Source organism: Cyanobacterium sp. IPPAS B-1200, from assembly GCF_001747005.2.
Taxonomy (GTDB): domain Bacteria; phylum Cyanobacteriota; class Cyanobacteriia; order Cyanobacteriales; family Cyanobacteriaceae; genus Cyanobacterium.
Map to the genome: position 1 here is coordinate 3056590 of NZ_CP182899.1, position 57671 is coordinate 3114260.

The 57671-nt window shown below is 38.2% G+C and carries 48 protein-coding genes and 1 riboswitch (2 of these 49 only partly in view); of the genes, 18 read left to right on the top strand and 30 right to left on the bottom strand.

What is annotated here, in order from left to right; translation table 11 throughout:
* Both gyrA and A5482_RS14215 read right to left on the bottom strand, forming a co-directional pair.
* Positions 1 to 1280 carry the start of a DNA topoisomerase (ATP-hydrolyzing) subunit A gene (gene gyrA / locus A5482_RS14210; RefSeq protein ID WP_069791322.1) on the bottom strand. It extends 1303 nt beyond the left edge of the window, so only the first 1280 of its 2583 coding nucleotides appear in the window; it begins with the start codon at positions 1278 to 1280; its stop codon lies off the left edge, out of view.
* A gap of 158 nt (positions 1281 to 1438) precedes the next feature.
* A complete protein-coding gene (locus tag A5482_RS14215; protein WP_069791321.1) occupies positions 1439 to 2992 on the bottom strand; it encodes an NAD(P)H-quinone oxidoreductase subunit N in 1554 nt (517 codons plus the stop codon).
* Positions 2993 to 3148: 156 nt separating this feature from the next.
* Here A5482_RS14215 and A5482_RS14220 point away from each other — a divergent pair, with 156 nt between their 5' ends.
* Positions 3149 to 3385: a (2Fe-2S) ferredoxin domain-containing protein gene (locus A5482_RS14220; RefSeq protein ID WP_069791320.1), complete on the top strand. Its 237-nt coding sequence runs from the start codon at positions 3149 to 3151 to the stop codon at positions 3383 to 3385.
* A 5-nt stretch (positions 3386 to 3390) separates the two neighbouring features.
* Complete coding sequence (locus A5482_RS14225; RefSeq protein ID WP_069791319.1) at positions 3391 to 4059, top strand: SDR family oxidoreductase; 669 nt, start codon at positions 3391 to 3393, stop codon at positions 4057 to 4059.
* 635 nt (positions 4060 to 4694) lie between these two features.
* Here the strand turns inward: A5482_RS14225 and A5482_RS14230 are convergent.
* Both A5482_RS14230 and A5482_RS14235 read right to left on the bottom strand, forming a co-directional pair.
* Positions 4695 to 4895, bottom strand: coding sequence for a hypothetical protein (locus A5482_RS14230; RefSeq protein ID WP_201150012.1), 201 nt, complete (start codon positions 4893 to 4895; stop codon positions 4695 to 4697).
* Positions 4879 to 5097: a transposase gene (locus A5482_RS14235; RefSeq protein WP_446684845.1), complete on the bottom strand. Its 219-nt coding sequence runs from the start codon at positions 5095 to 5097 to the stop codon at positions 4879 to 4881. Before A5482_RS14235 ends, A5482_RS14230 begins: the two co-directional genes overlap by 17 nt.
* A gap of 390 nt (positions 5098 to 5487) precedes the next feature.
* Here A5482_RS14235 and A5482_RS14240 point away from each other — a divergent pair, with 390 nt between their 5' ends.
* The 3 genes from A5482_RS14240 to A5482_RS14250 all read left to right on the top strand — a co-directional run bounded on the left by A5482_RS14240 (position 5488) and on the right by A5482_RS14250 (position 8242).
* Positions 5488 to 6066, top strand: a complete 579-nt coding sequence (locus tag A5482_RS14240; protein WP_446684780.1) for a tyrosine-protein phosphatase — start codon at positions 5488 to 5490, stop codon at positions 6064 to 6066.
* A gap of 97 nt (positions 6067 to 6163) precedes the next feature.
* Complete coding sequence (locus A5482_RS14245) at positions 6164 to 7489, top strand: DUF2254 domain-containing protein (RefSeq protein WP_446684781.1); 1326 nt, start codon at positions 6164 to 6166, stop codon at positions 7487 to 7489.
* Between the two features lie 435 nt (positions 7490 to 7924).
* Complete coding sequence (locus tag A5482_RS14250; protein ID WP_446684782.1) at positions 7925 to 8242, top strand: hypothetical protein; 318 nt, start codon at positions 7925 to 7927, stop codon at positions 8240 to 8242.
* 37 nt (positions 8243 to 8279) lie between these two features.
* Here the strand turns inward: A5482_RS14250 and prfB are convergent.
* The 7 genes from prfB to A5482_RS14285 all read right to left on the bottom strand — a co-directional run bounded on the left by prfB (position 8280) and on the right by A5482_RS14285 (position 15383).
* Positions 8280 to 9387 (bottom strand): peptide chain release factor 2 gene (prfB, locus tag A5482_RS14255; protein WP_141712663.1). Its coding sequence is split into 2 segments (ribosomal slippage): positions 8280 to 9314 and positions 9316 to 9387, totalling 1107 coding nucleotides; the frame shifts between segments, so codons are not numbered across the junction.
* Between the two features lie 87 nt (positions 9388 to 9474).
* Entirely contained in the window at positions 9475 to 9978 is a 504-nt protein-coding gene (locus tag A5482_RS14260) for an NADPH-dependent FMN reductase (RefSeq protein WP_069790280.1), read from the bottom strand.
* 167 nt (positions 9979 to 10145) lie between these two features.
* On the bottom strand, positions 10146 to 10772 hold the full coding sequence (gene tsaB / locus A5482_RS14265) for a tRNA (adenosine(37)-N6)-threonylcarbamoyltransferase complex dimerization subunit type 1 TsaB (RefSeq protein WP_069790281.1): 627 nt from the start codon (positions 10770 to 10772) through the stop codon (positions 10146 to 10148).
* Positions 10769 to 11599 (bottom strand): tetratricopeptide repeat protein, encoded by an 831-nt coding sequence (locus A5482_RS14270; protein ID WP_069790282.1) that lies wholly within the window; start codon positions 11597 to 11599, stop codon positions 10769 to 10771. The genes tsaB and A5482_RS14270 overlap by 4 nt, the downstream gene beginning before the upstream one ends.
* A gap of 10 nt (positions 11600 to 11609) precedes the next feature.
* Positions 11610 to 12779, bottom strand: coding sequence for an FtsW/RodA/SpoVE family cell cycle protein (locus A5482_RS14275; protein WP_069790283.1), 1170 nt, complete (start codon positions 12777 to 12779; stop codon positions 11610 to 11612).
* 52 nt (positions 12780 to 12831) lie between these two features.
* On the bottom strand, positions 12832 to 14280 hold the full coding sequence (locus A5482_RS14280; RefSeq protein WP_069790284.1) for a DUF3084 domain-containing protein: 1449 nt from the start codon (positions 14278 to 14280) through the stop codon (positions 12832 to 12834).
* A gap of 143 nt (positions 14281 to 14423) precedes the next feature.
* On the bottom strand, positions 14424 to 15383 hold the full coding sequence (locus tag A5482_RS14285; protein ID WP_446684783.1) for a pentapeptide repeat-containing protein: 960 nt from the start codon (positions 15381 to 15383) through the stop codon (positions 14424 to 14426).
* 315 nt (positions 15384 to 15698) lie between these two features.
* Here A5482_RS14285 and adhE point away from each other — a divergent pair, with 315 nt between their 5' ends.
* From adhE to A5482_RS14300, 3 genes are all read left to right on the top strand, one after another.
* The gene (gene adhE, locus A5482_RS14290) at positions 15699 to 18290 is read left to right on the top strand and encodes a bifunctional acetaldehyde-CoA/alcohol dehydrogenase (RefSeq protein WP_069790285.1); all 2592 of its coding nucleotides are present in this window, start codon (positions 15699 to 15701) and stop codon (positions 18288 to 18290) included.
* Positions 18291 to 18471: 181 nt separating this feature from the next.
* A riboswitch (cobalamin riboswitch) is annotated at positions 18472 to 18618 on the top strand.
* A gap of 571 nt (positions 18619 to 19189) precedes the next feature.
* Complete coding sequence (metE, locus tag A5482_RS14295; protein WP_069790286.1) at positions 19190 to 21445, top strand: 5-methyltetrahydropteroyltriglutamate--homocysteine S-methyltransferase; 2256 nt, start codon at positions 19190 to 19192, stop codon at positions 21443 to 21445.
* 85 nt (positions 21446 to 21530) lie between these two features.
* Complete coding sequence (locus tag A5482_RS14300; RefSeq protein WP_069790287.1) at positions 21531 to 22880, top strand: GTP-binding protein; 1350 nt, start codon at positions 21531 to 21533, stop codon at positions 22878 to 22880.
* 108 nt (positions 22881 to 22988) lie between these two features.
* Here the strand turns inward: A5482_RS14300 and A5482_RS14305 are convergent, their stop codons facing one another.
* The 3 genes from A5482_RS14305 to egtD form a co-directional block, all read right to left on the bottom strand.
* Positions 22989 to 23084, bottom strand: a complete 96-nt coding sequence (locus A5482_RS14305; RefSeq protein WP_069790288.1) for a photosystem II reaction center protein T — start codon at positions 23082 to 23084, stop codon at positions 22989 to 22991.
* An 89-nt stretch (positions 23085 to 23173) separates the two neighbouring features.
* The gene (gene psbB / locus A5482_RS14310; RefSeq protein WP_069790289.1) at positions 23174 to 24709 is read right to left on the bottom strand and encodes a photosystem II chlorophyll-binding protein CP47; all 1536 of its coding nucleotides are present in this window, start codon (positions 24707 to 24709) and stop codon (positions 23174 to 23176) included.
* A 409-nt stretch (positions 24710 to 25118) separates the two neighbouring features.
* Entirely contained in the window at positions 25119 to 26132 is a 1014-nt protein-coding gene (gene egtD, locus A5482_RS14315; RefSeq protein WP_069790290.1) for an L-histidine N(alpha)-methyltransferase, read from the bottom strand.
* 494 nt (positions 26133 to 26626) lie between these two features.
* Between egtD and A5482_RS14320 the strand changes: the two genes are divergently transcribed.
* Entirely contained in the window at positions 26627 to 28672 is a 2046-nt protein-coding gene (locus A5482_RS14320; protein ID WP_069790291.1) for a DUF262 domain-containing protein, read from the top strand.
* Positions 28673 to 28703: 31 nt separating this feature from the next.
* Here the strand turns inward: A5482_RS14320 and A5482_RS14325 are convergent, their stop codons facing one another.
* From A5482_RS14325 to A5482_RS14350, 6 genes are all read right to left on the bottom strand, one after another.
* Positions 28704 to 29543: a prohibitin family protein gene (locus A5482_RS14325; RefSeq protein WP_069790292.1), complete on the bottom strand. Its 840-nt coding sequence runs from the start codon at positions 29541 to 29543 to the stop codon at positions 28704 to 28706.
* Between the two features lie 196 nt (positions 29544 to 29739).
* Positions 29740 to 30618 (bottom strand): mechanosensitive ion channel family protein, encoded by an 879-nt coding sequence (locus A5482_RS14330; protein ID WP_069790293.1) that lies wholly within the window; start codon positions 30616 to 30618, stop codon positions 29740 to 29742.
* Positions 30619 to 30694: 76 nt separating this feature from the next.
* Positions 30695 to 34327 (bottom strand): chromosome segregation protein SMC, encoded by a 3633-nt coding sequence (smc, locus tag A5482_RS14335; RefSeq protein WP_069790294.1) that lies wholly within the window; start codon positions 34325 to 34327, stop codon positions 30695 to 30697.
* Positions 34328 to 34416: 89 nt separating this feature from the next.
* Positions 34417 to 35700 carry an NRAMP family divalent metal transporter gene (locus A5482_RS14340; RefSeq protein WP_069790295.1) on the bottom strand — a complete coding sequence of 428 codons (1284 nt, stop codon included), beginning with the start codon at positions 35698 to 35700 and terminating at the stop codon, positions 34417 to 34419.
* Positions 35701 to 35854: 154 nt separating this feature from the next.
* Positions 35855 to 37249 (bottom strand): magnesium transporter, encoded by a 1395-nt coding sequence (gene mgtE, locus A5482_RS14345; RefSeq protein WP_069790296.1) that lies wholly within the window; start codon positions 37247 to 37249, stop codon positions 35855 to 35857.
* A gap of 114 nt (positions 37250 to 37363) precedes the next feature.
* A complete protein-coding gene (locus A5482_RS14350; RefSeq protein ID WP_069790322.1) occupies positions 37364 to 39022 on the bottom strand; it encodes an NAD+ synthase in 1659 nt (552 codons plus the stop codon).
* A 392-nt stretch (positions 39023 to 39414) separates the two neighbouring features.
* On the opposite strand from A5482_RS14350, the gene psb32 reads away from it, so the two are divergent.
* From psb32 to A5482_RS14380, 6 genes are all read left to right on the top strand, one after another.
* Entirely contained in the window at positions 39415 to 40107 is a 693-nt protein-coding gene (psb32, locus tag A5482_RS14355; protein ID WP_069790297.1) for a photosystem II repair protein Psb32, read from the top strand.
* 69 nt (positions 40108 to 40176) lie between these two features.
* Positions 40177 to 40431, top strand: a complete 255-nt coding sequence (locus A5482_RS14360) for a DUF6761 family protein (protein ID WP_069790298.1) — start codon at positions 40177 to 40179, stop codon at positions 40429 to 40431.
* A gap of 124 nt (positions 40432 to 40555) precedes the next feature.
* On the top strand, positions 40556 to 40813 hold the full coding sequence (locus tag A5482_RS14365) for a chlororespiratory reduction protein 7 (protein ID WP_069790299.1): 258 nt from the start codon (positions 40556 to 40558) through the stop codon (positions 40811 to 40813).
* A 26-nt stretch (positions 40814 to 40839) separates the two neighbouring features.
* Positions 40840 to 42138, top strand: coding sequence for an L-lactate MFS transporter (locus tag A5482_RS14370; protein WP_069790300.1), 1299 nt, complete (start codon positions 40840 to 40842; stop codon positions 42136 to 42138).
* Between the two features lie 171 nt (positions 42139 to 42309).
* The gene (hisA, locus tag A5482_RS14375) at positions 42310 to 43080 is read left to right on the top strand and encodes a 1-(5-phosphoribosyl)-5-[(5-phosphoribosylamino)methylideneamino]imidazole-4-carboxamide isomerase (RefSeq protein ID WP_069790301.1); all 771 of its coding nucleotides are present in this window, start codon (positions 42310 to 42312) and stop codon (positions 43078 to 43080) included.
* An 11-nt stretch (positions 43081 to 43091) separates the two neighbouring features.
* Positions 43092 to 43658: a nicotinate-nucleotide adenylyltransferase gene (locus tag A5482_RS14380; RefSeq protein ID WP_069790302.1), complete on the top strand. Its 567-nt coding sequence runs from the start codon at positions 43092 to 43094 to the stop codon at positions 43656 to 43658.
* 36 nt (positions 43659 to 43694) lie between these two features.
* Here A5482_RS14380 and rnc read toward each other — a convergent pair whose 3' ends face one another.
* The 6 genes from rnc to dnaK form a co-directional block, all read right to left on the bottom strand.
* Positions 43695 to 44435 carry a ribonuclease III gene (gene rnc / locus A5482_RS14385; RefSeq protein WP_069790303.1) on the bottom strand — a complete coding sequence of 247 codons (741 nt, stop codon included), beginning with the start codon at positions 44433 to 44435 and terminating at the stop codon, positions 43695 to 43697.
* Between the two features lie 136 nt (positions 44436 to 44571).
* Entirely contained in the window at positions 44572 to 45246 is a 675-nt protein-coding gene (gene deoC, locus A5482_RS14390) for a deoxyribose-phosphate aldolase (RefSeq protein ID WP_069790304.1), read from the bottom strand.
* Positions 45247 to 45314: 68 nt separating this feature from the next.
* On the bottom strand, positions 45315 to 45629 hold the full coding sequence (locus A5482_RS14395) for a DUF2973 domain-containing protein (RefSeq protein ID WP_069790305.1): 315 nt from the start codon (positions 45627 to 45629) through the stop codon (positions 45315 to 45317).
* A 100-nt stretch (positions 45630 to 45729) separates the two neighbouring features.
* Complete coding sequence (locus A5482_RS14400) at positions 45730 to 46041, bottom strand: DUF2605 domain-containing protein (RefSeq protein WP_069790306.1); 312 nt, start codon at positions 46039 to 46041, stop codon at positions 45730 to 45732.
* A gap of 97 nt (positions 46042 to 46138) precedes the next feature.
* Positions 46139 to 46483: a DUF3082 domain-containing protein gene (locus A5482_RS14405; protein WP_069790307.1), complete on the bottom strand. Its 345-nt coding sequence runs from the start codon at positions 46481 to 46483 to the stop codon at positions 46139 to 46141.
* Positions 46484 to 46667: 184 nt separating this feature from the next.
* Positions 46668 to 48575: a molecular chaperone DnaK gene (gene dnaK, locus A5482_RS14410; protein ID WP_069790308.1), complete on the bottom strand. Its 1908-nt coding sequence runs from the start codon at positions 48573 to 48575 to the stop codon at positions 46668 to 46670.
* A gap of 572 nt (positions 48576 to 49147) precedes the next feature.
* Here dnaK and typA point away from each other — a divergent pair.
* Positions 49148 to 50941 (top strand): translational GTPase TypA, encoded by a 1794-nt coding sequence (gene typA / locus A5482_RS14415; protein ID WP_069790309.1) that lies wholly within the window; start codon positions 49148 to 49150, stop codon positions 50939 to 50941.
* Positions 50942 to 51036: 95 nt separating this feature from the next.
* Here the strand turns inward: typA and A5482_RS14420 are convergent, their stop codons facing one another.
* From A5482_RS14420 to menA, 3 genes are all read right to left on the bottom strand, one after another.
* Entirely contained in the window at positions 51037 to 51840 is an 804-nt protein-coding gene (locus tag A5482_RS14420) for a response regulator transcription factor (protein WP_069790323.1), read from the bottom strand.
* A 103-nt stretch (positions 51841 to 51943) separates the two neighbouring features.
* Positions 51944 to 53761: an ABC transporter ATP-binding protein gene (locus A5482_RS14425; protein WP_069790310.1), complete on the bottom strand. Its 1818-nt coding sequence runs from the start codon at positions 53759 to 53761 to the stop codon at positions 51944 to 51946.
* Between the two features lie 163 nt (positions 53762 to 53924).
* Positions 53925 to 54839 (bottom strand): 2-carboxy-1,4-naphthoquinone phytyltransferase, encoded by a 915-nt coding sequence (gene menA, locus A5482_RS14430; protein ID WP_069790311.1) that lies wholly within the window; start codon positions 54837 to 54839, stop codon positions 53925 to 53927.
* Positions 54840 to 55016: 177 nt separating this feature from the next.
* On the opposite strand from menA, the gene A5482_RS14435 reads away from it, so the two are divergent.
* The gene (locus tag A5482_RS14435) at positions 55017 to 56450 is read left to right on the top strand and encodes an isochorismate synthase (RefSeq protein WP_083260398.1); all 1434 of its coding nucleotides are present in this window, start codon (positions 55017 to 55019) and stop codon (positions 56448 to 56450) included.
* Between the two features lie 56 nt (positions 56451 to 56506).
* Here the strand turns inward: A5482_RS14435 and A5482_RS14440 are convergent, their stop codons facing one another.
* A complete protein-coding gene (locus A5482_RS14440; protein ID WP_069790313.1) occupies positions 56507 to 57313 on the bottom strand; it encodes a prepilin peptidase in 807 nt (268 codons plus the stop codon).
* Between the two features lie 184 nt (positions 57314 to 57497).
* Between A5482_RS14440 and A5482_RS14445 the strand changes: the two genes are divergently transcribed.
* A protein-coding gene (locus A5482_RS14445; RefSeq protein ID WP_069790314.1) for an LCP family protein crosses the window boundary here: on the top strand, positions 57498 to 57671 show its start. It continues 798 nt past the right edge of the window; 174 of the gene's 972 nt are visible here — the first part of the coding sequence; the start codon lies at positions 57498 to 57500; the stop codon falls past the right edge of the window.

Consider the following 57671-nt stretch of genomic DNA (forward strand, 5'->3'; position numbering starts at 1 on the left):
GCGTCTGCCTGAAACTCGGAGAGGGATAAATCATCTACTAATTGTTGTTTAGCGTTGGCGGTATCGGCGGCACTGCGGATGAGACGAATTACAGCATCTAAGTTGCCGAGCGCAATTAGTAACCCCTGTAAAATATGATCTCTTTCTTCGGCTTTACGGAGACGGTATTGGGTACGGCGGGTAATGGCTTCTACCCGAAAATCGAGGAAGACTTCGAGGAATTTTCTGAGGGTGAGTAGTTGGGGTTCGTTGCCCACCAAGGCTAACATATTACAACCGAAGTTGCTTTGGATGGTGGTTTGTTTGTAGAGGTTGTTTAATACTACCCTTGCATAAGCATCTCTTTTTAATTCTATAACAATGCGCATCCCGTTGCGATCGCTCTCATCCCTAATGTCAGAGATACCATCAATTTTTTTATCGTTAACTAAATCAGCAATTTTTTCAATTAAAGAGGCTTTGTTAGTTTGATAAGGCAACTCCGTAACGATAATAGCTTCCCTATCCTGTCTCCCCCGTTGGGAAATAGTTTCAATACCAGCTACCCCTCGCATGGTTACAGAACCTCTGCCCGTGGTGTAGGCTTCTTTTATCCCTTGTCTGCCTAAAATTTGTGCCCCTGTGGGAAAATCAGGACCGGGGATATACTGCATCAATTCAATGTCAGTAATTTCGGGATTATGAATCATGGCAATGGTACCATCAATCAATTCTCCGAGGTTGTGAGGAGGAATATTTGTCGCCATCCCCACCGCAATCCCTGTTGTACCATTTAACAACAATTGAGGTACCCTAGCAGGTAAAACCACAGGCTCTTGTTGTGAACCATCAAAGTTATCAATAAAATCAACGGTTTCGGCTTCAATATCTCTTAAAAGTCCGTTGGTAGCCAAAGACTGTAAACGACATTCCGTATAACGCATGGCGGCGGGGGGATCATTATCCACACTCCCAAAGTTACCATGACCATTAATCAAAGGATTTCGCATCGAAAAATCCTGAGCCATCCTCACAAGGGCATCATATACCGCAGAATCACCGTGGGGATGGTATTTACCCAAGACTTCCCCCACAACCCTTGCACACTTACGAAAAGGTCTTTCTGGGGTCAATCCTAGCTCATACATGGCGTATAAAATACGACGGTGAACTGGTTTTAAACCATCTCTTGCATCGGGCAAAGCCCTACCTACAATAACGCTCATGGCGTACTCTAGGTAAGAGTTTGACATTTCACTGGTTAGATTGGTTGGTACAATGCGTTCTTGGATGGAGGTCATATATATTTTGAGTCACGAAATTAATGCTATTTTAGCATAGATTAGCCCCTCAAAAATCAAGTGAGGCAATGGGCAATGGTAATAAAAAAAGTGAGGCTGACGACTAAATCAACCCCACTGATGGTGAAAAATTTTTGCGAGAAAAAAATTCTCTTAGCTTATTTGTTGATGGCAATATCGTTTATTACTTGATTAGGTGCGATCGCACTTTCTAATACAGAACTACTAATCACAGAATTATTAGCCACAGTAACCACAGGATTAGAGAGAATACCAATCAAAGAAGTTGCAACCACCAATAATACTAGGGATACTTGCATGGCACGCATACCGGGAAGATTCCAGCGCACTGGGGGGTATCTTTTGACCACTTCTGACATTTCCTGAGGTTCTTTTACTACCATCATTTTCACGACTCGGATATAGTAGTAAATAGAAATTACACTGGTGACGAGCGCCGTTAAAACTAAGCCATAAAGCCCACTTTGCCACCCCGCCCAGAAAATGTAAATTTTACCAAAAAATCCAGCTAAGGGGGGAATACCGCCGAGGGAGAGTAGGCAGAGACTTAAACCAAGGGTGAGGAGGGGATCTTTTTGATATAATCCTGCATAGTCACTAATTTTATCAGTACCGGTTCTGAGGGCAAAGAGAATTACACAGGTAAACGCCCCAAGGTTCATGAATAGATAGATAAAGAGATAGAATATCATACTAGAATATCCTGCCTGGGAGTCGGCTACTAAACCAATCATCACAAACCCTGCTTGACCGATGGAGGAATAGGCTAACATTCTTTTCATGCTAGTTTGGGCCAAAGCTACCACGTTTCCGAGTACCATACTAAGGATGGCTAGGGCGGTAAAAATGAATTGCCATTGTTCGCCCATGGGGTTGAAAGCAGTGGCGAGTAAGCGGATAGCTAGGGCAAATCCTGCGGCTTTTGAACCCACAGAAAGGAAGGCTACCACAGGGGTGGGAGAACCTTCGTAAACGTCTGGAGTCCACTGGTGGAAGGGTACAGCAGAAATTTTGAAGGCGATACCTGCAATGACGAACACGAGAGCAATGGCTAAACCTAAAGATTCTAAACCAGTGCCTGGTTGGATGGTAGAGGCGATCGCATTTATATCGGTTAAACCGCCAGAAAGTCCATACAACAAGGATAGACCATAAAGGAAAATAGCAGAACTAGCCGCCCCAATCAAAAGGTATTTTAAGGCAGCTTCATTGGAACGAGGATCTCTTTTCATGTATCCTGTCATCAGGTATGAAGAAATACTGAGCATTTCTAGGGATACAAAAATCATCACCAATTCCGATGCCCCACAGAGAAACATTCCCCCAAGGGTAGCGGTGAGCAAAATACAAATAAATTCTGCTAGGGCAGTGCCTGTATTTTCAATATAAGTAATGCTCATGGAGATGGTAATGGCTGCTGACAGTGCCACAATGATGCGGAATACTATACTGAGGTTGTCACCCACAAAAGAGCCTAAAAAGGATTGAGGGTTGGGATTATCCCAGCCCAACACTAGGGCTACCACAGACGCCAGTAAACCTCCAATGGCAAAGTAGGGCAACCATGAGGCAGCTTTACGTCCGAATATTAAATCTCCTATTAATACTAATAATAATGTAATGATTACAATTCCTTCTGGTAGAATTGCGATCGCATTTAATTGACTAGCGATTTGACTAGAAAAATCCATAATTAGTTGATTTTAAAACTATCAATAGTCAATCTTACCTGAAAAGTTCCTACAATGGATAATTGAGAATGGAGAATTGATAATGGATAATTGTTTTTATGGCATTGCTTAATCATGGATGATAATTTAATTTCATAGAAAAGTCTAAATATTTTTATGGATAAAAAACCCAATTTAATAGTTATCTGTAACGGTAGATCTTGTAAAAAATATGGAAGTAATTACCTTTTAGAAGCTATTCAAAAAGAAGATCAAAATGCCATAAAAGTGACCACTAAATATTGTTTCGGTCACTGTGGTAATGGTATTACCGTTTTAATCTTACCAGAAGAAAAAATTTATCCTAACATAAAAGATGAAAAAGAACTTTTAAATATACTCAACTCTAAATAATTATCATGGCTAAAACAATTTTAATCACAGGGGTAAGTAAAGGATTAGGAAAAGCATTAACAGAAAAATTTATCCCTTTAGGTCATACCATTATAGGGTGCGCTCGTTCCTATAACACCATCAAAGAATTACAACATAAATATCCAGAACATTATTTTTCTTCCCTAAATGTAGCTAATTATCAAGAAGTAAAAAAATGGCTTAAATCCTTACCTCAAACCCCCGACTTAGTCATTAATAACGCTGCAATTATTAATCAACCAGCGCCCCTATGGGAAATACCCACCGAAGATTTTGATCAACTAATTGACATCAATATCAAAGGTACAGCCAATATTATTCGAGGAATAGTACCCCTGATGATGGACAAAAAAGAGGGTATCATCGTCAATCTTAGCTCAGGTTGGGGACGTTCCACCTCCCCCGAAGTTGCCCCCTATTGTGCCTCTAAATGGGCTATTGAAGGATTAACCAAAGCCCTTGCCCAAGAGTTACCCAGCAATCTTGCCACCGTTGCCCTGAATCCTGGGGTTATTAATACTGAAATGTTAAATATTTGTTTTGGTGAACAAGCAGAATTATATGATTCTATTGATGATTGGGTTAAAAAAGCAGTACCATTTTTATTAAATTTATCTCTGAGGAATAATGGGGATTCTTTAACGGTTAATTAGGTATCACCATAAAAGCTTTATCATAAGGGCAGAAAATGCTCTAATTTTATTACATATGTAAAAGTAGTTAAACTAAAAAACCGATCAACTAAGATTTTTATGTCAAATTTTAAAGAGAAACAAAAGTTATGTCAAAGACTGCAAAAAGTGCGGATTTTCTACGTAAAATTTTTATGACTGTAGATTTTTAACTGTTTAGATTAGAACCCATTTCGTATCTCAGGAAGCAGTGAGTCTTTTTAAAAGTAATCGAATAAAACATAAGTTGACTTTTTGGGTGGAGTTGAATAAGGTTCTTTCAAAGTTTTTGACCAAATTTTTACATCTTTCCATCCAAGCACCATTATCTTTCAATGATCCATCTTGCTTTGACTACCACAAATCCTTTTTTTCCTTCTGATTTTTTTGTTCAGAAGAGATTTTGCCTGATTTTTCGATACGAATTTTCTTTCCAATTTGTGGATAAACTTTTTCTAATTCCCTCATGATAACTGTACTTTAGACTAATTTGAACTGTAAGAAGCTATGATCCTTATATAGCAAGAATTTTGACTATTCTTATCCGTTTAATGTAAAAAATATAAAATATACGTCATATAAGGGTTTCAGCGTTTAAAATTAGATTTAGTCTAAACTCAAGTGATAAAATCAGGATAATAACCCGAATCCATGAGGATTGTAATTTTATGAACATTCATGGGTTTGGCACGAAAATAATCTATGTTCTCACTCAACATCATGATTAATCCTCGATCATCGGAAATACTTGCCTTTGTACAATAAGTGAAAAAGGGAAAGCCAAGACTGTCTACCCCCGCATTACAAGTATTTTTCACTGCTTGAGAATCGACGATAATTAATCGAGTCCAAGTGAATTTTTTTTACTTTTTCTCTTAATTGCTTGTGAAGTTCACACATCACTGTTTCAAAGACACCTTCTTTTTTCCAGTTTTTATAATGCCAATAAACGGTAGAATAAGGAGGTAAATCCTTTGGTAAATCAGACCAATTACAGCCATTTTTGAGTTGATAAAAGATACCACCCTAAATTTGTCTTTTAGACCACTTTGGTGGACAAGTTCTTTTTTTCTTTGGTAATAGAGGTTTAATTATTTCCCATTCTTGATCACTTAGACTGCTAGAGTAAGCCATTATTCCATTTATCAATTTGTTCCTCTCAATATTCTACTAGATACCAAATGGGTTCTATAGTGAAACTTGAGTTGCAGGTCTAAGAATATTTTTTTTAGTGTTTCTTCTTTTTATCTGTACTTTAGACTAATTTGAACTGTAAGAAGCTATGATCCTTATACAGCAAGAATTTTGACTATTCTTATCCGTTTAATGTAAAAAATATAAAACATACGTCATATAAGGGTTTCAGCGTTTAAAATTAGATTTAGTCTAAACTCAAGTTTTATGAGACAAATGGACATCAGTGCAATGGACGATGACAACTTTAGAGACGTCGGAGAATATGTAAATTTTATAGTGGAAAACAACTTGATCAAGGAAGGGTTGTTGTTAAGAAGTGGAAAAATAGACTTCGTTGAGGACCTCAAAAAAGTTGGTTGCCCAAAATCAATTATAAATTTAAGGAAGCAAAAAGACAAAAAGATTGAAGGAGTAAATCAATACGATTTTCCAAAAGCAGATGAGGTTGATGTCTACGAGTGGCAAAACAAAAAAACTAGGCTTTGGGCTGGCAAAATCTTGAAGACTATAAATCAAGAGTCCTTTAAATTGCCGCTCTTGATTCATTGTGCGTTTGGAAAAGATCGAACAGGTGTCATAATAGCCTCTATTTTATCAATTTTAAAAGTTCCCGAAAGTGTCATTTTAGAAGAATATAAGTTGAGCGAAGGGAAACTTAAAGAAAAAGAAATGGAAAAACTTGTGTATCAACTTCATGACTACGAATGGAGTGAATTAGACGTTGACCCAAGTGATTTTGAACAAATGTTTCTTGAATCTCCTCCCCCGATTAGAACCTCACTGTTGGGGTAAAGCTAGGGCAAAACAATTTGTAAACCTTAGATAGAAGTTAATTTAGCTCATTTTGCCTATAATCAGAATGGGACTAAATTAGGCAATACTACAATAGATGAAACAAACTAAATTCGGTAAACTTTGGGATTTGCTACATTCTAGTTTTTGGTTTGTGCCGACTCTAATGGTTGTATTAGCCATGGCACTTTCGTTTCTAACCATTCAGCTCGATCAAAGGTTAAAAACGGATCTTACTGGACAATTTGGGTGGGTTTATTCTGTTGGTCCAAATGGTTCCCGTGCCATTCTTTCTACCATTGCCGGTTCAATGGTTACTGTTGCTACCACTGCTTTTTCAATTACCATTGTTGCGCTTCAGCTTGCCTCTTCGCAGTTTGGCCCTCGATTGTTGCGTAACTTCATGCAGGATACGGGCAATCAGATTGTACTCGGAACGTTCATTTCTACCTTTGTTTATAGCTTGTTGGTGCTGCGAACCATTAATGGCGTTGACGAAAAGGAGTTTGTCCCCCATCTAGCAGTAACGTGGGGACTCGTACTTGCTCTCGCTAGTATCGGCGTACTGATTTATTTTATTCACCATTCAGCCTCTTCTATTCAAGTGGATCAGGTTATTACAGTAGTTGGTCGTGAGTTAGATGATGCGACTGATCGGCTTTTTCCCCACAAAATAGGACGAGGTGTCTCGAAGGAGCTGCCGCTGGATATTCCAGCTAATTTTGAGCGTGATGTTTACCCCATTAAAGCCACAAATAGCGGTTATATTCAAGCTGTTAACGATGACCAACTTATGCAGATTGCTACAGAGAATAACCTACTGTTAAGGGTTCAGAATTGTCCTGGCAATTTTATTGTTCAGGGTAATGAGCTTGTACTGGTTTTCGGTAGAGAACGAGTTAACAAGACACTTACAAAAAATATCAATGATGCTTTCATTTTGGGTTTACAACGCACAAAGCAACAAGATTTGGAATTTTCAATAAATCAGCTTGTTGAGATTGCAGTACGAGCCCTTTCGCCTGGAATTAACGATCCGTTTACTGCCATTCGTTGTATTGATCAACTTAGTGCATCCTTGTGTCATTTAGCACAAAGAGAGATTCCTTCTCCCTACCGTTATGATAACAATGACAAGCTTCGCGTTATTGCCGAACCTATAACATTCGGGGATATGACAGATGCTGCTTTTAACCAAATTCGACAGTATGGAACAACAAGTGTGGCAGTCACGATACGATTATTAGATGCCATCGCTGTTATTGCTCCCCATACTCACAATAAAGCAGACCGTGCTACGCTATTGCGTCATGCTAGTATGGTCGAACGTGGTAGCCACGAGGGAATCCCAGAAGAATTAGACCGTAAAGATGTTGAAGAGCAATATCTAGCAGCCGTCAAAGCAATAGAGTTGCGACTTTGACTGGTGTAGAAACTTTATGGGGAAAAACTAGTGAAGCGGTCACGAGGGGTAATCTTAGCTGAAACTATATTATAGTAAAGGTTTTGACTTATATTGCACCATTTTACAAGTATCTCGGCTCACGCTCGTTTTGACTAATTTGAAATTATTACCTATTGTACATTTCAGCGTTTTTATCTCATTAGTTTGACTAATTAAAGAAGGAAATAATCTACCCCTACTTATACCAAATCCTAAACTAAAAGTAAACTAATAACTACTATCAACCCCAGTGATTTCGAGTAAATAGACATACTATCTAAACAGGATTTGGTATTAAACCCTACTATTTCTATTTAAAAATGTTATTTTATATTAATAATTAATTAATTAAAGTAATGCTAAACTGAAATTAACAGCATTACATAAAGTCTCAATTAGAACTCTGAAGAATCCATGACTATCTTATATGAAGATGAATATATTATTTGTGACGATGATGCTTTAACTATTCTCTATTACTATTTTCCTTTTGGAGATAAGCGTATTCCCTACAAAAAAATAAATCAGGTCAGCATACAAGAAATGACATGGTGGAGAGGAAAAACCAGAATATGGGGTGGTTCATTAAGCTATTGGCTAAACTTAGACCCTAAACGTCCATGGAAAGATAAGTTAATCATTATTGATGAAGGGGAGTTGACAAAACCCGTTATTACTCCTGATAACCCTGAACAAGTGTACCAAATTCTTCTTACTAAAACTCATAATTAATTTCGCCAACCTACTTAATCCCTAACCCCTCTAATACCTAATTATTCTCTGGATTTTTTAGATATGCTTCAATAAAACTATCTAAATCACCATCCATAACGTTATCAATGGCAGTGGTTTCTACGTTGGTGCGTAAGTCTTTTACCATTTGATAGGGGTGGAATACATAGTTACGAATTTGCATCCCCCAAGCGGCTTCTACAATATCCCCTCGAATTTCGGCAATTTCTTTGATTTTTTGCTCTTGGGCAATTACCAACAATTTTGCCTTTAGTATAGCAAGGGCTTTCTCTTTATTTTGTAATTGCGATCGCTCCTGGGTACATCTTACCGCAATTCCTGTGGGTAAATGTACCACCCGCACCGCCGTTTCCACCTTATTCACATTTTGTCCACCCTTACCCCCTGCGCGAGAGGTAGTAATTTCTAAATCTTTATCGGGAATATCTACATTAATGGCTTCATCTTCCAATAAAGGCATCACATCTACCCCTGCAAAACTGGTTTGTCTCTTACCATTGGCATTAAAAGGAGAAATGCGCACCAAACGATGGGTACCCTTTTCACCCCTGAGATAACCAAAAGCATAACGCCCCTCAATCTCTAGGGTAACGGACTTAATTCCCGCCTCATCCCCCTCAGACATATCCGTTAAAGTAACCTTATAACCTTGGTTTTCAGCCCAACGGGTGTACATCCTCAATAGCATCTGCGCCCAATCTTGGGCATCTGTGCCCCCAGCACCTGCATTGATAGTCAACACAACCCCTTTTTGATCATATACCCCACTAAGTAGCTTACGCAACTCCCAACGGTCTAATTCTTGGGCTAGGTGAGTTAGAGTGTTTTCTGCTTCGGTAAATAACTCTACATCTTCTTCTAATTCCAATAACTCCACAATGGCTTTGGTATCCTCCAAGGATTTTTGCCACTGGGTTACTTGGGCAAGGGAAGACTTTACCTCATTTAAATCTTGGAGAGTTTTTTGTGCTTTGTCCGCATCATCCCAAAAGTCAGGCTGACTGGCTACTTGCTCTAAATCATGGATTTTAGCTTTAAGATTGGGTATGTCAAAGATAGTCCTGAGTTGTACTCAGGCGCTCTGTTATCACACTTATTTCTCTTTTTATATCTGCTAATTCCATTCTTTTTTTTGTGGATATTTTTTTTACTAGCTTAAGCTCAGAAGTTAGTATAACTCAGATTTTAATTAGAGTCTAGCAGTACAAAAATTAATTTCCCCAGCGTACTAATTGCTTGATTACCTCTTGGGCAGATTCGGGATTGAAGGCTTTATTTCCATTGGTTAAAATTGACCTTCCCACAACATTCATGCCAATGTATGATAATTGAGTCCTCATGGCGAGTAGTACATATTGCCCTCCCCCTCCGCTATGGGTAGCAATGGCCGCTGGTTTACCATTAAAGCATCCCCGCCAATCATCTGAGCTAACGCTCAACCATGCGATCGCACTTGTTAAACTAGGAGGAATACCCCCATTATATTCAGGCGCCACAAATATCATCCCCTCACTATTTGTAATAGTTTGATTAAGTTGTTTTATTTGGGGCAAAATACCTAACTTTTCTTGATTAGTAGGAGTATAAAGGGGCAAATCTTCCTGCACTAAATCAATAATTTGGGTGTCATTGCCCATATCCATGGCAATTTTTTTAATTTGTTTTGCCAAGGCTAAATTTTTATTATTACTAGCTATAATAATTGAAATTTTCATGGTTTAAATCGTACTATATAACTACTTATAATTATATCATTTATTAATCTAATGAAACAGCTAATGTCACCTTTACTTATAATAAAAATAAATAGTTTCTGTTAATAATAAACAATCTTTCAGTTTTTTTTAAACTTGAATATGATAAGTTATAAATAAGCATAAAACTACTGATAAAAAGGCATTAAATTTTCCCAAGAAGAAAAAACCCCATTCAACATTTCCTGCTCATATTTAATATTAGCTAAACTTAAAATATCTTCACTATTTTGTCCTAAATTTTGCTCACTAACCACTAAAGAATAACTTTTATTATATTGTTTATGATAATCTTTTACCATGGTTTCCCATTGGGCATTTTTATATAATTTATCATCTACTACACTGCACAAATTTAAATTATTTTTGACCTTATAAATACTACCAAAAACCTCATCATTATTAGCTCTCATTTGCACTAAAACTATTTCAGACTTTTTAAGTTGTGCCTCTTGCCATGCTAAGGATTTGAGAGTAGAAACTCCATAAACAGGAATATTTAACTGTTGAGCAATAGTTTTTGCTGTAACAACTCCTATTCTGGTACTTGTAAAACTTCCTGGCCCTTTTGCCACTGCAATAAATTTAAAATCTTGCCACGTTAAAGGGGTAATAAAGTCAGCTAATATTAGATGTAATTGCCTTCCTAAATCTCTGCCTAAATTCCATGTTTGAGACTTTTTTTTACCTTGACTATCCACAAGGGTAATACCTAATTCTGGGCTAGTGGTGTGTAGAGCAAGTGTTGCTTTCATTCTAATAATTCTTCTGAGCTTAGATTTTGTTCTTGTAACTGTTGTTCAATAATTTCTAGTCTTTTATTTAAGTTATCATTATTTTGTAACAATACTTGATTATCGTTTTGTAGTGTCTGATTTTTTTGTTCTAATTCTCTTATTCGACTATAAAAACCGTTGATAGTATTTTCTTGATTTCTCATTTGTTGAGATAATTGTTCTGTACGATTAATATTAGTAGAATTTAGTTGTCGAATTTCATTGCGTAAACCTTGTTCTACATTTTCGATTTGCTCATCGGGGTTATGAAATAAGTTTAGGGAGATATTATTAAGGGTAAATAGTCCGATAATTGTGCCGATGGATAAGATACCAAATAGCCCTGCACTTAGATGTATCAGTTGTCTATTTTTGACGGACTGAGTTAATTTGCCGAGTAGTTGTAAACTTTCTTCGTCGTCAGGTTTGATTTCTAGACATTGTCTGATTCTCTTTCTAATTTTTTGCTCATCTTCGGGATTATGGCTTTCTCGCCAACGTCCAAGATATGATGAAATCAAAAAATGGATCATTTCTATGTTATAAGGATCAAAGGCCAATCCTTCTTCTAATTCATTAATGGCATCATCCCAGTGGCGTAAACCGAAATACCCTTTTGCCCGGGCAAAATTTGCTTGGGATTGGGTTTGGGCGAGGAAAATTTCTTCGGGGCTAATACCAACCTCGGATACTATTTTTTGTAATTCTTCGGGGGAAGGGGTTTTGCTCCCTGATTGACATAATTCGGTAACTCGTTGGATATAGTCTTCGATGGTGTTATCCGAGGCGTTTTTTATATCTTCCATGGTGGTTAAGCTATTTTTCTGGGCTTAATTCTTGATTGTAGGTAGAAATTATGGCTTCTTCTGGTTCGACTTCTATGGCTACTCGAATTAAAAGGGATGCGAGTAAGATACTACTTAATACTGAGCTTCCCCCATAACTTAACATAGGGAAAGGTACCCCTGTGGTGGGTAACACGCCGACGGCTACTCCCATGTTTATCAGGGATTGACCAATGAGCATTACTATAGAGCCTAGGGCTATTAGTTTGTTAATAGGATGGCTAGATTTTAGTACCACAATCAAGCCCATGGTAGCATAAGTCCCTAAAAAGAGGAGAAGAGCGATCGCACCGATAAAACCAAATTCTTCCCCAAAAACAGCAAAAATAAAGTCAGTATCTTGAAAAGGAAGATAGAATAACTTTTGTTGAGACATTCCAAATCCTAACCCTGAAAGCCTTCCAGAGCCAATGGCAATAATACTTTGCACTAATTGATAACCATCTCCCCTAGCATCAGCCCAAGGGTCACGAAAAGATGTTATCCTCTTCATTTGATACTCGTTATTATTGACACTGATAAAAGCCATCACCAGCCCCAAAATAGCTACTCCAAATAGTTGAGCTAAAGGCACTCCTGCCGCCAAAGCAATTAACCAAAAAGTCATACCACATAGGGCAGTGGTACTTAAATTTGGTTGAACCAAAATCGCCACTAAACTAACGCCAAATATTAACAACCAAAACCCTTTAAACCACCATGTTTTGCGATCCCATGTACCAAAAACATAGGCACTTTGTATTACGATTAAGGGTTTTAAAAGCTCTGAGGGTTGGATTTGAATAGGGCCCAAACTTAACCATCTTTCCGCACCATTAACATTTACCCCCAAGCCAAAAATGGTTGCCAATACAAGTATTAAGACAAAACCATAACCATAGGGTGCAAATTTTAAAATTTGTTTGATGGGCATTCTATAAACGATTTTGCCCATTATCAAACCGAGATAAATCCATATAGCCTGTCGAGAAAAAATGTACCATCCATTACCATTATTGGTAAGAGAAACAGGATAAGAAGCAGAAAATAAAATCACTAATCCCAACGACAACCAGATGAAAGTTAGCCATCGTACTAATCTTGCCTCAAAGCACCACTTTTCAACTTCGTTATCATAAAAGGGAATCAGATGATGAAACATATACCCACGGTTGGAAAAAAATAGTAGTACCAGTATATCTTACTGGAAAATTCTAAAGTCTCATAATTTCTTGCCCTTGATACATAACCAATAGATTAACTTGTAAAGGGCCTGAGCTATAGGTGGTGTTACTAGCCACCGCTCTAATTTCGTCCACCCCTTGATTAGAGCCTTCTAACTCTTGAATAAAGTTAACGAGAGAAATCAATTGTCCATCACCGATGACAATGCGTCCTAACACTCCTTCTTGTCTTGCCCTAAATTGAGTTACTGAGAGAAGAAAGTCTAGTTTTTCTTGGATATTATTATTGGATATATCATCGGATTCGATGTTAGATAATGCTATAATTTCATCCTTTTGATAAACTGTTTCATTGGGTGAAACATCAGTAAAAATTCTTACGGTTTCTTCTCCTTGAACATAGTTACCTGCAGCTAAAATTTGTATTAAATACTCTCCTTTTTTAGTTAGTTGACTTCGCATTTGTTCCACCTGAGCCGTGCTTATTTGTACAAATCTTCTACTGGATGATTCTTCTCCATAACCTAAAATTCTCATGGCTCCCCTATTGGCTTCATTGAGGACACCATCGATTAATTCTTCTAGGTTCGTGTTATCTTCAACCTTAACGAGGGTAATGGTTATTAGCTGTCCTCTCACTAGGGCGATCGGTCTTTCTCTTAGGTCTTGATAGGTGCGATAATATTGTTCTAATACTTGTATTTCTCTTTCAAAAAATTTACGATCTCTTTCTAGTTGAGATAATAATTCTTCTTTTTCTGTTAATGTTTGATCTCTCTGGGCGATCGCACTGTCTAAACTGCTAATTTGCCTATCTCGAAACTGAATTTCTGCCCGTAAATCTTGCTGTTGTTTTTGTAATTCTTGTAGGGTTGTTGACTGCAACGCCAACACTTTTTCCTGCTCACTAATTTCATCCAATCTTAAACTAAGTTCTTGATCTTTCTCTCTAATTTGTGTCTGTAAAGCAACACTTTCTTCTTGAATATTATTTTTTTCTTCTAATAAAGTTGCCTTTTCCTGCTCAATGGCTTGTACCTCCGCCGCTAAACTTTGGGTTTGCTCATATATTTCGTCCAATAACTCCTGAGTATCTGTTAATTCTTGTTCTGTGCTGAGTAAAATATTTCTGGCTTCCTCTTGACGCTGTTGGGCTTCCTCCAAATCCCTTGCTACCCTGCTTTTTTCTTCCGTCACCTGGGCCAACTCCTCTTCCACTTCCCGACGACGGCTAAGAATTTCATCTAACTGAAATATTCCTTGACGCAAAGAAGCACTGAGGGCGAATAGTATTCCCAAAGTAGAAGCGGAAATTGATATACCTGTAACAATAGATACTACGATCGCCGTTTGTTTGGGTCGTAGATTAAATAATCTTAACCGAGCTTTACCTACTTTCGTACCAATGCGATCGCCCAGAGCCGCAATTAACCCCCCCAATATTAACACCGCAAAAATTAGTACATAAGCACTGGTCATTATAATCCTCTATGATCAAAATCCGAAAACCGTTGAAACTTCTAAATCTTATAAATATTATACTCTAGGGGATCTCACAGAAAGACATATTTCGCAACAGTATAATGTTTGAAAGTAACAGTTAACTAAATGTAGCCCAAAAATTAAGGATGAGTAGAACCATCGGGCATAATAGTTTCCTTCAAATTAGCACCTCCCAAGGTACTATTTCTCAAATCTGCCCCCCTCAAATCTGCCCCTTCCAAATCCGCCTCCATAAAATTTGCCCCCTGTAAATTGGCACTCTCAAAAGTAGCCCCCTGTAAATAACCATGGCTAACATAGGCATTTTCCAGATTAGCCCCCGACAGATTAGCCCCCCTCAAGGTAGCATGAACAAAAATAATTTGCCCCTTGCCCCCCGTCTTCTTTCTCAGGGGTGATAAAGTAAACCTTTTACCTCCCAAGCCGTGCAACACCGCCCCCGAAAAATTTGCCCCCCTCAAATTTGCCTTAGATAAATTCGCCTGATGAAGAAATAAACCCTCCAAAATAGAATTTTTTAAATTAGCCTTTCTCAAATCCCCACGGCTAAAATTAGCCTCACTTAAATTACATCCTTCCAAATTAGAAACCGACAAATCTGCCCAACTAAAATCTGCCTCCATCAAATTTAAACCGCTCAAATCAGCTTCTGTTAAGTTTGCCCTAGTAAAATTTCCCCCCGTTAGAGTCGCCCCCGTCAGATTCGCCCCTGTCAAATTCGCCCCCATAAAATTGGCATTGGAAAGAAAAGTATTCGATAAATTGGCATAACTTAAATCTGCGTAGCTTAAATCAGCACTGTTGAGATTACTCCAACTCAAGTCACTGTAACTAAAATCCGTATGTTGTAAATTAGCGCCTATAAAACGAGAGCTAATAATTCTTGCGTTTACCAAGTCAGCATGGCTGAGATTAGCACCACTCAAATCCGTTGAGCTTAAATTACTCCAACTCAAATCACTATGATTTAATTCAATTTGAGTTAAATTGACCTGAATTATTTCACTGGCCGAAAGACTGAGACGACTAAATTCTCTTTGTCCCTGAGAATATAATCTTAGTAATTCATCAACGTTCATTATCAAAAGTAGTTTTACAAAAAAATTTGTCAGTGCGATCGGCAATAAAAAGCAAAATTAGTTTAACATCAAATTATTATCTTAGCCCATAAACCATAAACCATAGATACCATTAATTACTCTTTGACAATGCCATAAAAAGGAAAATAAAAAGTAATTGTGAAGGAAAGTTTATATTTCACAACAACACCCATGATTCAGATCTAAGATCAAAGTAGAGACAAGTAAAAAACACTTATTTAAAAATCTCTAATCAATTTTATTTAGGTGCTACTTGATAAATCTCTTTTTATCTACTTTATCAAGGAGTAAATTATGAATGATAATCAAAACCAATTAGCTCAACTAGAAGAATTAATTGCTAAAGTAAAAAAAGCCCAAAAAATTTACGCAACATTTAGCCAAGAACAAGTAGATCGTATTTTTAAAAGAGCTGCCCTCGCTGCGAATGATGCCCGTATTCCTTTAGCAAAAATAGCTTGTGAAGAAACAGGGATGGGTATAGTAGAAGATAAAGTAATAAAAAATCATTTTGCCTCAGAAATTATTTATAATAAATATCGTGACGAAAAAACCTGCGGAGTTATCGAAAAAGATGATTTTTATGGCATAGAAAAAGTCGCCGAACCCATAGGATTAATTGCAGGAATTATTCCCACCACCAACCCCACTTCCACAGCTGTTTTTAAAACTCTTTTAGCCCTCAAAACTCGCAATGGAATCATTTTATCTCCCCATCCTCGGGCAAAAAAATGTACCGTAGAAGCCACCAAGGTTATTTTAGAAGCGGCTGTAGCTGCGGGCGCCCCTGCCGACATCATCGGTTGTATAGAAGAGCCTACCCTAGAAGTGTCTCAGGGGTTGATGCAACACCCCGAAATTAAGTTAATCCTCGCCACGGGGGGGCCTGGCATGGTGAAAGCGGCTTACTCCTCTGGACATCCTTCCCTTGGGGTGGGGGCTGGTAATACTCCCGCTTTTGTAGCCCGTAGTGCGGATATAAGAATGGCTGTTTCTTCCATTATGCTCAGTAAAACCTTTGATAATGGCATGATATGTGCCTCTGAGCAGTCGGTAATTGTGGAAAATGACATTTATGACGAGTTTAGGAAAGAATTTGAGTTTAGGGGGGCTTATTTTACTACCCCAGAAGAAACGGAAAATTTACGGCAAGTTATCTTAAAAGATGGTCGTCTCAATGCGGACATTGTAGGGCAGTCGGTAATCCAAATTGCTGAGTTAGCTAATATTGTCATTCCCCCAGAGAGTAAGGTATTAATTGCTGAGGTAGAAGATATTGGCATTAATGAGCCTTTATCCTATGAAAAATTATCCCCCATCCTTGCCATGTATCGAGCTAGGGATTTGGAAGATGGTACCGCCAAAGCAGCCAAGTTAGTGGAGTTTGGAGGAAGAGGACATACTTCGGTAATTTATATCGCCCAAGATGACCATGAACATATAGAATATTTTGAAGCAAGGATGGAAACCAGTAGGGTTTTGGTTAATACTCCTGCTTCTATGGGTGCGATCGGAGATTTATATAACTTCCGTCTCGATCCTTCCCTTACCCTTGGTTGTGGTAGTTGGGGGGGTAACTCCATCAGTGGTAATGTGGGAGTATCTCACCTTTTAAACGTGAAAACCATTACCGAACGTCGAGAAAATATGCTCTGGTTTAGGGTACCGCCGAAGGTATATTTTAAATATGGTTGTTTGCCTGTGGCATTGGGAGATTTGGCAGGAAAACATCGAGCTTTTATTGTAACCGATCGCCCCTTATATGATCTCGGAATTACTAGCAAAATCGAGAGCGTCTTGGAACAGTTGGGCATGAAGTTCGATGTATTTTCTGATGTAGAACCAGATCCCAGTTTAAGCACCGTAAACCGTGGCTTGGAGCGCATGAATAGCTTTCACCCTGATGTAATCATAGCGGTGGGAGGAGGTTCCCCCATGGATGCAGCCAAAATCATGTGGTTGTTGTATGAACATCCAGACATCGAATTTGAAGGCATTGCCACCCGTTTTATGGACATTCGCAAACGGGTATATGATCTACCTCCTTTGGGGCAAAAAGCCATCATGGTAGCCATTCCTACCACCTCTGGCACGGGTTCGGAAGTCACTCCCTTTGCGGTGGTAACAGACGATCGCACGGGGGCTAAATATCCTTTGGCGGACTACGCCCTTACTCCAAATATTGCCATCGTTGATCCTGAATTGGTGTTAAATATGCCCAAGGGTTTAACGGCTTTTGGGGGCATAGATGCGCTCACCCACGCCCTTGAATCCTACGTTTCTGCCTATTCAACGGAATTTACCAGTGGTTTGGCACTCAAAGCCATCGGTTTGATTTTCGACTATCTACCCCGCTCCTATAATGAAGGGGCAAAAGACGTTAAGGCAAGGGAAAAAGTCCACTATGCAGCCACCATTGCGGGGATGTCCTTCGCTAATGCGTTCCTTGGTATTTGCCATTCTTTGGCTCACAAATTGGGTTCTCGCTTCCATATTCCCCATGGTTTGGCTAATGCCCTGATGATTTCCCATGTAATTCGTTATAACGCCACCGATGCCCCTTTTAAACAGGCTATTTTTTCTCAGTACAAATATCCTAACGCCAAATACCGTTATGCCCAAATTGCTGACTATCTCCATTTGGGGGGTGAAACGGAGGAGGAAAAAGTGGAGTTACTCATTGAGGCGGTGGAAAACCTGAAACGGGCGGTAAATATTCCAGCTTCTATTAAGGAGGTTTATACTGGCACCGAAGAAGAATTTTTAGGGGCGATCGCCACTTTAGCAGAAGAAGCCTTCGATGATCAATGTACAGGTAGTAATCCTCGCTATCCTTTGATTAAAGATATGAAAGATTTATATATTACTGCCTATCACGGTAGTTAGTTTCTTTCTCCCCACGGTAAAAATTAAAGTAGGGTGGGCATTGCTCACCCATAGGCTATTATTATGATGAGGAAAAAATCACAAAAACAAAATCAATTACAGTTCAATTGTTCATGATTAATCATTAATTAGTCACTAAAAAAACTAGACAAGTTTAATTGCAAAAAAAGAATTAACTATGCTATTATCTTAATCATTCGGTTTTAATAATTGTAAAAAAATTATTGAACATAAGGGGGAAAGATTGGTGCAAATCCAACGCTGTCCCGCAACTGTAATTGGTAAAATTTACCATAAGTCAGAATGCCCACCGATGATTCACCATGTTATTAAATTTATCTGCGAGGCACAGATGATGGTATTACAACAACCTAGAATATTTTTATTCCATAACCATAATCGCTGGTTAGATTATCAGTAGCACACTGAAAAAGTATTACAAATAAGATCACTCTTAACCCTGAAAATATGACCCTCAGTACTTTTCAGAATCTTAAGAGCCTTCATAATCATCATTACTAATCTTAATTAGACATTGATAGTTTGGCACTTATGCCCCCATGGGGGAAAGTATGGAGTTATATTGTCATAGTTATTCTTAGCCTTCTTGTATCTTTATATCTCAAGGCTTATCGCTACCCCAAATCCCGAAAAGGAATGGCTATGAATTAGTTAACTCTGGGCAAAATTATCGTCGCACCCCATTTTTGAGATAGTTAATGAATATTCCCCATAGCTCATAGGAATAAAAAAGTAGTGGAAAAATTATCGATGTTTTTCCTACTTATAAATATTCCCTAATTTGGCGTAATTTCACAGTGCAAAAAATTAGATAAGCCGTATATTTGTATGCGGTTAAATTTACCCATCCATTATTTAAAATACCAATCTCAACATCCATGACAAATACATCAAATTCATTGACTACCGTAACCCTCGGATACCCTCGCATCGGCGAAAAAAGAGAAGTAAAAAGAGCCTTAGAATCCTATTGGGCAAAGAAAAGTAGTTCCGATGAACTTCTTAACACCATTGAAGAGATAGAAAAACTAAACTGGCAAAAACAAATAGATGCAGGGATAGATTTAATTGCCGTGGGAGATATGAGTTTATATGATCATATTTTAGACTGGACTGTTTATCTGGGTTTAATTCCCTCTCGTTTTCAGTCTTTTAATGGCTTACAACAATATTTTGCCATGGCCCGGGGCGCTGATGGTATTCCAGCCTTAGAAATGACAAAATGGTTTGATACTAACTATCATTATCTTGTGCCTGAAATTGAGGCAGACTGTCAACCCCGTAATAATTTTCAAGGGTTTTTAAATCAAGTAAAACGAGGACAAGATATTTTAGGTAAAGGTGCTAACCCTATTATTATTAGCCCTGTAACTCTTGTTGCCCTTAGTAGATATGAAGGTAGTTTAATCGAAAATGTAGAAAAATTATTGCCTTTATATCAATCTTTACTTGAAGAATTAAAAGGTTATGGCATAGCAGAAGTACAAATTCATGAGCCTATTTTAGTCACCAATGAAACCGCAGAGGTAAAAGAAGCGACTATCAAAGCCTATAAAATTTTTAGCCAAGTGGGTTTATCTATTAATTTGGTGACTTATTTTGAGGATTTGGGTAATAACTATGGTTGGGTAAGTAATTTACCCGTTGAAGCCATCAGTCTCGATTTTACGAGGGGTAATAACTTAGATTTACTCAAACAGCATGGATTTCCCACCGATAAACGTTTAGGCGTAGGCATTGTGGATGCGCGTAATGTGTGGCAGGTTAATTATGCACAGGTGCAGGATGTTTTAAAAACAGTTAAAGCAGTTACCACTAATATTAGTATTCAACCTTCGGCTTCCTTGCAGTTTGTACCTTTAGATGTGGAAAGGGAGGTTAATTTACCAGCGCCCCTTAGAAATGTCCTTAGTTTTGCCCAACAAAAATTAATTGAGCTAAAAATGCTTTCTGGGGAAGGAAATGAACAGTTTTGGCAGCAAAAGGATGAAAGGTGGACATCATTTAAGGCTTTTGCCCCCCATCGCCCCTTGGTGCAAGAGAAGGTTGATGGTTTAACCAATAAAGATTTCGATCGCACTTTATCATACCAAGAAAGAATTAAGGAACAAATACAGTTACCAATTTTCCCTACTACCACCATTGGCTCATTTCCTCAAACTAAGGAGGTGAGAAGGTTAAGACTTAATTACAAAAAAGGAGAGTTGAGTTTACAAGAATATCAGGAAGCCATTGACAAGGAAATTGCTGAGTGTATTAAATTACAAGAAGATATTGGCTTAGATGTGTTGGTACATGGGGAATTTGAACGCACCGACATGGTAGAATTTTTTGGACAAAAGCTGTCTGGTTTTGCCTTCACTGAGTCGGGCTGGGTACAAAGTTATGGTAGTCGTTATGTACGTCCCCCCATTATTTTTGGGGATGTGGAAAGAAGTGAGGCGATGACGGTAAGAGAGTTTAAGGTGGCTCAAGCCCTGACAGATAAACCTGTTAAAGGTATGTTAACTGGCCCCGTAACCATGTTAAATTGGTCTTTTCCCCGTGCAGATATTTCCCGTAAACATCAAGCCTTCCAAATCGGTTTGGCGCTTCAAGGGGAGGTGGCTGATTTACAAGAGGCTGGGGCGTTAATCATTCAGATGGATGAACCAGCTTTCAGGGAAGGATTACCCCTAAAAACGTCTCTCTGGGCTGATTATCTCACATGGGCGGTGGATGCTTTTCGATTAGCCAGTGCGATCGCCCTTCCTGTAACACAAATACATACTCATATGTGTTATTCCGAATTTGGAGATATTATCAAAGACATCGAAAAAATGGATGCCGACGTTATCTCCATCGAAAATAGCCGTAGCAATAATCGCACCCTCGAGGAAGTAACCACCGCAGGATATAACCACCAAATCGGCAATGGAGTTTATGATATTCATAGCCCCGTAGTACCTTCTACCGAACAAATGGTAAAACAATTAGAAGAAGGAATTAAAAATCTACCATTACAACAAATTTGGGTAAATCCCGATTGTGGACTAAAAACTCGTCACTGGGAAGAGGTTATTCCCGCCCTGAGTAATATGGTAGAGGCTACTAAAATTATTCGTCAAAAAGCCGAGGAGTTAGCTTCTAAATAAGAGATTTTAGGTTGTAGGGGACGTAGCATGTTACGTCCCTTGGGGTAGGATAAAATGATATTGGAGTAATATTCCCCCAAATAATATGACATCGAAAACAACCCCTTCTGTATCATCAGTTATTGGTTTAGCCCGTGCCAGTTTACAACAATCCCTTTCTTGGTATGCTAGTAGTCGCCGTCATTGGAATTATCCCCCCGATGCCAAGTTACAGGGGGCAGTCAAGGATGATTTGCGTAACCTCAAAGGGGCATTGGAAAAATTAGAGCAACAGGTAATTAAGGTATCAGCTTTTGGGTTGGTGAGTCGTGGTAAATCCACCGTAATCAATGCTCTTTTGGGGGAAGATGTTTTGGCTACGGGGGCGATAAATGGGGTTACAAAGTGGCCAAAGTCTATCCGTTGGCAACCTCCTACGGGGAAGGTGGAAATTGAGTTTATTGATACCCCTGGTTTGGATGAGATTGATGGGGAAAGCAGGGCGCAAATGGCGAGAGAAGTTAGTCGTCAGTCGGATTTAATTTTGTTTGTGGTGGCGGGGGATATTACTAGGACGGAATATTTGGCTTTGTTGGAGTTGCGTCGTTGTCAAAAGCCTTTGTTGTTGGTGTTTAATAAGGTGGATTTATATCCTGACACGGATATTAAGAGTATTTATCAGCAGTTACAGCAGTTGAGTAATGAAACTAATCAGCCGTTGCTTACCCCTGATGAGGTGGTGATGGTGGCGGCACAGCCACAGCCCATTAAGGTAAGGGTGGAATTGCCTGATGGTACTTTCAGGGAGGAGTGGGAACATTTGCCATCTCAGGTGGATGGTTTGAAGGAGAAAATTTTGCTAATTCTTAATCGGGAGGGTAAGGCTTTGTTGGCTTTGAATGCCCTTCATCAAGCGAGAATTGCTCAGGAAAATATTGCCCATAAAACGGTAATGTTGCGAGAGAAGGAGGCGGAAAAGATTATCTGGCAATACGCAAAATATAAGGCTTTGATAGTGGCGGTTAATCCCATTGCCCTTGTGGATTTGATGGTAGGGGCGATCGCCGATTTGACCATGATTAGAGCTTTGGCAAGGTTATATGGTTTACCCATTACCAGTTATGAGGCGGGGAAGTTGTGGCAAACCATTGTTAAAAGTTTGCTTAGTTTGATGGTGGCAGAAGTTGTAACGATGATCATGTTAGGTTTTGCAAAAACAGGCACGGCGATAAATAGTTTGTGGGAAAACCCTGCTAATTTTACGGCTTTTGCAGGGGCTGGGTTAGCCCAAGGTAGTATTGCTGGATATGGCTCTTATGTGGTGGGTAAAGCGGCTCAGGTGTATTTAGAAAATGGTTGCACTTGGGGAAGTTTTGGCACTTCTTCGGTGATTAAAGAAATTATTGCCCAAGTACCTGCGGAATCTATTATTGCTCGTCTAAGAATTGAAAATTAATCTTTTCCACCGTTACGAATCAACTTTTTTTAAAATAAAAAACATCCCTAAAAATAATTTTAGAGATGCTTTAATGATGACTATTCAAAATTAGTTAAACTTCTGAACCTATTTCTGAATTTTGGGAGGTTCACGAAAAGCAACGGCAAAGAATAAGACTGAAATCATCATTGCTAATACAAGAATATATGCAACACTTTCCATAACTTTTTTTCCTCAGTTGATTAGAAAATTTACTAAAAATGAAATCAGGGAAGTATTGAATAAATAAGACCCTGACTCCATGTTAACAATTAAGCAGATTCACTGCGGGTACGAGTAGATTTGTCTCCTAATTTTTGGAATAGACCCCATTCTACCTGTTCTGGATCTAAGTCTGGGTCGATACCAGCGAATACATCACGGAATAAGGTACGGGCACCGTGCCAAATGTGACCAAAGAAGAATAATAAGGCGAAACAAGCATGACCGAAGGCAAACCAACCACGGGTGCTAGTACGGAATACACCATCGGAGTTGAGGGTTTCGGTGTCAAACTCGAAAGGTTCACCTAATTGAGCTTTACGGGCATAACGTTTCACATCTAGGGGATCTGAGAAGGTTTGACCATCTAAGTCACCACCTAAGAAAGAAACGGTAACGCCAGTTTGTTCTACACTAAGGGCAGATTCTGCACGACGGAAAGGAATATCCGCACGAACTACGCCATCAGAGTCACTTAAGACGACGGGGAAGGTTTCAAAGAAGTTGGGAAGACGACGAACGCTTAATTCTCTGCCATCTTTATCTTTGAATACAGGGTGTCCCAACCAACCTTGGGCGATACCATCACCTTTATCCATAGGACCAGTACGGAATAAACCACCTTTGGCGGGGCTGTTTCCTACATAGTCGTAGAAGGCTAATTTTTCAGGTACAGTTTCCCAAGCCTCGGAAGGAGTTGAACCCTGTGCGATCGCACTTTGTACACGACGCTGAATTTCTTGTTGGTAATAATCTTGGTCCCACTGATAACGGGTAGGTCCAAATAGTTCCACGGGGGTAGTAGCGCTACCATACCACATAGTTCCAGCTACGATGAAAGCAGCGAAGAATACGGCGGCAATACTGCTAGAAAGTACGGTTTCAATGTTACCCATACGAAGAGCTTTATAAAGTTTTTCGGGGGGACGAACACTGAGGTGGAACAATCCGGCAATAATACCCACAATACCCGCGGCGATATGGTGAGCAACTACACCACCAGGGTTAAAGGGGTTAAACCCGGCAGGTCCCCACTCTGGGGCCACAGGTTGCACATGACCAGTTAAGCCATAGGCATCGGATACCCACATTCCAGGACCCCATAAACCAGTAAGGTGGAATGCACCAAAACCGAAACATAAGATTCCTGATAAGAATAGGTGGATACCGAACATTTTAGGTAAATCCAATGCGGGTTCACCAGTACGAGAATCGGTAAATAGTTCTAAATCCCAATATACCCAGTGCCATACGGCCGCTAGGAATAATAAACCAGAGAGGACGATATGGGCGATCGCAACTCCTTCAAAAGACCAAAATCCGGGGTTAACACCAGTTTCTCCAGTGACACTCCAGCCACCCCAAGAACCAGTGACACCTAAACGAGCCATGAAAGGTAATACAAACATACCTTGTCTCCACATGGGGTTTAAAACGGCATCGCTAGGATCAAAAACTGCCAACTCATAAAGAGCCATAGATCCAGCCCAACCTGCCACCAATGCGGTGTGCATTAAGTGAACAGAAATTAGGCGACCTGGATCGTTAATTACTACTGTATGTACTCTATACCAAGGTAGTCCCATTGACTACGCGCCTCCTATTGTGTTAATCGTTTTTTTGCTTGGATATTATTAGTTTACTATATCCGTTATATTGTTTTCGGGTCTTGAATCGTTATTTTTAACAATTTTCTACCCTTATATCTTTGATTTTATTTTTAGTTACTATGGGCTAATAACTACTATTAGGAGAAATTATACCATAGGGGGTTATTAATTCTGTGGGCTTTGATGAAAAAGTGTTGGGGTTAATGGATAATGGAGAATTGAGAATGGATAATGATAAGTGTTAGGTATTTTTTGATACTCATACTATGGTCAAACCTTTCATCATTAAAACTTTATGAGTTATCCAGCAGAGTCTAATTTACCAAATCCTTCTTAGATCAAGTACCTATTCGTTAACTTGAAATAAAAATGGTCAACTTATCAACTATAAACTGTTCCCCATTCCTTTCCTGACTTGGGCAAGAATCAAACCAAACCATTGTTTTTCGTCTGTCCAACATTTGATGGTATTTAAACCATGGGATTTTAAAAACCCTTCCATCTTTTGTAAATCGAATTTACGAGAAATTTCTGTCAAAATAAAGTCATTATCTGCAAAATCTACGGTTAAATCCAGATTTTTTAAGGATACTTGATGCCCTTGATGACAATGTAAATACATCTCTATTTGATGTAAATGTTGGTTATAAATCGCCTTGTGATGCCAGTTATTTGGGTTAAAATCACCCTCAAAAAGTTGGTTAAGGTGGGATAGCATATTTAGGTTAAATTGGGCTGTGACTCCCTGAGAGTCGTTATAGGCAGCTTCTAGCACTGACACAGGTTTTTGTAAATCAATGCCCAAGAGAAAATAATCTCCTTCTTCTAGTACGTCTCTTACTTCGTTAAAAAGGCGATCGCACTCTAGGGTGGTAAAGTTACCGAGGGTACTACCCAAAAAAACAATCATCCGTGAGGGTAATTTCTTGGGTGGTAAATGAAATAAAGCCTGTTCGTAAGTACCCACTAAACCGAAAATGGAGAGATGAGAATATTCTTTTTCTAGCTGTAAAGAGCTATTTTTGAGCATATCTCCGCTGACATCGATGGGGATATAACGCCAAGGTTTGCCCATGTTTTCATAGGCTGATAATAATAATCTTGTTTTGGTTGAACTACCGCTACCCAATTCTACTAATTCGCTAATACCCGTTAAATTAGCTATTTCTGGGGAGGCGGTTTTTAAAATTTGTGTTTCGGTGCGGGTGGGATAATATTCTGGCAAATCACATATTTTCTCGAATAATAATGACCCAGTGCGATCGTAAAAATACTTCGGTGGTAATACTTTTGGATTACTACTTAATCCTTTAACAACATCTTCGCCATTTTCTTCGTTTCCAGAGATATTTGGTAAATATTTTATCTCTACTTTTTTCTCTTGATTAGTAAATAACATTAATACAATAATTTATAAATAATGGCTATGGCAATTTTAGCCCAAAGTAACCTCAACCTATAACTACTATTTCGAGAAAACTAATGAGCATGAAATTGCTGGAGTCTATGGCAATGATAGTACAACCTTCGTCTCTGATTATTGACACTCTGAGATAATTTTTGAAGAATGTATTAAAGTGCGATCGCCCTTAGTGTCTGCAAATTAATAGTCATACCAAATCCTAAACTAAGAGTAGACTAATAACTATCATCAACCTCAATCATTTCAAGTAAATACATATACTATCTAAATAGGATTTGGTATCATAAAAGAATAGGCAAAAAGTTTTTTTTCTCTCAATGGGTTCTATTGTTACTATGGCTATCATGTCTGTACCTGAAGATAGATAACCTAAATGTTTCGTGAAAGGGGATGGAGGTTGAACATATGATATTCAACCCCTGCGGTGTATAATTTAGATTTGATATTAAGCAAGTATAAACGTTGTAGGAATGAAAGCCAACGAAACAAAAATAATTCAATTTTTAGAGCAGTATAAAACTCAATTTGTTATCCCCGTTTATCAACGAAATTATGATTGGTCTATTCCTCAATGTGAGCAACTTTTAAATGACATCCTAGACATAGGAAATAATGACAATATTACTACCCATTTTATTGGGGGAATTGTTTTTATTCATGATGATTTACATACTGTCGCTACTGTCAGAGAGTTAACTATAATTGATGGGCAACAACGTTTAACGACTATTACTTTAGTTTATTTAGCTATTTATCATTTAGCGAAAAAGTTAGGTATTGAAGAAACGGCAAATGAGATTCTTAATACTTACATTGTTAATCAATATGTTAAACAAGATGAGCAAAAAGTAAAGTTAAAATTAACTTCAGATAATGACCGAGCTTTAAAATATTTGATTCGGGGCGATCGCACGGAAGAAATTACCAGTTATTCTAAAATAATTGATAACTTTAACTACTTTGAAAAAAATATTATTGAAGATAATTATAAAGTAGTTTTAAAAGGTTTAGAAAAACTAATATTTGTAGAAATATCTTTGGAAAGGGGAAAAGATGATCCTCAAAGAATCTTTGAAAGCCTTAATTCTACAGGATTAGATTTGTCTCAAGCTGATTTAATTAGAAATTATATTCTAATGGATTTAAACCTTGATGAGCAACAAAGAGTTTATCAAGATTATTGGCTAATTATTGAAAACTTAGCTAGGGATGAGGTAAAAAATATTAGTAAAGTATCTGATTTTATTCGAGATTATTTAACCTTAATCCATAAAAATATTCCCAATAAGTCAAAAGTTTATGAGGAATTTAAAAATAAATATCCAGATAAAGTTAATTTAGAAGAAGTTTTAAAAACCATCAAAAGGTTTGCTAAATACTATAATAAATTAATCAACCCTAAAAATGAAAAAGATACAGACATCAGAAAAGACTTAGAGTATATAAATCGCCTTGAAATAAATGTAGCTTATCCTTTTCTAATGCAGGTTTATTTTGATTTTGAAGAAACAATAATAGACAAACATACTTTTATTCAGATTCTTCTTGTGGTTCAATCTTTTGTGTGGAGAAGATTTATCATCGGCTTAAGTACCAATAGCTTAAATAAAATTTTTATGAATTTGTATGAAAAAATAGATACAAATAATTATTTATTTTCTCTACAAAAAGCCCTATTACAAAAAAAAGGAAGTCAAAGATTTCCCAACAATAAAGAGGTTTTAGACGCTCTCAAATTTAAAGATGTTTATAATATAAAATCTAAAAATAGGACTTATTTATTAGAAAAATTAGAATATTACCAAAACTTTGAACCCGTAATATTAGATAATAAAATTACTATAGAACATATTTTTCCTCAAAATCCAGATCCACAATGGTTAAAAGATTTAGGTAAAGAGGAATTTGATGATATTAAAAATAATTATTTACATACATTAGCAAATTTAACCTTATCTGGGGTAAATGCTCAGTTAAAAAATAAGCCTTTTCTTGAAAAAAGAGACTTAAAAGACTATGGATATAAATACAGCAATTTAAACCTTAATAAGTATTTAGAGGATCTTGATAAATGGGATAAAAGTGAGATTCAGAAACGTTTTAATGATTTGGCTAAAAACTTTTTAAAAATCTGGTGTTATCCTGATATTGATATTAACGATAAAGAAACAGAGGAAGTTAATATTTTTGATGCCGATGAGCCAAAGGGTAAAAAACTTGAGTATGCAATTTTTTGTGATGAGAAATTACAAATCAAAGAAGTAGCTAAACTATATGCAGAAGTATTTAAAAAATTATTTGAGCAAAATTCAGAAATATTTTTTAATTCCGATTTAGGACCAAAAATTATTTTAAAAGATGAAAAAAACAAAAATAGTTTAAGACAAAGTGTATCTATTAGTAATAACTTTTATATAGAGGGAAATTTAGATAGTAATAGTAAATTTGAAAAAATTAAATATGCCTTAAAACTGTTTGATCTCGAAGAAGAATTAATTATTAAATACACCAAATAATGTGTAGGGTGGGCAATGCCCACCAATATTTTTATTTAGCTACATCATTGAGATTGAATAAGAAAGGAACACTACCTTTAGAATCCCCTCCCATAACCAATACTTTAGGCATCTGAGAACCACCGTTGCGCCACGCTTCGATCGCCTCTTTCTGTAGTACCAACTCGCCCCCTTGTGCCTTGAGGGTTTCCGCTAATAGTCTTTGAGCTTCTGCTCTACCCTTAGCTCTATTAATGTCGGCTTGAGCCTCCTGTTCGGCTTCTTTCGCTACGTAAACAGCCCTTTGAGAACGTTGTTCAGCGATTTGTTTTTCTTCTACCGCCTTAGCAAATTCTGGAGAAAAAGCAAGATCTACTACGCTAGTATCTAGCACAATAATGCCATATTTGTCAAGACGAGAAGTCAAAGCATTATCAAAGTCTTCCTTCAACTCACTCCGTTTGGTGATTGCTTCTTCTACAGTGCGCCTAGCGGCTGCGATTTTAAAAGATTCTTGGGTTTGAGGAGCAATAATTTTAGCTACAATATTTTGTAATGTACCCTGAGTTCTTCTGATGTCAACTACTTTGACTGGATCAAGACGGAAGTTGATAGCAAAACTAGCCGATAAATCTTGTAAGTCTTTGGTGGAACTTTGGGCGGGTACTTCAAATTTTTGTACTGTCACATCATAAATATCAACAGCGGAAACGATAGGAGGTTTAAAGTGGATACCTTCTAATAATGGTTGATCTTGGGCTTTACCGAGGATGCTTAATACCCCTGTTTGCCCTGGGTTGATGATGATGAAAGAATTAAGTCCAATAAATACAATAAAAGCGGTTACAATGGCTGCTATTAATGAGGATATATTGGTTGATTGACGATTCAAAACTCGTTTACTCCTATTGTTTTTTTCTTATCTATACTTTTCATTGTATAGCACCAATAAGTAAACCATGGTAGTTTGGTACTTATTTATTAATTAGAAAATGAGATACTAATTGATAGTGAACAATTAATTTTAAAAACCAATATTATCCTAATAATTGACATTACAGAGATTTTAACCTAACACTTAATACCTCTTATCCATGGGAACTTACTTTTTCAAACCCTCTTACGGCGTAATGTTGTTCAGGAATCGGATAACCAGCCTCTCCAAAGGTTTCTCGGATTAGTTTGTTCGTGTCAAAATAGACTTGCCAATAATGGTCATTATTACAATAAGGACGTACAGCTAAAACAGGGCCAGCTAAATTAAATTCCAAAATCTCCACCGTGGGTGCGGGTGCATCAATTACATTGGCAATGGTGAGAAGTTTTTGTTTTAACAAAGCAATGGCTTCTTGATGATCGGCATTATGATTTAATTGGGCAACTAAATCCACACGACGATAAGGGTTAGCCGAATAATTTTGAATGTTATCAGAAAAGATGCTGTTATTACCCACAATGGTTTTAACATTATCAGGGGTGTTAATGGTGGTGACAAATAAACCAATCTCGTCCACTGTACCAGTTACCCCTGCCGCTGAGATAAAATCACCTACCGCAAAGGGAGTAAATAGAATTAAAAAGACTCCCGCTGCAAAGTTGGCTAAAAGCCCTCCCCAAGCGGCACCAATGGCGATACCAGCGGCGGCGAGTAGGGCCGCAAAAGAGGTGGTTTCGATGCCAAAATAGCCTAAAATCGCCACAATGAGGATGATTTTTAGGGCAACGATGATAAAGTTACTTAAATAGGCTATTAAGGTTATATCAATATTCTGTCTTTTTAACAGGCGAGATAATAATTTAACTCCTTTATTAATTAACCATTGACCGACAATCCAGAGCAAAATTGCTCCTACTAATTTAATACCAAAATTGGCAAGTTGTTCTTTAATGGTTTGCAAAAAAACGTTGACTCTTTCTACTTGAATTTCGTCAACGGGTAACTGCAACAACCAAAATTTTGTTAACATTTTTGATAGCTGATTATTTCTTTAAGTGATCATCTATTTATATCACAGCAAAATCAAAAAGATACTTAAATTTTTATTACAATTTTATCCCCAATACTTGAGTATAAGCCCCTCTAGCTTGGGTAACGCCTATGGTGCGCTCGGAGGCTTCAATCATGGGGCGACGTAAACTGACCACAATAAATTGAGCTAATTTTGCTTGTTGTTGAATCATTTTTGAGAGTTTTTCTACGTTTGCCCCATCCAAAAACATATCCACTTCATCGAAGGCATAAAAAGGAGAAGGGCGGTATCTTTGCAAAGCGAAAATAAAACTCAGGGCGGTCAAAGATTTTTCTCCCCCAGACATGGAACTTAGTCGGGTAACGGGTTTTCCCTTGGGATGAGCAACGAGGGTTAAGCCACCATTAAAAGGATTATTTTCATCTTCTAATTTTAAGTATCCATCCCCTTCGGACAGGGTAGCAAAAATAGTTTTAAAGTTTTCATTTACAGCGGTAAAGGCTTCTTTAAATGCCCTTAATCTGAGGGTGGTAAAGTTTTCTACCCGTAATAATAATTCGGTTCTTTCTCCTTCTAAAGTTGCCAATTTGTCGGATAATTCTTTGAGTCTTTCTTGGTTTTTTTCATACTCTTCTAGGGCTAACATATTCACAGGTTCGAGGGCTTCTAATCTTTTTTGTCCGTTACGAATTTCTTTATTAATTTGTTCTAATTGTTCTTGTAAATTATCAAAAACAATTTTACTGTCTTCTCCTTCTTTATTAATCAAGTAGGGAATATCAGGTAAAGGATTAGGTAAATCTGGGGTAATTTCTGCTAATTGAGTTTTTAATTCTGTTAATTTAGTTTGGCTTTCTTGATGTTGTAATAATAATTTTTCTAAATTCCAGCTAAGTTGTTGTTGTTGATTTTCTAACTTTTTCAGTTCTTTTTCTTGGGTATCTCGAGCTTTTTTTATCGCTGCTAATTTTTGAGCTAATTCTTGAAATTGGGTTTCATGATTTTTAATATCTTGCTCTAATTGGTTTAACTTTTGTTGATTATCTTTGGTTTCAGTGGCTATTTTTTCTTGAGCTTCAATAAGACTGGCTAATTTTTCTTGATTTTGAGTTTGTTTTAACTCTATATCCATACCTTGATTTATTAAAAATTGCAACGTTTTTTGAGCTTTATTAATTAGGTTTTGTTGTTCTTCTAATTGTAACTCTTGATTTTGAATTTGTGATTGTAACTTTTGCCATTCTTGATTGTCATAACTAGACTCTAATTCTTTCAATTGAGCTTGTTTTTCGGTCAATTTATTTTGTAATAAAGGAATATTTTGCTCTAGGTTTGTTAACTCTTGTTTTCCGTCAACCAACTGTTGATAATTTTGAGCATTGTTAGTGATTATTTTTTCTTTTTCTGTTTCTAAACGATTATTTTCTTTTTGCCATTGTTCAAAATCTAGTTGTTTTTTTTGCTTATTTTGTCTTCCTTGATTTAGCTCTTCTGTGAAATCCTTGATTTTTTGCCTTTTTTCAGTTATTTTAAGATTAAGCTGGATAGCTATGTCTTCAATTTCCTGAATACGTTTGTACAACATATCCACTTCAAGAGAATCAGTATTAATAGCAGTGCCGAAGTGAAGGGAGTTGCGCTTGTTGATACTACCCCCAGTCATCGCCCCAGTGGCTTCTAATAACTCTCCATCGAGGGTGACAATTCTTTGTTGACCAATAAAGTTACGGGCGGATTCTAGGTCGGAAAATACCATGGTATTACCGAAAACGTAGGCGAAAATAGGGCGATATTTGTCTTCGCAGGTGATGAGGTTAAGGGCTAAGTCGATGTAACCTTGGGCGTATTGGATGCCTCCTAGTTGATGGATTCGGGGGGCTTTAATTTTGTTGAGGGGAAGGAAGGTTGCTCTTCCTGCTTTTTTTTCTTTGAGAAGTTTTATCCCCGCTGCAGCGATGGAGTCATCTTCGACTACGATAAAGCCGAGTCTTCCCCCTGCACAGATTTCGAGGGCGAGTTGATAGACGGTTTCCACTTGTCCTAGTTGGGCGACTAAGCCACAAACCCCGGGTAAGTCAGAGTTGAGAATTATTTTACTGGCGTAGGTGCCTTGGGCTTCTTGTTGGGCTTGTTTGGTGGCTTCTAGTTTATCTAGTTGTCTTTGTTTTTCTCGTTGTTCGATTAACAAACGGTTGACGGTTTCTTGGTTGAGGGTGATTTCTTGTTCAAAGTTGCTTAGTTTTTGGGTAAGGTTTTCGATGGTAAGGGCGATCGCCTTTATGTCTTGTTCAAAGTCGGTTTGTGAGTGAAATTGGTGATTAATTTGGGTTTCTAAATGGGCTAGTTGTTCGTTATCGTTTTTGATGGTGGTTTGTAGTTGTTGACAACGTTCTTCTAATAATGCTTTTTGGGTTAATTGGGGATTTAATTGGTTTTGAATTTGATTAATTTCTTGGTTTAAGGCTGTTTGCTTTTCTACCCATGCTTGAGATTTGGAGGCTATTTGTTGGGCTGATTGTTTTAATGTTTCAAGGGTTTGTTTTAACTTATTTTTATCGTTTTCTAGCTTAGGAATTTGATTGTTTTCTAGTTCTTCTTTTTGTTGATTAAGGGTAACTAATTGTTGTTGATATTCCTGTTGACTAGCTTTACTTTTTTCTTGATTAACTATAGTTTCTTGAGAAGTTTTATGTAATTCTTCTTGTCTTTGATGTAGCTGTTGTCGTTTGGCTTTTTGGGTAGCAAGTTTAGAAGCGATGGAAATTTGTTCCTCCTCTCCTAATGCTTTTACTTCTTGATTTAATTCCTCTAAACGGTTAAGGGCGATCGCACTTTTTTCCCTAATTAAAATTAATTCCTGTTGTTTATTTTCTTGCTCATTTTCTAACCTAATTATCTCCTGATTAAGCTGATTTTCTTTCTCTTGAAGATAACGCCAATTAATAACAATTGCCCATTGTTGCTTCTCTTGAATTTTCGCTTTTAATTTCTGATATTTAGCCGCCTTTTGGGAATCCTGTTGTAACTTTTCCCCATAAGCCGATAACTCTTGGGTAATAATATGACACTTTTCTTCCCTCTCCTTTACCGCATCCAAAGTGGACTTAGTTTGATTAATTTTACGATCAAATTCTGCCACCCCTGCCAACTCGTCAATTATCTCCCTTCTCTCCTTCACATTCATGGTGATAATGCGAGTCACATCCCCTTGCAATACTACGTTATAACCTTCAGGATAAATCCGTAAACGGTTTAATTGAGTTTGTAATTCTGTGGCGGTACAAGGTTGATCATTTACATAAAAAGTAGAAGCATAACTCCCTTTTTTTGTTACCCTTAAACGGCGGGTAATTTTTAATTCTGTCAGAGATTTTAAATCAATATTACTCTCTTTCTCTTCCTCATTATTTTGTGCTTCAAAACTATCTAAATCGTCAAAATCAGACACATCAAAAGTTACTGAAACAATGGTTTCTAACGTCTTATTATTACTTTTTTGACTATTGTTAATTAAATCAGGTAATCTGTCGGCGCGCATTCCCTTGGAACTTGCCAAACCAAGACAAAATAAAAGAGCATCTAATATGTTAGACTTTCCAGAGCCATTGGGCCCAGAAATGACGGTAAAACCGGGCAAAAAAGGAACTGCGTTACTACCCCCAAAAGATTTAAACTTAGATAATTCTACTCGTTTAACATATACCATTGCTCAGGATTTAATGAATTTACTATATTTATAACAGATTTAATTAAAATTTAAAATAAGAATATTATTTAGTAATTATTGTATTTTTTTTAACGGAAAAATTGCCAATAAAACCAAATCAGGGTAAAGGCAATTAACCATAATAAGCAAAGCCAACTAAAATATTTATAAAATTTATTTGGTCTAGCTATGGCAGGGGTAAATTTTCCCGTAATTAATTTGAGGTTAAACCAACCCAAAATAGGGGCAGCGATGAAGGATAATCCTGCGGCAAAATCGATTAAGACGGTGAAGGCTTGTCCTGCCAAAAATTGTAAAATTAACAGGGCGATCGCAGGTACCACAAATAATGATACTCTGTAAATAGTGGATTTACTTTGCTCTTTTTCAGGGTTAGGATGATGCTCTGTCCATAAGGTAGCCATTACCCTTGGGTAAGCATCCGTTACCGCCAAAGTAGTGCTAAACATAGTTATCAAAGCGGCGATCGCAATTATGGGCGTACTCCAACTTCCGAGGGTATTACTATAAAGCTGAATTACTTGCACAGAAAATTGGACACTATTATTAGAAAAACTTTCTCCACTACCAGACATTACCAAAGCACCCAAAAGAAAGAATAATAAACCAATAAAACCTGCGGATAAATAACCTAAATTAAAATCAATATTTGCTTCTTTTAAAGTGGGTAAATAATGGGTTTGTTTTGCTCTTTCCCCGGTCCAAATAGAATGCCACACCGCCGCATCAAGGGGAATAGGCATCCAGCCCATAAATGCGATGGCAAAGGTGATTCCCGTGGGAGTCCAATAGGAAGGAGGAATGGCTGTAACGGTTTCACTACCTACCCTTGCCCCTATGGCCATAATAACTGCCAACACCGTGCAGATGGTAAGGAGGGAGATAATAAATTTCATGGTAAGGTCAAGGACTTTGTAATGACCAATGTATAACAAAGCAATACATAAAGCCAAAATAATACCACTCCATACCACACCAGACCAACCAAATTTGAATAATTGTTCGGCTAACCCTGCAGTTACCACGGTGACGGCAGCTTGAATAATAAACATAGTGCCAATGGTGAGGGCAATATAAGTAGCATAAGCGTAGTTGCCCATGCGCCGATAACCTTGTATGAGAGTTTCTCCCGTGGCAGAGGCATAACGGGGCCCAAATTCCATAAAAGGGTATTTACTCACCACCGCCAATATCAATAACCATAGTAAAGAAAAACCGTATTCTGCCCCTGCCCTAGTGGCTTGGACGAGATGGGAAACCCCAATGGCTGCCCCTGCCATCAAAATTCCTGGGCCGATAGCGAGAATTAATTTTTGATATTTGTCATTTAAATTGATGCTTTTTTTGACCATTGATTGCGGTAATGTTATTCAAATTGAAAATGTTATGATTTGTTAATCTTGGTATATTAAATTAAGATGTTCTAAATAAATCGGAATAAAAAACTCCTATCTTTTGTTTTCTGCGTACTCTTACTATTCCATTTTTTTATCTAAATTAATTACATTAAATTCCTAACATATATTGAGCAATGCTAAAGTAAATTAGTACCCCGACAACATCAACGGCAGTAGAAATAAAAGGGCCAGACATGAGGGCTGGATCTAATTTTAAAAATTTGAACAAAAATGGTAAACTCGAACCAGCGATGGATGCTAAGACAGAAATTGCCATCAAACTAATGCCCACAGTAATGGCAACGGTTAGATTACGCTGACTCTGGGGTAGAAAATAAGCCCAGACGACAGTAATTAAACCTAGTCCTAACCCTAAAAGCGCCCCTGCAGTGGCTTCCCTTAAGATAACTTTAGCTACTCCCAAATCTTTTAATTCATCGGTGCTTAAACCACGAATAACCACCGTAGATGATTGAGTGCCGATATTGCCACCACTACCAATTAAAAGGGGAATAAAAGCGGCTAAAACAGTAATTCTGGTTAAAAGTTCTTCTTGTCCACCAATAATACTACCAGTGAAAGTATTGGTAAATAATAATATTAATAACCAACTCACTCGACGACGGGCAACGGTGAAAATATTGGTTTCAAAGTAGTTATCTCCGTCAGATTGGACCGCACCCAAAGCATAAATATCTTCGGTGGCTTCTCGTTCTAAAATGTCAATAACATCGTCTACGGTGACAATGCCCACCAAACGCAACTCTTTATCCACCACAGGCACTGCCAAAAAGTCGTACCGTTGCACGAGCTTGGCAACTTCTTCTTGATCCATATCTGTTTTAATATAGATTACGTCGGATTTCATCACCTCCCCTAGGGTATGATGGGGGTCATGGGTTACTAAGTCTTTGAGGGATACTACCCCTGTTAAATGGCGGGATTCGTCGGTGACATATATATAGTAAATTAGTTCTGACACCCTAGCGTGCGATCGCAATCTATCCAACATTTCTTCAAGGGTAACATGGGCTTTAGAAGAAATATATTCAGGAGTCATAATCCGCCCAGCAGTATTCTCCTCATAACCCAAAAGTAGATTTGTGGCTTGTCTTTCTTCTGGGGTAAGTTGAGCTAAAATACGTTTTACCACCGATGCAGGTAACTCATCAAACAATCTTGCCCTATCATCAGGGGACATTTTATCAACAATATCCAACACTTCCTGACGCTTAAACTCTTCAATCAAACATTGTTGGGTATTATAATCCAAATGTTCATAAACATCGATAGCTTCCGTTTTACTCAGAAGACGAAAAGCAATTAATTGCATGGTTTCGGGTAAATCTTCGATGGCTTCAGCAATATCCACGGGTTGCACAGGAATAAGCAGAGATTTAGCCCCTTCAAGGTTATTGGCATCCAACATCAACTTTAATTGAGAAGCCACTAAATCCCTTAACTGATGACGAGAATCTTTATCTGTAATAGAATGTTCAGCCATATTATTTTTAGTTTTCTCCTCAATTATCCTGATACCAACACGATCTTTTCATTAGCATGATAATTGATAACTAGGGTAAAAAACAATTAACATACATACAAGCCAAATTTTCCCTTACCATCGACTGGCAATGGGCATTTTCCAACCAGTGCCAAAAGCCCTGTCAGTAATTTTGAGTACGGGGGGAGCTTGTTTTCGTTTAAATTCTGCTTTAACCACTAATCGTAATACTTTTTTGACCGTTTCTAAATCATAGCCTGAGTTGATAATCTCTTCTTCTGATTGGTGAAAATTGAGATACCGTTCCAGAATATCATCAAGGATGGGGTAAGGGGGTAAGGAATCTTCGTCTTTTTGTCCAGGTTTTAGTTCCGCGCTGGGGGGTTTGATAATGATATTGTTGGGGATAATTTCTTGGTCATGATTTAGCCAACGGCAAAGGGCAAAAACCTTGGTTTTGGGGATGTCGGCAATGACGGCTAGTCCTCCATTCATGTCTCCATAGAGGGTGCAATATCCTACAGCCATTTCTGATTTGTTGCCCGTGGACAGGAGAAGATGACCAAATTTATTGGCGATCGCCATTAGGGTTGTACCTCGAATCCGTGACTGTAAATTTTCTTGGGCGATACCAAAGGTTTTGTCGTCAAAAATGGTTTCTAGGGAGGTGTTAAAGTCGTCCATCATCGGTGCGATGGGAATTTTATGGGTTTGGATACCAAGGTTTTTGGCAAGGTGTAGAGCGTCGATGATGGAATGTTCTGAGCTATAGGGGGAGGGCATGAGTATCCCTAAAACATTTTCTTTGCCTAGGGCATCTACGGCGATTTTGGCAACGAGCGCCGAATCAATACCACCGCTTAAACCTAAAACGGCTTTACTAAAACCACATTTTCGGGCGTAGTCTTTTACCCCAAGGGTAAGGGCTTGATATATTTCTTCTTCTTCGCTGGGAATAGGGTTGATAATGTCGGTGGTTAATATATCTTTGGTTTCGGGAGAATATTCTAGGTAGATTAAATCTGTTTGGTAGCCTTTTGCCCTTGCTACCACTTGAGATTGTTTATTGACGGCGAAACTATTTCCATCAAAAATTAATTCATCATTTCCCCCGATTTGGTTGGCGTAGATGATGGGTATTTTATGTTTATTAACCAAGTATTTTAACATGGTTTCTCTTAGTTGCTGTTTTCTCAAAACATAGGGGGAGGCCGATAGGTTCAAAATTAACTCTACCCCCTGTTTATTAATGGACTGTAGTGGATTGATTTTATAATTTTTTTTGCCCCAGAAAAATTCATCATTCCATAAGTCTTCGCAAATAGTTACGCCAATTTTGATATTATTTAGTTCAAAATAATTGGGCTTTTCTCCTATTTCAAAATACCTTTTTTCATCAAAAACATCATAGTTAGGGAGGAGTTGTTTATGGAAGATTTGTTTAATTTCTCCTTCTTGCACTAGGGCAACGCTGTTATGGAGCGGTTTTTCTCCTTTTTCCATGGCGTAGAGATTTTCAGTGGCTAAACCTACGAGAATGGTTATATTTTTGGGGATACTAAGGGCGATCGCCTCTAATTCTTCTGCCATCATAGTAATGAAATCATGGCGAAATAGTAAGTCTTTGGGGGGATAACCGCAGAGAGATAATTCAGCGGTTAATAACAATTGCACCCCGTCTTGGGAGGCTTGATGGGCTACTTCGATGATTTGTTTGGCATTGTTTTTTATATCCCCAATAATGGGGTTTAACTGGGCGATCGCAATTTTCATCATAAAATTAAAAATGGATAAAATTTAAGGAAAAATTAACACTACATTAATGGCAGAATATTTAGAACTAAGAAAAAACTGACAATAACCTCTGAGTCAGCTTTTCACAGCTTACTATCAAAGATATTGATTACGATTTTCCCATCACTTCTAAGAATTAGTACCCATCAAAATCGAAGTATTAGAACTAAAAAATAAACCACCCTAGAGCAAAGTTAAATAATTAAATAAAAATCAACAATAATCAAACTAATAAGGTAGTTTATTACCTTTAATTTTACATCCTTTAGAAAATGAAATATCATTAATTTGAGCAAAGTTAAGTTTTCTAAATCCGCTCTGAGTGAGATAATGTAAAAGAAATTATAAGTAAAGATAAAGGATACATTGCCATGACAAAACTGTATCGTACTATTACCAGTTTATGGTTAACCCTGACCATAGTATTTAGTATAGGCATGGGTAACGCTTATGCCACTGGGGTTTATGATATGCCCCTCGTCAGTGCAGGGGAATCTGTGTGGGTAGTGGATGAAGCCGATACCCTCAGCCGAGCTACCGAAGCTAAATTGGATGGTATGTTTGATAAACTTGCCCAATCTACTGGGGTTGAGTTGAGAGTAATTACCCTCCGTCGCCTAGATTATGGCGCAACCATTGATAGTTTTACCGATGATGTATTTGAAAAATGGTATCCTAGCCCCGAAGAGCAAGAAAATCAGGTATTATTAACCCTTGATACCCTCACCAATCGCAGTGGGCTTCGTGTGGGTGAATCCGTACAAAATTTGTTAACCCCCGAAATTATCGAAAGTGTAGGTAAAGAAACCATCGGTTATGCCCTCAAAAATCAGCAATATAATCAAGCCATAGTGGATGCGGGCGATCGCATGATTGCCATATTATCAGGACAAGAGGACCCAGGACCCCCTGAAATTCAAGAGTTGAACATAGAAGGAACATTTTCCACCGCCGAAGAAACTGATGATGGCATTGCAACCATCTGGATAGTGCTTTTGGTAATCCTTGCTACGGTTATCCCTATGGTGACATACTTTTGGTATGTAGGATTTCCTGGTAGTTAAGCTAGAATGAAGGTATGGAAGCTCAGTATTTCATAACATAAAACTTTTAATAACTACCTAATTAAGAAGATGATTACAGACACAATCGCTATCAGATACTACCAAAAACTAACCGATGGAATGGTTGATTTGTGGGCTAGAGGCAGTCGCTACGAAGAATTAAGGGTTTATATGGAAGGATATTTGGCTTGTTTACGTCAAACAAATATTATCGAACCTTACCTAATTCATCGTCTCGAAGAAGAAGCATTTCGCTTTCTAAGAGATCCTTCTAACTTCGAATTGGCAATGCCTCAGATGCAAAAAGAACATGATTTCTATTAAATTTTTCTTGAAATCACAACAATATTTAAGGGTGAGGGCTAACATCGAATACTATTAATTTAAATTCGGTTTTAGCCCTTTCTTTTTAATGGTAAAAAGTACATTTTAATTAATTTTTTTTTCTATGGCTGACTCAATCATGTATCAAGAAGATGGTTATGTTGTATTGGAAAACGACAAGCCAGAAGAATTGATGAGTAAGACAGAATTACTAGACAAACTCCAACAAGTTGTAACCAATGCCACAGATTTACCCCGTGATGTGGCACAACATAATAGTATTGAGGCAAAAGCCGAATATTTACTAGAAAACTACTGCGAATTTAATCCCGACGAAAATAGTTACTTACAATGGTATGTGGTGCGCTGGGAAAAAAATTAGTTCCAAAATTGGGTCATTAAATTTTTATGGCAACATTTCTTATCAAAGACAACTTAGATAAACAAAGATGGTGGATTGCCTTCGCCGCTATTCTTATCCAGTTGTGTTTAGGCACTATCTACTCTTGGAGTGTGATAAAAAATGAATTAGTCACTAACCAAGGTTGGCAAGAAGTTGATACTTCCTTGGCTTTCGTCATCGCCTTGGGTGTTATCGGGTTTGCTGCTGCTGTGGGAGGAATTTTAGTAGATAAAAAAGGGCCTCGGTTTGTGGCAACTTTAGGGGGTTTACTCTTTGGTATTGGTACTATTATCGCAGGGGTAGGAATCCAATTAAATAATCTCCTTATTCTCTATTTAGGTTATGGATTAATTGCCGGATTGGGAAATGGGTTTGGTTATGTTACTCCCATTGCTACCCTCATTCGTTGGTTTCCCGACAAAAGGGGTTTGGTGACAGGATTAGCCGTAATGGGTTTTGGGGCTGGTTCATTTTTTATTGGTTTAATTGCACCTTATTGTATTAACAATTTTGGGGTGCCTAACACTTTTTATCTGTGGGGAATTTGTTTTTTAATTTTAATAGTCATGTCTGCCCAGTTGTTGATAAATCCACCCCAAGGATGGCTACCCCTCGGTTATGAGTTGCCCACAGGAAATAAAACCATTGACTCCTATGATTTCCATCGCGCCATTAGGGCTTCTCAGTGGTGGATTTTGTGGGGAATTTTATTTGTCAATGTTAGTGCAGGATTGGGTTTTATTTCTCAGTTATCAAGCATTGCGAGAGATTTATATTACCTGCCTAGTTTTGAGGATTTAAGCCCCCAAGAGGTTAGTTTGCTTAGGGATAGGGCAGGGGCTTTTGTCGTGGCGATCGCAGCTATTTTTAACGGTTTAGGAAGACTATTTTGGGCATGGCTATCGGACATTTTTGGCAGAAAAGCGATTTTTTCCACCATGTTTATCACCCAAGCCGTCTTATATTTGATAACCCCTTATCTCCATAGCTATATTCTTTTTGTCTTCATTGCCTGTTATCTTCTCTCTTGCCTTGGGGGTGGATTTGCTACCATGCCAGCCTTTGCCGCCGACACCTTTGGCTCAGAAAATATTGGTCGTATTTATGGGGCAATGTTAACCGCTTGGGGCAGTGCAGGGGTTATGGGGCCTTTTGTTTTTAGTTGGATAAAGGACAACACCGCCAGTTACAACTATGCCCTTTATGGTGCCATGGGTTTACTGGTAATTGGTTTTATTTTAACAAGGCTTTATCACCCTCCCCGTAGAATAAAATGTGTTGGTGAAATAATAGGCAATGAGTAATAAAATGATTTATTGTCCATTGCTAAGTAGGTTGGCGAAATTAATTATAGCTCTTATTTTATTAAGACTCTTATGAACAAGGGGTTTAAACCCCTTGCCTAAATCTATTTAATTATGCCTACTTACTCAATAGGTTATAATTAAAATTCTTGACATTTCGCTAATGTGGTTATGGAAGTAATACCAGCAATTGATTTATTAGGTGGGCATTGTGTACGTTTATATCAAGGAGATTATGCCCAATCTCAAGTATTTAACGAAAATCCTGTGGAAGTTGCCCTACAATGGCAGAATCAAGGGGCTACCCGTTTACATCTCGTGGATTTGGATGGGGCAAAGGCTGGGCATCCTGTGAATGTGGATGTGATTAAAGAAATTGTTTCGGCTTTAGATATTCCTGTACAAGTGGGCGGGGGATTGCGCGATCGCACTTCAGTAGAAACCCTATTTAAATTAGGGGTAGATAGAGCTATTGTTGGCACCGTAGCTGTAGAAAATCCTGAGTTAGTCAAGGAATTGTGCGAAGCGTTTCCCCAAAAGGTAGCCATCGGCATCGATGCCAGAAATGGAAAAGTAGCCACCAAGGGATGGTTAGAAACCTCGGAAGTAGAAGCCACTGAATTAGCCAAAGCCATATCACCCCAAGCCGCCGCCATCATTTATACCGACATCCATCGGGATGGCACCTTAGTAGGCCCAAACCAAGAAGCCTTACGGGAAATTGCTAGTGTTACCGATATTCCTATTATCGCTTCTGGGGGTATTAGTTCATTGAGCGATATTCTTAGTTTGCTATCCCTCGAACCCATTGGGGTAAAGAGCGTTATTGTGGGCAAGGCGATTTATACTGGAAAGGTAGATTTAACGGAAGCCATTAAAGCAGTGGGAGATGGCAGATTACAGGATATTCCCCTTAATTTTGGTGATTCGGCCCTAGCTTAAACAGTTGATTAATGAAAATTGCTATTTTTGGAACCAGCGCAGATCCCCCCACCATTGCCCATCAAACAATTTTAGGTTATCTGAGTCAAAAATATGATTTGGTAGCAGTGTATGCTTCTGATAACCCTTTTAAAGAGGGTCAAAAAAGCCTATACCATCGTAGTCAAATGTTGAATTTAATCATAGAAGAACTGAGTCTATCTTCTGGTAATGATAACATTAAACTGGGAACGGATATAGGCGATCGGCGCACAGTCCATACCATCGAAAAAGCAAAGAAAAAATGGGGTGACAAAGCCGACTTAACTTTCGTTATTGGTAGTGACTTAGCCCCGCAAATATTTAGCTGGTATGAGGCAGAAAAACTGTGGCAACAGGTAAAGGTTTTAATATTACCCCGTGAAGGTTATCAAATTGATACTCAAACCCAGAAAAAGCTAGATAGATATACCCTTGGCTACACTCTAGCAGACTATCCACTACCCCCTGTATCTTCTACAGAATATCGTCAAAATCAAAATCAAGAAATCTTGACCCCGAAAGTAAAATCATACATTCAAGATCACGATTTATATTAAAAAATAATCACTAACACTTTCCCCGTCAAAGCCTAATTATTGATTTTTGCTGGGAGAAACTTGTTCTTGATTAACAAAAGCATAAAAAGCCTGTTTAGCTGCCGCCTGATGGGATGCTTTTTTGGTTGCACCTTTACCCTCACCCAAGAGCTTATCTTTTAACCATACTTGCGCCACAAAACGCTCGTTTTCTTCACCTTTATTTAAACGATGTTCTTGGACAAGATAGGTAGGTAAAGATTTATGTACCCTTTGCGTCCATTCCTGTAAGGCATCTTTGTAATTTTGTCGGGCAGGGTCGGCGTGAACTTGAGCCGCTTTTTCTGATAAAATGTGGTCAAGCCAATGGCGTATTAATTCCATGGTTTTGGTGCTTTCGTATAACGCTCCGAGGATGGCTTCAAAGGCATCAGCAAGGCGAGAGATGCGCCCCATGCGATCGCCCCTTACATTAGGAGCAATTAGTAGATACATTTCTACCCCATACTGTTCTGCTATTTCAGCCAAAAAGCGATCGCTTACAATGACCGAACGAATGGCGGCATATTCCCCTACAGGTAAATCAGGGTAGGTTTCTTTGAGTAATTCTGCGGCAACCAGCCTCACCACGGCATCACCGACAAATTCTAATTGTTCGTAATTGTTTTGATGAGAGAAACTCGGATGAGTCAGGGCGGTATCTAATAATGTCCAGTTAACTTTTGATAAATCTGTTAAACCTAGTTTTTTAAGTAGTTTCTGTAACTCTATGCGACGACGAGGATCAGTTATTGTCATTAGACTATATGTTTGAAATCTGCTGAACTTCTCTTTATGGGCAAGTTCGACTATGATCTTCTATCATAACATTTTTCGCCATTTAGGTCTAGGAAACCAATGAACAATTGCAAAGATGAGCAATGGTTACAATGATTTATCTGACATTGTCCTTTTGTTGTCTGACTATTTCGACTCCCCTTGATGTGCCTAGACGGGTTGCCCCTGCATGGATAAGGGCGATCGCACTTTCTAAATCCTTAATACCCCCAGAAGCCTTAATACCAACACGCCCCTTAGAAATACGATGCAATAGAGCCACATCTTCCACCGTTGCACCCCCAAACCAACCAGTGCTAGTTTTTAGGAAACTTACCCCTGCATCCAAACATATTTCCGCTGCTACTTTCTTTTCTTCTTCCGTCAAACGGGTGGTTTCCAAAATCGCCTTAACAGGAATACCCGTCTCCTCACAAATAGAGGCTATTTCCTTATGAATCCAGTCAAACTTCCCAGACTTTAACCAACCTAAATTAATAACCACATCTAACTCCCCTGCCCCGTAATTAGTGGCTTCTTGGGCTTCGTGTAGCTTTACATGGGGAGTAGTGGCTCCCGTGGGAAAACCGATAACTGTCGCCACCTTAATCTTTTGGGTATGAAGGATAGAAACAGCCTTTTTTACATGGACAGGATAGACACATACTGCGGGAAAACCGCAATCAATAGCCTGATTGCAACACAATTCTACATCCTTGGTTGTCGCCAGAGGATTTAAGAGAGAATGATCTATATAATCGGCTATATTAACATCCGCAGCAGTGATTACCATAAAGCAAGTAAGGAAAAAAATTACGTTAGCTTCAATTATCCATTATTAATTATCAATTATCAATTATTCTAACTGTCTTCTTCGGTTTGTCTAGTTTGTCCTGGGGATGATTGATAGATAGAATCTAATCTTTGACGGGCATCTTCTACGGATACAGAACGAATTACCAATAAAGGCTCATCCACAGGATCTCCGTTATCATCCAACAATTCAGGATGAGGTACCCTGTAAGACTGGGATGGTCTTCTATTTAAAGGTTTGGGGGTATCAGTCCAAGAGCCTCTTTGAGACTCACCACTGATGGTGATGAGACTACGGATTAAGTTGCTGATGGCGAAAAAAGCAATCACGGTAAAGGCAAGAATATAAATTAGGTGTAGCATTAAAGTCTCCGCTCAGAATTCCTTGTAATAGTTTTTAGTTAAATAGCTTGTTAATGTTTTAGTTTTTTCTTTTATTGAGAAAAATCTAGTTTTGGTTTAGTTATTTTTCTTTGCGCCATCTACGGGCAACGCTCCAGCATTCCCCTACAAGGCTGTGCCAAGGCATTAGAACTTTTGTATCTATACCCGCTCTCCCATCGGTGGCTTTAAAGAGCATAGAAGCCGTTTTCACCTCTTCCTGAGAATTTTTGATTCTGGCAATTAGATCATTTTGTTCCTCTTCTGATAAGAAAGTTATTCTCTCGGATTCTAGTAAAGTAATAGAGCGGGAAAACCAGTATTTAAAATCTTCTAGTAAAGGGGCAAGAACCTTGGCTAGTAGCTCTCTTTCTGTGGGTTGAGATGGTTGCATATTATTTTTTATATATCTATATATTACTACTCTATCTATGATCCTAACAAACTTTACATAAATTTACATAAATAGTTAAGTTTTCTCAGAATAATGATTAAGGGTTGGGGCTAGAACCTTGTTTTTTGAAAATTAATTGAATTCCTAGGGCGAATAAACCTACGGTTACCATGACAAATACAAAGGTTGCCATGGTGGTAATGCCCATAATTAGGGTTCTGACGGTGGAAGCAATACGGGCGGCCATAGGGTTGTCGAAACTGATGGGAATTCCTGCGTAGGTTTGTACGATGGACTTGGTTAATAAATAAGCGGCGATCGCCAATGCTCCTGATATTGCTCCCCCAACAAAACAACGAGGGGGGGTGATGGGTTTATCAATGGATTCACTTTGTTCTTGATTGGTGGTGATTTTTGTTTCTTTTTTGTCTGAATCAGTCATATAAAATATATTCGAGGTTTTTCCCGATTATTGAAGTGCTACATTTCAATCATAATATTATTTTTCCATTGCCACTCAAGGATAAAGTGCGATCGTTAAATTATGCCTATGATTTTTCCCATAAAAAAGAGACGTTGAAAACAACGCCTCCTAATTCAAAAATTAAATGGATTTAATCAAAAATCTATTTATCTTCTTCAGAGAATTCCGCATCGATGACATCGTCACCATCATCACTAGGGGCAGAAGAAGCATCCGCACCAGGAGCGCCTCCAGGGGCTGCACCATCAGCAGACTGTTGATAAACATTAGTACCAATGGTATAGAGAACTTGTTGTAATTCAGGCATTACAGTTTTAATCTTCTCATCATCTTCCTTGGCTACCGCATCTTTTAGATCTGCGATTAAACCTTCTGCCTTGGCTTTATCATCCGCAGAAACCTTGTCTCCTAGCTCAGTTATCTGCTTCTCTGCTTGATACACGAGGGAGTCGGCTTGGTTTTTACGCTCAATGGCTTCCCGTTTTTCCTTATCGGCTGCGGCATTAGCCTCGGCTTCTTTGACCATACGATCAACATCCTCATCAGGTAAGGTAGAAGCCCCAGTGATGCTGATAGACTGCTCTTTACCAGTGCCTCTATCCTTAGCCATTACATGGAGGATACCGTTGGCGTCAATGTCGAAGGTTACTTCAATTTGAGGTACACCACGGGGTGCAGGAGGAATACCGTCTAAACGGAAAGTTCCCAAACTCTTGTTATCTTTAGAAAATTCTCTTTCCCCTTGTAAAACGTGAATTTCTACATTACTCTGACTATCTACCGCAGTGGAGAAGGTTTCAGATTTCTTGGTGGGGATAGTGGTGTTTCTGGGAATAATTTTGGTCATTACACCGCCTAGGGTTTCAACACCCAAGGATAGGGGGGTAACGTCTAATAAGAGGATGTCTTTAACTTCCCCAGATAATACACCCCCTTGGATAGCAGCACCGACGGCTACTACTTCATCAGGGTTAACGGTTTGGTTAGGATCTTTTCCTAAGACTTTTTTAACTACTTCTTTAACCGCAGGAATACGGGTTGAACCCCCTACCAATACGACTTCGTCAATGTCGCTAGGGCTTAATTTAGCGTCTTTGAGAGCATTTTGAACGGGGATAGCACAACGATCAATTAAGTCGGCACAAATTTCCTCGAATTTAGCTCTGGTTAAAGATAATTCTAAGTGTTTGGGGCCGTCTTGGGTGGCGGTGATGAAGGGTAAGTTAATATCTGCTTGAGATACGTTAGAAAGTTCAATTTTAGCTTTTTCAGCCGCTTCGGTTAAACGTTGTAAGGCTTGTTTGTCTTTACGTAAATCAATACCTTCTTTGCCTTTGAAGTCGGCGGCGAGGAAGTCAACAATTTTTTTGTCGAAGTCGTCTCCCCCTAGGTGGGTATCTCCAGAGGTGGCTAATACTTCAAATACACCATCCCCTACTTCGAGTACTGATACGTCGAAGGTACCACCACCCAAGTCAAATACGAGGATGGTTTCGTTACTTTTTTTATCTAAACCGTAGGCCAAGGAAGCGGCGGTGGGTTCGTTGATGATACGTTTTACTTCGATACCTGCAATTTTACCAGCGTCTTTGGTGGCTTGACGTTGGGAGTCGTTGAAGTATGCGGGAACGGTGATTACGGCTTCGGTAACGGTTTCTCCGAGGTATTTACTAGCGTCTTCTACTAATTTACGTAATACTTGGGCGGAGATTTCTTCGGGGGCGAATTGTTTACCCTGAGAAGGACAGTCTAATTTTACGTTACCGTTGACGTTTAATACTTGATAGGATACTTCGGTGGTTTCGTTGGTTACTTCGTCGTGTCTTCTACCAATGAAACGTTTTACAGAATAAAAGGTGTTTTCGGGGTTCATGACCCCTTGACGTTTGGCAATTTGTCCTACGAGGCGATCGCCATTTTTCGCATAAGCAACCACGGAAGGAGTGGTTCTAAAACCCTCGGCATTAGCAATAACAACGGGCTTACCACCCTCCATTACTGCCACACAAGAGTTTGTGGTTCCTAAATCTATACCTACTACTTTTCCCATAAATGATTACTGATTTAATATATTTACGAATTTAAAATATTGTAATAATCAAAATTTTGTGATATTCACTTACATTTGATTATTTTCATCTTCTATGATGAGCTAAGTTCAACGATTGAGGTAGTGTAGTTTTCCGTACATTGACTTGTTTACTGGGAGTTTATATGTCAAGTATTTCGAGCAAATAATCAATTAAGGTGCGCTGGAAAAGCAAAATCACTAAGGTTATTAAATGATGTTACATACTCATATTTTCTTGAGCAGGTGGCAGGTTAAAAATATGAAAAGTTTTTATGAGGTTATTGAGGAAGTGAAAATAAGACCATTAGTTAATGTAGAGTTGTTCTAAATTTTTGAACCTGATACCCGATACCTGATACCTAACACCTCAAACCAAGAACTAATTATCTTTTTTTGCGTAACATCAGTTATTAATGGGGAATAATTTTCTCATTTTTTGCCTGAGTACAACAGAAAAAGCGAGTTAAGCCATAAAATTAACAAAAAATAACAATGATCAGTTAGAATTAAGGCAACTATAAATAATCATTACAATAAGTTAAAGAGTATATATGTCTCTCCCCATTCGCAATCTTGCGATTATTGCCCACGTTGACCACGGCAAAACCACCTTAGTAGATGCTTTATTACAACAGTCTGGAATCTTCAGAGAAGGAGAAGAAGTTCCTACCTGTGTCATGGATTCTAATGATATAGAAAAAGAAAGAGGAATTACTATCCTTTCTAAAAATACCGCTGTACGTTATAAAGATACATTAATTAATATTGTAGATACCCCCGGACACGCCGACTTTGGCGGTGAAGTTGAACGGGTTTTAGGGATGGTTGACGGTTGTGTGTTAATCGTTGATGCCAACGAAGGCCCCATGCCTCAAACTCGTTTTGTACTTAAAAAAGCTCTGGAAAAAGGTTTACGCCCCATTGTAGTTGTTAATAAAATTGATCGCCCCAACGTCCACCCTGACAGGGCTGTGGATAAAGTATTTGATTTGTTCGTAGAATTAGGTGCCGATGATGATCAATGCGATTTCACCACCCTTTATGCTTCTGGTTTGACTGGATTTGCTAAAAATAAAATCGACGATGACAATGTTGATATGCAGCCTTTGTTTGAGGCTATCTTACACCATGTTCCACCCCCAGCTGGAGATCCTGAAAAACCTTTACAATTACAAGTAACTACCCTCGATTATTCTGACTATTTAGGCAGAATCGTTATTGGTAAAATTCATAACGGTAAAATTGAAGCAGGACAACAGGCTGCTCTAATGAAAGAAGACGGTACCATGGTTAAGGCCAGAATTAGCAAACTGTTGGGTTTTGAAGGTTTACAAAGGGTTGAATTAGAAGAAGCAAGTGCTGGTTATATCGTTGCTGTGGCAGGATTTACCGATGCCAATATTGGTGAAACTATTACCTGTCCAAATGAACCTCAAGCATTACCTTTGATTCGGGTTGATGAACCTACTTTGAGAATGACTTTCTCGGTTAATAACTCTCCTTTCGCTGGATTAGAAGGTAAATTTGTTACTTCTCGTCAAATTCGCGATCGCCTCGACAAAGAGTTACAAACCAATGTAGCTTTAAGAGTAGAAGATGGAGAATCCGCTGATCAATTTATTGTTTCAGGAAGAGGAGAATTACACTTAGGAATCCTCATCGAGAATATGCGTCGTGAAGGTTTCGAGTTCCAAGTATCTCAGCCTCAAGTAATTTACCGTGAGGTAAACGGACAGCCCTACGAACCTTTTGAATACCTTGTTTTAGACGTACCCGAAGAAGCTCAAGGCTCTTGTATCGAACGCTTAGGACAACGTAAAGCGGAAATGCAGGATATGCAATCAGGGGATAATGGACGTACTCAGTTAGAATTTGTCGTCCCTGCCCGTGGTTTAATTGGTTTCCGTGGTGACTTTATTCGTATGACAAAAGGCGCTGGTATCATGAACCATAGTTTCCATGAATATCGTCCTTTGGTGGGAGATTTAGAAACCCGTTACAACGGTGTACTTATCTCCTTTGAAGAGGGTGTTTCTACTTTCTACGCCATGAAAAATGCTGAAGATAGAGGAGTATTCTTTATCCATCCTGGTACCAAGGTTTACAAAGGCATGATTATCGGTGAATGTAACCGTGCGCAAGATGTGGAAATTAACGTTTGTAAAACTAAGCAGTTGACTAACCACCGTTCAGCAACAGGAGATGAATTAGTACAACTACAGGCTCCTGTGGAAATGAATTTAGAACGCGCTTTAGAATATATCGGCCCCGATGAATTATTAGAAGTAACTCCCGAATCTATTCGCTTACGCAAAGTTAACACTAAAAAGTTAGTTAAGCGTTAATTTTTACTGTCCATTAATTGTCTGAGGGTTAACAATATTGTTAACCCTTTTTTTTGTGACTATTTTTTTTCATCAAGTCCTAGTTATCAACTCCTTTACCTTGCCATTATTCTTTCTTGGTTTAAGGTTGAAGGGGAAAGATGACCATTGTTGTGATTGTTATGGCTATGATAATGTTTTGGGTGTTGATAGGCTTCTGGGGATAAAGGGTTATTTTGTTGTAATAATTCAAGGTTAAATCGATAACCCACATTACGTACCGTTTGAATTAAATTAGGCTGCCTAGGATCAATTTCTATTTTTTTCCGCAAAGATAATACATGGGTGTCGATGGTGCGCTGATTTTCGATCGCCTCGGGCCAAGCTCTACGTAGTAATTCTGTTCTACTAAGGGCTGTTCCTTGGGCTTGGGTTAAGACATAAAGTAAACTAAATTCTTGGGGGGTTAGGTCGATAAATTCCCCTCTAAATTCTACTCTTCTTTGGACTAAGTCTATTTTTAGATCTCCAAAATCGAGAATTAGGGGAGCGTTATTAACTCGAAAGCGACGGAGTAGGGATTCAACTCTGGCTAAAAATTCTTGCATTCCAAAGGGTTTTTTGATGTAGTCGTCTGCCCCTGCTTTTAAACCATTGACCACATCTTTCTCTCCTATTTTTGCAGATAAGACTAAAATTAGGGTTTGTCTTGATTGGGATAACCAACGGCAAAATTCTACCCCGTCACCGTCTGGTAAGTCTGAATCAATAATCATTAGGGTAGGCGGATTTTGGGTGAGGTTACTTCTTGCCTGTTGAATAGTGCTATATTGATGGGTGATGTAACCCGCTTGTTGTAAGTGCCATCCTAGGAGCGATCGCAAATGGGGATTCCCTTCAACTATGGATATGTAAATCACTTCCGCTTTTCCCAATGTCTTGAAATTTTAATATGTTAAGGATAACCTAACCAATTATCAAGATACTGTAACACAGGCTACCTAGAACCCTGTAATCAGGAAATTAATACAAATCTCCGCTTTCTTGGAGAGAATGTAACCTTTGATAAATACCTCCCTGACGAAGTAACTCCTCATGATTACCTACTTCTGCAATTTTGCCATTATCCACCACAATAATTTTATCGGCTTCCCTTACGGTACTGAGACGATGGGCGATAATTATGGTAGTACGGGTGCCAAAAATAGATTTCATCGCCAATTGAATTTCCCTTTCTGATTCATAATCAAGGCTGGATGTGGCTTCATCAAATATTAATATATCTGGGTTGACAATCAATGCCCTTGCAATGCCTAATCTTTGTCTTTGTCCTCCTGATAATCTTACCCCCCTTTCTCCGACGATGGTGTTATATTTATCGGGTAGTTTTTGGATAAAATCATCCACACGGGCGATCGCACAGGCTTGTTTCAACTCTGCTAAACTAACATTAGGATTACCATAGGTCAGATTATCCACAATACTACCGTTAAACATATCCACCTCCTGATGGACAATAGCCATACGACGACGATAACGGCTAATATCAAAGGTTTTAATATTTTGACCATCCAAAACAATTTTTCCTTCCAAGGGGTCAAAATAGCGAAATAAGAGCTTAACTAGCGTAGATTTGCCAGACCCCGAACGTCCCACCAGTGCCACAGTTTGATAAGGTTCAACCTTAAAATTGATATTGTCTAACACCAAACTATCAGGATGATAGCCAAAGGAGATATTTTGAAACTCCAATTTTCCCGTAAACTCATAGGGATTTTTAGGTAAATATTCAGGAATCAAACTAGAAGCATCCTGCCCCGCAGGTAGATTCATAAACTCATGGAAACGAATCATGGACGCATAACGACGGGCAAACACCTCCGCCAAATTGCTCAAAGGCTCTAATTCCGCATAGGCCATACTAGCAAGGGTGTAGGTAGTGATAAAATGTCCTAAAGACATTTCCCCCCTAAAGGTAGGAATTAGCACCCCCAAAAAGACGAGAAACAAAGATAGTTGCACCACTGTGCGATTCCATGTGGCTAACTTTACATAACCCAAATGAATGCGGTTGATAACTACTTTATATTCACGGTTAAAGCGTTTATTTTGTCTAGCCAATTCCCTTGATTCGGTGGCAAAAGCCTTAACGGTTTTAATATTCGTGATTATTTCTGATGTTCTACTTTCGGTATTTTCTTGGTGAGCATCTAATTTTTGCTCTTGGATAATCAACTTTTTGAGATGGAAAAAAGTGAGAACTAAAATCAAAGAAAAAGAGACAATAAAACCCACTGCCAACCATTTTTCTATCAGTAAAATAATAATAAAAATACCAAATACCCTAATTAGTTTCGGAATAAATTGCCCCGCAATTTCTGGATATGTCCAAGTATGATTAGAAATTCCCCTCGCTATTCTTCCCGCTATTCTCCCTGGGTTATTTTCATCATAAAATCCGAGGGGTAGGGTGAGAATTTTTTCGATGACTTTTTGGGAATAGTCTCTTCTTGATTTTAGGGTAATTTCCCAATGATACCAAGAGCCTATCCAAGGCTGTATGGGCGCCCTAGCGACAGCTATTAGGAAAATAAATCCACATAATACTATTAGGTTAATGGTTTGAGGTTGGTTTGATAAATTTAAGAATGTGGCAATAGAGGTAATAATATTTTGTAAAAAAACATCTACTTCATTCCCTGATATAACGTTTAATATTTGACCTATTAAGTAGGGTACTACAAGATCTATTATTTCAAATAGTCCTGATGCACCAATACTAAAAAATACTGTTAATTTATATTTGTCGTAATACCCTATTAAGTCTTTGAATGATGCCATTTTTTTAGTTTATTTAGGGCTTAATAAAACAGATAGTATTCAAGATTAAAAACGGGGATTAGGTAATGATATTTATGATGTCAATACCTAGTGCTTATGGTAGTAAAAAGTTTAATAAATAGAAATTATTTCTTTTTCGATTATATACTATCACCCCTGTTATTTAAGAGAAACACAGTCCTAAACACAATAATAAACCACTAAGAAAATGGAAATTAACAGCAATAAATTTGCTATTTTTTATTTTTTCTGGTTGGGCGTGATATTGATTGACATGGTTAATTAATTGATAGGCAACGGGAAAACTAAACCAAATTAATAAACATTGTTGGGGTAATTGCCCTGTAAATACGAAAATTGTACTTAGAAGATAAACGAGGGCAACGGAAATTATCAGCACATTTGCCCCTGTTTTTGTGCCGATGCGCACGATGGGGGATTTTTTACCTGCTTTTAAATCATCTTCTACTTGATGAAAATGGGAGCAAAAAAGAATAATAGAGGTAGAAATGCCAATAATACTGGAAATAACTAAAGAATTAAAAGAAAATGACTGATTCTGACTATAATAAGCAGATGCGATCGCCATTGGACCAAAAGTAAAAAAACAGATAATTTCCCCTAACCCTTGATAACCAAGACGGAAGGGAGGCCCTTGATAGGTGTAACCCAAAAAACAACTAACAAGGATAAGCCATAATACCGTCCAATCTTGTTGCCACCAGTTGATAAGAAAAATACCTCCTAAACCAAGGAGTAAGATAATATTAGCAATCCAAAAGACAAGGGTTTTATTCCCCGTGAGATTGACTACCGAGTGATGTTTATTAACGTCAATACCTGTGTCGGCATCAAAAACATCGTTAGTGAGATTTAACCAAGCAATAATGGCGATCGCACTTAACAAAAAAGTAATATAAATAGGAGCATTGAAAGTACCCGTGGCAAAGTAAGCCAAAGCAGTACCAAAACTGATAGGAATGACGGCGACAGTGTACATAGGAGGCTTAATCGCTGCTAACCATAGCTTCCTTTTTTTATGTTGCTCAGGCTGGGTGATAGGATTAGTAATCGTCATGGTTACTTATATTCGATAAAATAGACAATGATTAAAGATTGGTTTTGTTACAGTTATTAATCTCCGCCAAGGTGGGGCATATGATTAAAACCAGATTTTAATTAACATTTCCATAGATACCATCAGTTATCCTCTGAGGTTAACAATTTAATATAAATATTTATAATTTTAAGTGTTATGCCGGTCATTCCCGATAACCATTTTTTAACCGATTACTCTCAAAAACTCAAAGAATTAATTTTTTTATCCCACCCTGTCACAGATAATGACGCGCAAATTGTCTCTATTTCTCAGGAAATAAGTCCTATGGATTTATTGGTTTTTCTTGCCATGTTAAAACCAGAAAATCAAGTATCTTTTTACTGTGAAAATCAAAGAAAACAAGAGGCTGTTGTTGCTATTGGGGCGATAAAAAGTTTAGAGGTAAAAAATGAAATTGGGGAGGTGAATGGGGGTTATAATCGCTTTGAGCAATGCCAAACTTTTATAGAAGATTGTAAGGGTAAAATTACCTTTGAAGATAACCTCGATAGTCAAAAAATTCCTTACTTTTTCTCTTCTTTCAATTTTCTTGAACATAGTTCAGATAGTTATCAGGCTTTTCCTCAAGCCAAAATATTCATTCCTTATATACAGTTAGTAAAAAAGGCTAATAGTTATCTAGTAATTGTTAATACTTTTTATCAAAAAAATGCCCCTGAGCTAAACTTAATTAAACAATATTTAAAACAAGATTTTAGTCAGAATATATTACATTATTATCATCAAGTTTATCATTCTCAATGTACTCCTTGTAGTTATACCTTAGAAAAATCTGACTATCATAATTTTACTGATAAAGTTAATCATAGCCTAAAGGCGATCGCCTCGGAAAAACTAACCAAAATTGTCGTTGCCCATGCGCTAGAAATAAAACTAGAAGACAACTTTAACATCATAAAATCCTTAACCAACCTTCGAGACAATCACCCCGATTGTTACATCTTCTGTGTTGGAAATGAAAAAGAAGAATTTTTCCTTGGGGCAAGTCCAGAAAGACTACTATCCATACAAGATAGACAATTAGTAACCGATGCGCTCGCAGGTTCAGCACCAAGGGGCAAAAGCGACTATGATGATAGTTTATTGGGGGAAAATTTGCTCCATAGTGAAAAAGAAAAAAGAGAACATCAGTTTGTCAGTGACTATATTTTTGAGAAACTCTCTATTATGGGTTTAAGCCCCAAAAGAGCATCACTACAACTATTAAAACTATCCAACATTCAACATCTTTGGACACCCATTTATGCTGAAATAATAGAAGAGCGTAATCCACTGGAAATTATCGCCGAGTTGCACCCTACCCCCGCTGTGGCAGGTGTCCCCATCGATGTAGCTTGTGCAGAGATTGAAAACTATGAAAATTTTGATCGCTCTTTGTATGCTGCTCCCATCGGCTGGTTAGATACTAACGGTAATTGTGAATTTATTGTCGGTATTCGCTCGGCGCTGATTCAGGGTAATCGTGCTAGATTATATGCTGGGGCTGGAATTGTCGCAGGTTCAAAACCAGAGCAAGAGTTAACGGAAATTGAGCTTAAATTTCAAGCTCTTTTACAGGCTTTAGTGTAGTTGAATCCAGTTACTTTCTTGCTGTTTCCACAATGGATTATTGATAATGAAGATTATTAAAACATATAGTCAAGATAGGCAGATAGTAATATATCACCGTAAAATAAGGCGACTATTGCACCTACTACCAAAAAAGGACCAAAAGGCATAGGTTGCCCCTTCTTTAAACCTCCAAGGGCGATCGCACTTATCCCGAAAAAAGTACCCACTAAACAAGCCAAAAACCCTGTTATAAGGACATTTTGCCACCCTAACCATACCCCAATCATAGCCACTAATTTGGGATCTCCTCCTCCCATGGCAGGTTTACCAAAAGCAAAAGTACCCACAATTAAAATGGCATCAAATAACCAGATACCAATTACCGCACTTAAAATGGCAGTGAATAAAAACTGACTCGCCCCCGCAATGCCATTATTTAAGAATCCCAGGGCAGTTTGAAAAATTAAACCTACCACCAGCCCCGTTTGGGTTAAAACATTGGGCAAAGTTAAAGTATCAAAATCGATGAGGGCAAGGGAAATTAGCCAACTAACAAAGATGAAATAACCTAACGTCAACCAAGAGATACCGAATTGTAAAAAGATAAATACAAATAATAACCCCGTTATCGCCTCAACCAACGGATAGCGAAAAGAAATGGGAGTTTTACACCAACGACATTTTCCCCCTAACCATAACCAACCAAATACAGGTACATTTTCCGTTACTCCGAGGGGATGTAAACAATGGGGGCAACGAGAAGGGGGATGAATTAGGGAAATTTTGGCAGGGAGGCGATAGATAACTACGTTTAGAAAACTACCAATACAAGCACCTAATACGAATACTATTAAATTTACCAAATAAGAGGCGATCGGCATATACTTTTAATCAACAAGATAAAAGATTATTAACTATTTGAGAAAATGTTAACATTATCCTTAGTTCATACACCTAAAAATATGTCTATTTGTAAAAAACTCAACATATTATAGTATTCCCATCCCCTTCGCAGACTAGACAACGAAAAATTATAGAGGATTAGCATCTAAAAGGTATCAATCGGTGGCAAGAAGAAAAAAAAAATCTCCCGTAATCAAAGGCATTGTCTGGGGTAGCGTCCTGATTTTAACCGCAGGGGCTTCAGCCATGGTGGGAATGTCCGTGGCTTTAAATGGGCAACTTCCTTTTGATATGGGAGCAATTGGGCAAAAACTAGAAGGGCTTAGACAAGGAGGT

What these genes read in the sequence shown, in the direction of transcription:
- hisA (WP_069790301.1), top strand. Translation starts at nt 42,310, where the DNA reads ATGGAAGTAATACCAGCAATTGATTTATTAGGTGGGCATTGTGTACGT.
- tsaB (WP_069790281.1), bottom strand. Translation starts at nt 10,772, where the DNA reads ATGAAAGCAACACTTGCTCTACACACCACTAGCCCAGAATTAGGTATT.
- A5482_RS14400 (WP_069790306.1), bottom strand. Translation starts at nt 46,041, where the DNA reads ATGCAACCATCTCAACCCACAGAAAGAGAGCTACTAGCCAAGGTTCTT.
- A5482_RS14280 (WP_069790284.1), bottom strand. Translation starts at nt 14,280, where the DNA reads ATGACCAGTGCTTATGTACTAATTTTTGCGGTGTTAATATTGGGGGGG.
- deoC (WP_069790304.1), bottom strand. Translation starts at nt 45,246, where the DNA reads ATGGTAATCACTGCTGCGGATGTTAATATAGCCGATTATATAGATCAT.
- A5482_RS14220 (WP_069791320.1), top strand. Translation starts at nt 3,149, where the DNA reads ATGGATAAAAAACCCAATTTAATAGTTATCTGTAACGGTAGATCTTGT.
- egtD (WP_069790290.1), bottom strand. Translation starts at nt 26,132, where the DNA reads ATGTTATTTACTAATCAAGAGAAAAAAGTAGAGATAAAATATTTACCA.
- A5482_RS14360 (WP_069790298.1), top strand. Translation starts at nt 40,177, where the DNA reads ATGATTACAGACACAATCGCTATCAGATACTACCAAAAACTAACCGAT.
- metE (WP_069790286.1), top strand. Translation starts at nt 19,190, where the DNA reads ATGACAAATACATCAAATTCATTGACTACCGTAACCCTCGGATACCCT.
- A5482_RS14435 (WP_083260398.1), top strand. Translation starts at nt 55,017, where the DNA reads ATGCCGGTCATTCCCGATAACCATTTTTTAACCGATTACTCTCAAAAA.
- A5482_RS14225 (WP_069791319.1), top strand. Translation starts at nt 3,391, where the DNA reads ATGGCTAAAACAATTTTAATCACAGGGGTAAGTAAAGGATTAGGAAAA.
- A5482_RS14215 (WP_069791321.1), bottom strand. Translation starts at nt 2,992, where the DNA reads ATGGATTTTTCTAGTCAAATCGCTAGTCAATTAAATGCGATCGCAATT.
- A5482_RS14240 (WP_446684780.1), top strand. Translation starts at nt 5,488, where the DNA reads ATGGACATCAGTGCAATGGACGATGACAACTTTAGAGACGTCGGAGAA.
- A5482_RS14320 (WP_069790291.1), top strand. Translation starts at nt 26,627, where the DNA reads ATGAAAGCCAACGAAACAAAAATAATTCAATTTTTAGAGCAGTATAAA.
- A5482_RS14440 (WP_069790313.1), bottom strand. Translation starts at nt 57,313, where the DNA reads ATGCCGATCGCCTCTTATTTGGTAAATTTAATAGTATTCGTATTAGGT.
- A5482_RS14340 (WP_069790295.1), bottom strand. Translation starts at nt 35,700, where the DNA reads ATGGTCAAAAAAAGCATCAATTTAAATGACAAATATCAAAAATTAATT.
- A5482_RS14305 (WP_069790288.1), bottom strand. Translation starts at nt 23,084, where the DNA reads ATGGAAAGTGTTGCATATATTCTTGTATTAGCAATGATGATTTCAGTC.
- rnc (WP_069790303.1), bottom strand. Translation starts at nt 44,435, where the DNA reads ATGACAATAACTGATCCTCGTCGTCGCATAGAGTTACAGAAACTACTT.
- psb32 (WP_069790297.1), top strand. Translation starts at nt 39,415, where the DNA reads ATGACAAAACTGTATCGTACTATTACCAGTTTATGGTTAACCCTGACC.
- A5482_RS14380 (WP_069790302.1), top strand. Translation starts at nt 43,092, where the DNA reads ATGAAAATTGCTATTTTTGGAACCAGCGCAGATCCCCCCACCATTGCC.
- A5482_RS14370 (WP_069790300.1), top strand. Translation starts at nt 40,840, where the DNA reads ATGGCAACATTTCTTATCAAAGACAACTTAGATAAACAAAGATGGTGG.
- dnaK (WP_069790308.1), bottom strand. Translation starts at nt 48,575, where the DNA reads ATGGGAAAAGTAGTAGGTATAGATTTAGGAACCACAAACTCTTGTGTG.
- A5482_RS14350 (WP_069790322.1), bottom strand. Translation starts at nt 39,022, where the DNA reads ATGAAAATTGCGATCGCCCAGTTAAACCCCATTATTGGGGATATAAAA.
- A5482_RS14245 (WP_446684781.1), top strand. Translation starts at nt 6,164, where the DNA reads ATGAAACAAACTAAATTCGGTAAACTTTGGGATTTGCTACATTCTAGT.
- A5482_RS14300 (WP_069790287.1), top strand. Translation starts at nt 21,531, where the DNA reads ATGACATCGAAAACAACCCCTTCTGTATCATCAGTTATTGGTTTAGCC.
- A5482_RS14365 (WP_069790299.1), top strand. Translation starts at nt 40,556, where the DNA reads ATGGCTGACTCAATCATGTATCAAGAAGATGGTTATGTTGTATTGGAA.
- menA (WP_069790311.1), bottom strand. Translation starts at nt 54,839, where the DNA reads ATGACGATTACTAATCCTATCACCCAGCCTGAGCAACATAAAAAAAGG.
- psbB (WP_069790289.1), bottom strand. Translation starts at nt 24,709, where the DNA reads ATGGGACTACCTTGGTATAGAGTACATACAGTAGTAATTAACGATCCA.
- A5482_RS14275 (WP_069790283.1), bottom strand. Translation starts at nt 12,779, where the DNA reads ATGTTTCATCATCTGATTCCCTTTTATGATAACGAAGTTGAAAAGTGG.
- A5482_RS14330 (WP_069790293.1), bottom strand. Translation starts at nt 30,618, where the DNA reads ATGTTAACAAAATTTTGGTTGTTGCAGTTACCCGTTGACGAAATTCAA.
- A5482_RS14250 (WP_446684782.1), top strand. Translation starts at nt 7,925, where the DNA reads ATGACTATCTTATATGAAGATGAATATATTATTTGTGACGATGATGCT.
- A5482_RS14395 (WP_069790305.1), bottom strand. Translation starts at nt 45,629, where the DNA reads ATGCTACACCTAATTTATATTCTTGCCTTTACCGTGATTGCTTTTTTC.
- A5482_RS14285 (WP_446684783.1), bottom strand. Translation starts at nt 15,383, where the DNA reads ATGAACGTTGATGAATTACTAAGATTATATTCTCAGGGACAAAGAGAA.
- typA (WP_069790309.1), top strand. Translation starts at nt 49,148, where the DNA reads ATGTCTCTCCCCATTCGCAATCTTGCGATTATTGCCCACGTTGACCAC.
- smc (WP_069790294.1), bottom strand. Translation starts at nt 34,327, where the DNA reads ATGGTATATGTTAAACGAGTAGAATTATCTAAGTTTAAATCTTTTGGG.
- A5482_RS14260 (WP_069790280.1), bottom strand. Translation starts at nt 9,978, where the DNA reads ATGAAAATTTCAATTATTATAGCTAGTAATAATAAAAATTTAGCCTTG.
- adhE (WP_069790285.1), top strand. Translation starts at nt 15,699, where the DNA reads ATGAATGATAATCAAAACCAATTAGCTCAACTAGAAGAATTAATTGCT.
- A5482_RS14405 (WP_069790307.1), bottom strand. Translation starts at nt 46,483, where the DNA reads ATGACTGATTCAGACAAAAAAGAAACAAAAATCACCACCAATCAAGAA.
- A5482_RS14270 (WP_069790282.1), bottom strand. Translation starts at nt 11,599, where the DNA reads ATGGAAGATATAAAAAACGCCTCGGATAACACCATCGAAGACTATATC.
- mgtE (WP_069790296.1), bottom strand. Translation starts at nt 37,249, where the DNA reads ATGGCTGAACATTCTATTACAGATAAAGATTCTCGTCATCAGTTAAGG.
- A5482_RS14425 (WP_069790310.1), bottom strand. Translation starts at nt 53,761, where the DNA reads ATGGCATCATTCAAAGACTTAATAGGGTATTACGACAAATATAAATTA.